Origin of the sequence: Jeotgalibacillus campisalis, from assembly GCF_000829515.1 — a bacterium.
Lineage (GTDB): Bacteria > Bacillota > Bacilli > Bacillales > Jeotgalibacillaceae > Jeotgalibacillus > Jeotgalibacillus campisalis.
The window spans coordinates 1-57,671 of sequence record NZ_JXRR01000015.1 but is presented as its reverse complement, the minus strand read 5'-3'; the positions used below and the strand labels follow the sequence as shown (position 1 = coordinate 57,671).

Genomic DNA, 57,671 nt, shown 5'->3' with positions numbered 1-57,671 from the left:
TAAAAATGAATGCTCCCCTCTGTATCTGCCTGCTCTTACAGCTTTCCTGAACCAGCTGACGGTCTTTCAAACCAGCTTATTTAAATAGATTTGATTCAAAATTGTTTACAATTTGACTGGATTGAGCAAAGATCGGAATGCTTCTGGGCGGCTGTTTACTATCTAACGTAATAATCGTGACAATGTATAAGTTAACCACCATTAGAAATGTTAATGAAATGAAGAGTTTCCTTCAACTGTCTGCGTCCATGTTATCCTGTTTTCTCCTTTTTAATTTGAAAGTGTAATTGATTTCGATTATTTATAAGTTAAAGTTCAGATCGTTTTCGCCTCCTGTTAAAATAAAAAGACCTTTACCAATTTTACTTGGTAAAGGTCTGAATCCTCATATAGATCCCTTCACCAATTTGGCAAAGGTCTTGCAAGCAACGTGCGTGTTGCCAGTTAAGCCGGTGATCAAAATCACGGTTATGTCGACTGTAACTTTAAGCTACTCCCCTTTGGAGTGTATATGCTCACTTGGAGCGCTAGTTGTAACTCTTTAACTAATACTATAATAATAGTTTATTTACCCTTTTCTATCAACTAGTTTTAACTATTTAATTCCTGATAATAATATAAATCATATACAGAATATAGAAAGCAGCAAGAATACTTCCCTCTACTTTACCAATTTTAAAATTGGTCCTCGAGAAAACAAGCAGTACAATCGTGAGTATAAGCATGACAAAGACGTCGACAAATATCTTACTATCGACCGCGAGCGGGGAAATGACAGAAGCCGCTCCAAGTACAAAGAAGATATTAAAAATGTTGCTCCCCACAATATTTCCAAGTGCAATTTCACTTTCCTTTTTAATCGCAGCGGTCACCGAAGTAATTAACTCGGGTAGTGAAGTACCAATTGCGATGATGGTCAACCCAACCAGCGTTTCACTCATACCAAGTGAAATAGCAATTTCAGTCGCTCCATTTACAACTAAATCTCCACCAACTATTATGGCAGCGAGACCAGCGATCGTAAACAAGATATTCTTTCCCCACGAAGGTCCCTTCTGCATCTACAGAGACGCTTGCTTGTTTTTTCCTATCCCGCCTTGCCACTTCAAATATGTAGTACAAAAACACTGCAAAAAACACTAATAAAATTAACCCGTCGCTTCTTGTAATGAAATTTGCACTGACTGATTGCAAAAATACATCACTTACTAAGATTAATAAGGCCACCCCCGCTAATAGGGTGAACGGTATTTCCTTTCTGATTGTTTCATTTTCCACTTTTAATGGAAATAAAAAAGCCGTCAGACCTACAACAAATGTAATATTAAAGATATTACTTCCGATCACATTTCCAATTGCTACACCTGCATTTCCTTCAAATGCAGCAACCATACTAACCGTTGCTTCAGGTGAACTGGTTCCGAATGCGACAATTGTTAAACCCACCAGTAGAGGGGAAACCCTCAAAGCAGTCGCAATGCTTGAGGCGCCTTTAACAAAGTAATCCGCTCCTTTAATTAAGAGCACAAAGCCAATCAGCAGCCATAAATAAGTCAAATCAATCTCCTCCTTAAAAAGTTTGTGTCTTTAATGAATTAAGCGGCTTGAGTTAAACTATTTCTCCATATTCAAGATCTGGTGGTTTTTTTGATTCAAACTATTTGAAAAAAGAAAAAACCTTCACCGCAAACGGCAAAGGTTTTCTATAATCTTAACCTTTACCATAACAGTAAAGGTCTTGCTAACAATGTTCGTTGCCAACATAGCCGAGAGTAAGAAACTCTGTATTGACGACTGTGCTGTAAAAGCTACTCCCCTTTAGGAATGCTATTTAATTACTTCGATCATAATTGCTGATCCTTACACTTGTCAATCTTTTCTTCTTTAGCTACTCTTAGTAACTTTATTTCTTACAATCTGCTTTCACCAATATGTGAACTTGTTTGTATCTTACATTGTCAAAAATATAATGACTGCTGAAATCGTGTTTTCAAATAAAATCTTCAGCTAAACATTTAATCTCTCTTACCAAATAAGCCAGACAATGATTTTATCTCAACTCGCCATATAGAGCGACAATCATATGTTTCGGTGTAATCCTGGATAATAAAGTAGTCTCATAAGCGATAGATCGATATGATTCTTATATAAAGATGCTGACAATAATAGCTGTAATAAAGCTTGCCAGGGTTCCTGCCACAATTGCTTTGAAGCTTAATTTGGATACAGTTTTTTGTTGGCTGGGCTCGAGGGAACCTAATCCAACAATTAATTGTCCAATGGAGGACAGGTTGGCGAAGTTGCAAAGCGCAACGGTTAAAATGGCCACTGTCTTTGGTGATAGTTCATCCATGACTGACGACAGCTCGCTGAATGCAACAAACTCATTAACTGAAAGCTTGGTACCAATAATGGAGGCTGCCTTGAATGCTTCATCCATCGGAATGCCGATCAGTACCGCCAAAGGATAGAAAATATAGCCAAAAATGGTGGAAAGCTCTGTGTTGAGCAGACCAAGCAGACCGTTAATTAATGCCAGGATTCCAATAAAGGCGATCAGCAGACCCCCAATATTAATGGCGAGCCTTGTTCCGTTCAACGCACCGTCTGCAATTGCTTCAAATATATTGGTATGCGTAGTCTTTCCTAACGAGATATCACCATTTGTCTGCGATTCCTCTGTTTCAGGCTCCATTATTTTGGCAATGACGAGGGAAACGAGCGGCACACTGAAAACGGAAAGAAGCAGTAGCTTCATATCAATTCCCATTAAGGAATACCCTATCAGTATTGCCCCGCTTGCCGACGCGGTTCCTCCAACCATCACAGCAAAAACCTCTGACCGGGTCAACTTTATAAGATAAGGTTTGATCAAAAGCGGGGCTTCCACTAAGCCTAAAAAGGAATTGCCAATCGCATTGAACGATTCCACCTTTGTTGTACCTAAAATCCTGCCAAGTCCAATTCCGATATATTTCACAAAGAAGGGAATGAGGCGTAAATAATAAAGAGCAGAAATGAGCGCTGAAATAAAAATGATCGCACCCAGGACATTAATTGCAAAAACGAACGTGATATTAGTCCCTTCTTCATAAAAACCTCCGAAGACGAACATGATTCCTTCCGTGCTATAATCGATCACCTTCTGAACACCGAGCGCCGCATTATTCAGGATGGCTTGTCCAAATGGAATCTTCAAAACGAACAAAACAAGCAAAAATTCAATCATAATCCCTGTAAGGACTATGCGCCAATTAATCGCAGAACGTTTGCTGCTCCATAGCCAGGCCAGAAATAGAACACCCATTAAAGAAAAAACGGCATAAATAAAATTCAAAACAAGTTACCTCCCATTGTTGTGTTCACTTCAATCATTGCTTATATTTCTATATAGTCGTATGATGTCAGACCACTATTAGGAAAAAATAAAAAAGTGTATGCGACTTTCTCCAAATATAAAGAAAGCCCCATACACTTTTCATGTATAGAATGACTTTCCTTATAGTCCGGCAATTTAAGGCTGCCAGGTAGAGACTTATGGTCCATATCACCATAGTTATATAAGGAATTCATATGAAGTTTGTTTTGACACTTTAACACAAGGAAGAACTTATACACAATATAAAATAGTGAAGATTATCTATTATGAAATTTCACACGATAAGGACGGACAATTACTGGATTTATACAATCACTACTTGAAAGATTTCTCCGCAGTTTTGTTAAATAGTTCGTTTAAACAAATTACTTATAATCACCAGGAGTACCCCAGTACTCAAACTTGTCGTACAGTGGATTTGTTGAATCAAAATGAATCCAAATGGGTGCATTGTCTAATGCTGAATGTACTGCAAAGAATTTTCTATCTCCATATCTGATTGCCTCTAAAGCCAGAGGCAGCTCCCGCCTGAAAACCGCATCCCGCACAGCAGTAACTGCCGGACCAAACTCCCCATCTATATAAACATATACGTATAGAAATGGAAATCCATCAGCCATTTTCCATTCTGCAAGCACTTCATCCCTCATGGCATTGACCTTTTCAAAAGCAAACTGCAGACCAACTATAAGAAAAAGGTCTGCAGTGATGTCGGAATGAGTTAATGTATACTTACGGCCGATTACCGGTTCAGTCATCGTTACACCCGAGCTGAATTCAACAGTTAACTTTTCCGGATTTAGCTTTTTCAACCGATCACCTTCCTGAACTATACTGTACTTCCCACTCATAAAATTTATGGTCCTTCACCATCATCTATGTACGATTACATGAATTTACAAAAAAAGCATCCACCATATTAAGTGAATGCTTTGAAGATAGACTTTTTTTAATTAGCTGCATAAATCATCAATCGTATACTAATCAAACTTCTGATTTTCACGGATGTCAGCATGTTCTGGTAATGTAAAAAGAAAATTCAGTACTAAGAAATTAAGACAGATGAAATCAGAAATGTATGAATTAGTAAAACATAACGACCCAAACGGTAAGATACAAGTTGTAGAATATGATGGCAAACACAATGACAACGTTGAATTTGTAGTTGGTTTTGGAATTGATCATTTTGCAGAACAAGTTCAAGGTGTTATTGAAACCACGGATTTTGTTAAAACAAGTAAATTACGGCATTCATCATCAGGTTATGCAACTTATACTAGAAAAGAGTTATTAACCGAAATAATTGCTAATAACGATAGATTCAGATATGACTATGATGAACTCTTAAAAGAAACATTGCCAGAAAAATTAAAAACAGATCATCAATTACCAGTTAATAGATTTATTAAATATTCAACCATAGATGATATACAAACTCTTGATCATAAAATTGTAAAAAAAAAGAAATATGAAATTTAAAAACTTTCTTACAGAACAACATCTTAAAAAAATTAAAGATCCATCATTTGTATTGTGGCAATTCAATACCGTCGATGAGGTATATAGGGGATTTAAAGATTTAGAAGATAAATTTTTTCACATACCTATACTTGGAGAAAATAAAATCGATCTAGAGGAATTGAGGCAAGTTCTTAATTTACATATAGAGATGGTTGATTCTAAAGGTCTCTTAGGAACTAATTTAAGGAGACTATTCAGGATTTACGACTATTTAGCATATGGTCCAAAAAGTAGTTAAATAATTAATATATTTCATAGAAATGAATTTTAGTCTTATATTTATTCAGATAATAATTGGAATTTTACAGAAAAAATTTTATGCAATAAAATCATCATAGAAAAAAATAATACACCCTGCTTTTTAGTAAGGTGTATTATTTTTGATAGCAAGAAATTTACTTTGTGCCTTAATATTTTTCAATAGATAAGAGCAAAAGCTATTCTTTGCATAAATATATTAAATAAAAATCCTGGTGTTAATACTTATAATAAATAAGAAAAGATAAAAGGAGAACTACTAAGAGTTACTTCCTACTTTATATTAAAAGTATGATAAAAAAATTAACTAACATAAACAAGCCAAGAGTACTCCTAATCCATTTTCAGGATATGTAATAGTATTAATTTTTCCCATCAAATATTAGTTCTTTAAATTTTAGATACAAATTTTTAGAAGACTGGAGTCCACTAGCTTCAAAATTACTAGAACTCACCTTGCCATTGAGGATCTTTAACTTTTCAAGGTAAGTCATAAAAAAATCTTGTGTCAATGTTCCATTTTTAAAACCTATAAAATATAAATCTTTATATAGCATCATCATAGCATTATAGCCAATTGTTTTCTTTAGAATGCTTTTATTATTGTCTAGCAACTTAAATATTAATTATCTTTTCATTCTCTATTAACCATCTCTCTTGAAAAGCTCTTCTTGCAGCCCAACCGACATCTTTAATATACCAGCCATTTGAAGATGCTCCCACAAAGGCACCAATAAATGGGATAGCTTGTAAGGCCTTACGCTTTGATATATTTATTCCTAGTTGTTTAGCAAGATTTTTAACTGCTAAAATTGCAGCTTCTCGTCCAAATGGTTGATGAGTTGCTATTCCGGCCATTTTTTTCCAAGTTTGTTTTGCGATTGTATTTTGAATTGATTTTAAGGCTAATATAGCGGCTGTTTTTTCTTCTACACTATTGGCACCTGATGCTGCTAATATTCCTAATACAAATTTTTTATCTTGCTCATTTTTACAATCATAACCATAGCATAGACCAATTTTATGTATTGTCCTTAATGCGAAAGTTATAATTGCAGGTACATCTACTAGGGTTCCTGGCAAACCAAAAAAGCCTGCGACACCTCCCTCGGTAGTAGCCAACCCTATTGCCCAATTATGAACATCATCCGCTAATTGATCAGACAGTTCCAAGTCTTTATACTTCAAATCCTGAATTTTTAAAACTTGCCCATCCCTAAGTAAGTCTTTTGTATCAGCAAAATATCTCCCTACCTCATTGGCCCCATCTAGTAATCCTTGAATAGCCATCTCCGGTACAACTTTTTCTACAACCCACGAGACTGGTTTTAAAACAGCTCCATACGCTTGGTTTAATACGCTAGGTTCTTCATTTTTCCATTTATTAATATGCTCAAGTTGTTCCTTTTCATATATAGTAATTGGATTTTGGTTAAAAGTAGTATCCATCCCCTCTAGCCCCCCATTGATGTTAATTACTACCATTATAACATTTTCGTTGTCTTTCACTAATTTATTTCTAGATATTTTGTTCCTACTCATCTCAAAACTTTTTAGAAACCTATTCATGATCTACAAAATTTCAGGATATTTTTATTTAAGATACTACTAAGGGACCCCTATTACAAAGTTCTACAATGCAATCATTAATTGTAAATGAAGAGGATATTGAATCAACAAAAGATTTTGCAATATTAGGGTTCATTGCTATGTCTTACTCAATCAATTTCAATACACTTAATTTTGTGATGAAAGATGAGATGAGAGACTATGCCGTAGACCTAGGCACTAAATTAAAAGAGTTTCTCTTTTTGAAAGATTTAACACCTCAACTATTGCATACGTTGGTTGAGAAGGTAACCTGCAATAAAGACAATGAGATTCGAATTCACTACAACTTTTTATCCGTTTGAATATACAAAAAAGGCAACACCCATAAGGGTTAGTTGCCTTCTTTTAAAATGAGTTGCGAGACGCACTCCACGTGACTCGTCTGCGGAAACATATCCACCGGCTGCACCTGAGTAGTTTCGTATCCTCCGTCTTCAAGCACCCGAAGATCGCGGGCAAGTGTTCCCGGGTTACAGGAAACATAGACAACCCGTTTTGGTTTCATTTCCAGAATGGTTTGAAGAAGCGCTTCGTCGCAGCCTTTACGCGGCGGGTCTACCACAATGACGTCTGCTTTCTTGCCTTCTTTATGCCACGCGGGTATAACGACTTCTGCAGGGCCTGCTTCGAATTCAGCATTGTGAATACCGTTTAATTCGGCATTTTTCCTTGCATCTTCAATCGCCTGCTCTACAATTTCCACACCGTAGACTTTTTTGGCTTTTTGGGCTAAGAAGAGAGAAATGGTTCCAATTCCGCAATAGGCATCCACAACTGTTTCCTCTCCAGTTAATTGAGCGTATTCCAGCGCTTTCTTATACAACACCTCTGTTTGCAGAGGGTTAATTTGATAAAAACTGTGGGCAGAAATGGCAAAACGAATATCACCTATTGAATCATAAATAACTTCGCTACCCCACAGCACTTTGCTGCTCTCTCCCATGATCACGTTCGTTTTTTTAGAATTGATGTTTTGAATAATGGAAGTAAGTCCTTCGATTTGTTCCCTTAACACACCGATCAAATCAGATACGTAAGGAATATCTTTTGTTCTGGTGACAAGCACAACCATGACTTCACCTGACTTGCGGCCCCGGCGGATGACCACATGACGCAGCACGCCTTTGTGACGAGCTTCATCATAGGGCTGAATTCCAAGTTCATTGGCTTTTTCCTTTACAATCTGCATCACCTGATCACTCACCTGATCCTGAATGATGCATTGATTCACATCGACAATTTCATGACTCCGTTTTGCATAAAAACCTGTGATCACACGGCCTTCGCTTAAACCAACCGGGATCTGGCTTTTGTTGCGGTATCGCCAAGGATCCTGCATGCCTAAGGTTGGATGAACCGGCACATGAGGCAGCTTGCCGATCCGGCTCATAACGTCCTGTACCTGCTTTTGCTTGGCGGCGAGCTGCCCTTCATAGCTTACGTGCTGAAGCTGGCAGCCTCCGCACCGGTCATAAACCGGACAAGGAGGCTCAACCCGGTCCTCACTTAGCTGATGCCATTCCATCACCCGTCCAAATCCATAATTTTTAGCAGTCTTAACCACTTTCACTTGAATGCGTTCACCAGGGAGTGCATTAGGAATAAAAAGAGGATAGCCATCCACTTTCCCGACTCCATGGCCTTCATGTGTTAAATCTTCTATTTTAACGTCTATAAGATCATTTTTCTTTACAGGCAGATCTACTGTTTGTTTTTTTGACATTCTACTCTTCCTTTTCACAAGTCTTTCGTTTAATCGTGCCTTTCATTTTAGCACATCTTGATGTCTTCTGCGATTTTCTAAAAGGTTTACACATGTCTGATCAAGGGTATATTAATACACACTAGAATGTTTCGGGATTATTGATTTGATTTTCATTATCTAATTGTGTAAAATATATAAAATATTCTATCTATTCTAAAAATTCTAAAAAGGAGAATGAGTATGAGACAGTCACCAATGGTTAAAAGAAAAGTACTTGCCTATATTACACGCGAACAAGGAGGCCAAAAAGAATTGCTGGTCTTCACTCATCGTGATTACCCGGAGGCAGGTTTGCAGGTGCCTGGTGGAACCGTTGAGGACACTGAACTTTTGATTGATGCACTCTACCGTGAAGTAGAGGAAGAATCCGGTCTAAAACGGGACGAGCTTCAGCTTCAGGGGAAACTGCATAAGTACATGTACTATGCAGAAGACAGGGAAAAATATTACGAACGTAACTTTTTTCACCTTGAAATCACATCGGAAACAAGTGATGAATGGGAATATGTGGTTGATGGAGACGGAGAAGATGGCGGCCTTCATTATCAATTCCAGTGGACTCCCATAAAAGAATGCGAACTCGCTGCAGATCAGGATAATGCGGTAGAGTGGCTTTATCAATAAGTAGTAAAAAAAGACCTTCAAAGGTCTTTTTTTTTCGGGTAGAGGCAGGACTGAATCTAGTGCCCTGCCAACTTACTCATGTAAACTGTTTTTTAGGGTCACCGTTTTATCCGCATCGACAAGATCTTCTTTGCGCAGCTTGTCAAGAGGTGCAAATACGGTTAAGTGACGATACAGGTTTTGAAATTCTGCAGGAAGCAAACCGCCAAATTCGCCGTCTAAATTCAACTGAACTTTTTCTTTTGCTGTTACCTTTATATGATTTGCTTTCACATAAACAAGATGAGGATCATTAAGATGCTCACCGCGTAAAGCAAGTGAAATAATGCGGATGGTTTCCGCCAAATTTGTTTTCTTTAAAAACAATAGCGTAAAGAGTCCATCATTAATTGAAGAGTCAGGCGCAAGTTTTTCAAAGCCTCCCACAGAATTCGTGAGTCCGACTAGAAAAATCATAACCTCTCCTTCAAAAACCTTGCCGTCATATTCAATTCGAACATCTGAGGGCTTAAAGGATGGAAGCATTTCAATTCCCTTTAAGTAATATGCCAGCTGGCCAAGCATGGTTTTCAGCTTGCTTGGTACTTCATACGTTAATTCCGTGATGCGTCCTCCACCTGCGATATTAATAAAATATCGATTGTTCATTCGTCCAAGGTCAACGGGAATCGTGTCGCCTTTTAAGATGATATCAACTGCTTTTTCAATATCCCTCGGAATATGAAGCGCACGTGCAAAGTCATTAGTTGTGCCCATAGGAATCAACCCAAGTTTGGGCCGATTGGGTTTCTCTGCTATACCATTAACAACCTCGTTTAATGTGCCGTCTCCACCAGCAGCAATGACCAGGTCATAGCCTCGTTTAACTGCGGTTTCTGCTGCATGTGTGGCATCGCCTTCTGCTATAGTGGCGTGGCAGGACGTTTCGTATCCTGCTTGTTCAAGTTTCATCAGTACCTCGGGAAGATGCCGTTTAAACAGCTCTCTGCCTGAAGTAGGGTTATAAATAATACGGGCTCTTTTCATTAGGGTTCATCCTACTCTATGTATAATAAGACGCTTATTTGTAGTGGTAAAACGCTGGTTCTGCTCGGGCTTGCAGGCTCTTAATTCATTCTATGCTGCAAGAAGCTGAAATTTATTTCTTTGTGTCGCCAAAAAAAGACAAGCTGGAGTCCCAGCTCATCTCTATCATAACGCGAGGCGCAAAAGATTTCCACTATCATATTAGAAGTGGTTAAGTTGTTTGAAGTGTTCGTTTTAATTCAACATACACTTCGACCCAGAAATCTTTGCGTTCTACATAAGCTGCAGTGAGGTGCTTAATGAGCAGATCCTGTCCATCTTTAAAAGCAGGGTCTTCTTTTGCAGGAAGAGTGCTCCTCGCTTCATCCACGAAGCTTTGTACTTTCTGAGCTCTCGGCCCCCACTTTGCAACTTCCCTGCCTTCTTCATCAATAAAAATAAAAATCGGAATAGAACGTGCTGTCCCATTTGTTAAATACTGATCCATCAATTCCAGGTTAGAATCCCGCAGCAGAAAGCGAATGTCCACATCTGCAGCTTCACCCAGAGCAATCAGCACAGGATTATTCATCATCGCATCCCCGCACCAGTCCTCTGTTAATACGATCACGCGCAAATGCCTTGCAGCAAGTTCTGAGAAAAAATCCTGATCATCAGGCAGCGAAAATTTCCTGGCCACTTCATCCATATTTTCTTTATGAGCGGTCATCTGATTTTTATATTCCTCAACCGTTAATCCTTTTTGAAACCAATCATTTAAAGCTTGCATATGAATCACCTCATCTAGTGAATTTCCTCTTTTTTAGAATGGCATAATCAGGAGCTTTTTACCATTATTTTGATCGCAAAAAAACCGCCCGAAGGCGGTTTTTTATCTTTTTTTAATTTCTTCATTTAACAGCTTATTGACCATTGGCGGGTTTGCCTGCCCTTTAGAGGCCTTCATAATCTGACCAACTAAAAAGCCGATCGCACGGTCTTTCCCATTTTTAAAGTCTTCAATAGACTGAGGATTTGCATCCAATACATCTGTAACGAATTTCAGCAGTTCGCCTTCATCTGAAATTTGCACAAGCCCTTTTTCTTTTACAATCTTTTTCGGGTCTCCGCCATTTTCGATCAGCTCTTTAAACACTTTTTTCGCAATTTTAGATGAAATGGTGCCGTCTTCTATTAATTTAATCATACCAGCCAAACCTTGAGGTGTTAAAGCAACATCCTTCAATTCTTTTTGACCAGCATTCAAATACGCGGAAACTTCTCCCATGAGCCAATTTGAAGCAAGCTTTGCATCTGCTCCCTGTTCTAATGTTAACTCAAAGAAATCAGACATTTCTTTTGTAAGAGTAAGCACCATTGCATCATAGCCTGGAAGACCAAGCTCTTCTACATATCTTTTCTTGCGGGCATCCGGCAGTTCAGGTATGGTAGCGCGGACCGATTCTCTCCACTCTTCATCAATGAACATTGAAACAAGGTCCGGTTCCGGGAAATAGCGGTAATCGTCTGAGCCTTCTTTTACACGCATCAGCAGCGTTTTTCCTGTCGATTCATCAAATCGGCGGGACTCCTGCTGGATTTCGCCTCCGGAAAGCAGCACTTCTTCCTGACGGATTTGTTCGTGCTCCAGTCCTTTTTTTACAAAGTTAAAGGAGTTCAGGTTTTTCAGCTCCGCTTTCGTTCCGAATTGTTCCTGACCAACTGGACGAAGGGAGATATTTGCGTCACAACGAAGTGAGCCCTCTTCCATTTTACAGTCTGAGACCCCTGTATATTGAATAATCGATTTGATTTTTTCCAAATAAGCATAAGCTTCAGCTGGCGTACGCAAATCAGGTTCTGAGACAATCTCAATCAGCGGCGTTCCTTGACGATTATAGTCACAGAGGGAATATCCCTTATCTGTATGTGTCAATTTACCAGCATCTTCCTCTAAATGAAGACGGGTGATGCCTATTTTCTTTTTGTAGCCGTCCACTTCAATTTCTACCCAGCCATGCTCTCCGATTGGCTGATCAAATTGAGAGATCTGGTAAGCCTTTGGATTATCAGGGTAGAAATAGTTTTTGCGGTCAAATTTTGTATGGTCGGCAATTTCACAATTTAGAGCCATTGCCGCTTTCATGCCCCATTCTACCGCACGCTTGTTCATTACAGGAAGTACACCCGGATAGCCAAGGTCAATGACATTGGTGTTCGTGTTCGGTTCTGCACCAAAGTGAGCAGGTGCAGGAGAGAACATTTTAGAATCTGTTTTTAATTCTACGTGGACTTCAAGTCCAATGATCGTTTCAAAGTTCGTCATAGTTGTTCCCCCTCCTACAATCCCGGTTTTTGATTATGATGATCTGTTGCTTGCTCGTATGCATGAGCCACCCGATAAACGGTGCTTTCATCAAAATGTTTACCGATGATTTGAAGACCTAAAGGAAGACCTTGAGATGATAATCCTGCAGGTACTGAAATTCCTGGAACTCCCGCAAGATTCACTGGGATTGTCAGAATATCATTGGCGTACATGGTAAGCGGATCATCTATTTTTTCTCCTATCTTAAACGCGGGCGTAGGAGTAGTTGGCCCAATAACAACATCATACTGTTCAAATATCTGATCAAAGTCCTGCTTGATTAGTGTACGGACCTTTTGCGCTTTTTTATAGTAAGCATCGTAATAACCCGAGCTTAGTGCATAGGTTCCAAGCATAATCCGGCGTTTTACTTCGTCACCAAACCCTTCTGAACGGGTTTTCTTATATAAATCAATCAGGTTTTCAGCATTTTCAGCACGATAGCCGTAACGAATGCCGTCAAAACGGGCTAGATTGGCAGAAGCTTCAGATGAAGAAAGCAAATAATACGTCGCGACACCGTACTTCGAATGAGGCAATGACACTTCATCCACCGTTGCTCCAAGTCCTTCAAGTACTTTCAAGGCTTCGCGGACCGATGCACGGACTTCTTCACTGACCCCTTCACCGAGGTATTCTTTCGGGACTGCCACTTTTAAGCCTTTGATATCGCCCGTTAACGCAGCGCGATAATTCGGAACAGGAACATTAGCAGAAGTGGAATCATTCGGATCAAGGCCTGCAATTGCTTCTAATAAATAGGCATTATCCTCGACATTGCGTGTAATTGGACCAATTTGATCCAGCGATGATGCAAAAGCAATCAATCCAAAACGTGATACACGGCCATATGTAGGTTTAAGACCAACTACACCGCAAAAAGATGCCGGTTGACGAATAGAACCGCCTGTATCTGAACCTAACGAAAAGGGAACCTCTCCAGCTGCAACTGCAGCAGCTGAACCGCCTGAAGAACCGCCTGGAACTGTGTCCAAATTCCATGGGTTTTTCGTTTTAGCCCAGTGTGAATTTTCCGTAGAAGATCCCATTGCAAATTCATCCATATTTAATTTTCCTATTGTAATCGCATCGGATGCTTGCAGTTTGTCGACCACCGTTGCATTGTAAATAGGATCAAAGTTGCCAAGCATTTTACTTGCTGCAGTTGTACGCAGACCTTTTGTGACGATATTATCTTTCACACCGATCGGCATACCAAACAGCATGCCCTTATGATCTGAGGATATCTTAGATTGCAGCTCTTCGGCCTGGGCAAGTGCACGCTCTTCATCAAGCGTTACAAAAGCCTGTACCTTGTCTTCCACTTGGGCGATTCGCTTGTAGGATTCCCGTACAAGATCTGTTACGGTAATTTCTTTTTTATTCAGCAGTCCTTGAAGATCTGCGAGTTTATGGTCAAATAATGACATCTTCTTTCCCCTCTCTATTCCAGGATTGTCGGCACTTTTACCTGGCCATCCTGATGATCCGGTGCGTTTTTCAATACCTCTTCACGTGGAAGGCCGCCTGTCGACTTATCTTCACGCATGATATTTTTCATTTCCAGCACATGTGTAGTCGGTTCTACATGATCTGTATCGAGTTCATTCAGCTGTTCTGCAAATGTAATGATAGAACCGAGCTGTTCTGCAAATTTTTCTGCTTCCTGTTCTGTAATCGCAAGACGCGCCAAATGGGCTACGTGCTTTACTTCATCTGTTGTTATTTTCGTCATTGTGTCAGTCACCTCCGCGTTTGTTCGAACACTCACAATACTGTTTATCATACCAAAAAGCCGCTTTACAAGGCAAACGGCATCTATAAATTAATTATGGATAATTGTTTCTATTGATTATTTATTACCTAATATCCTTCGTTTTATATGTACCTCAAGCTTTCCGCGTACTGACACATTCCCATTTTATACAGTGTGCGTTTCTATTTAAATAGAAGAAAAGCAAAAATCAGGCAATATAAAAAGAGCTTGGGACAAAAGGTGTCTCAAGCTCTTTGACCGGTTCACTTCGCTTAGGTGGACGCTTTCCGCAGGGACGGTGCTTGAGCCCTCCTCAGGCTTTGTGCTGCGGGGTCTCAAGCAACCGTCATATCCTGCTGGAGTCGCCACCTTCCGCTCCGCTCACATTTTACTAATGACATATACTGCCTCATTTTTAATCTTTTTTAAGTTACGTTCCAACCCTTACCCAAATAATCGTTTAAAAAAAGATGGCTTTTCTTTCTTCTCTTTTACATTCTTCCTCTTGGGAATCTCGATGTCTGCTTTTTCTACTGCATCAGAATGCGCCAGTACAAGTCCATATTCTGCATTGTGCTCTTTATTAGAAACAACTGTGTACGGCAATTTGTGCTCATCTGCTAACTGAATATATTTAGAGTAAAATCGATAATTCATATTTCCATTTAAAAACATTTTAAGATCATGGTTCTCTTTTGCGGCTTGTTTAATTTCCGGATAAACCGATTCTTCCCTCACCTGGTTCTGATACAAAACAAACTCGATTCTTTCCCGAATCGTACCTAGATATTTTCGCCTTTCGTCTGGCAGCGTTTCTTTTGCTCCGTATATCCCGTCCTGAAGATAATCATCTACGCTCTTTTGCTGTTTGCTCATCTTCCCCACCTCATTTCACCTTGTATTGCATTCTGCACTTCAATTGTACTTCTTATTATGCTTATATTCACGTCAAATAAGCGCCTTAAACGTGACAACTCCTGTAACTTTCGACCCTTCTCATCTATTTGATGAAATTGATGCATAAAAAATGGTTTGTTTGAGACAATAGATACAAAACGAATTTGTGTATGATAACAAGTATTTGGCAAATATTTCGTTTTTTTCCCGTTATTAAAACGTTACAGGTTTTACCACTTATCCTCCAAAAGTATTATTAGAATTATTAGAATAGTTTTACTTTAATTTTATTTAAAATCACGCTAAACCCTTGATGGAATAAGGAAGTAAGTCGAAATTACCATCCATTACCTAGTTTAGCTTCCTTGAATAAAGGTTATTTGTTTGTTAGGTTATTCAACTGTAAGTGTCTTCGTGTGGAGACAACTTTAAATTATGGAAGGGGAGATATTGTGGAAGCTGTCACGATTGGATGGGAAGTTTACATTTCATTAGCGCTTTACTTTATCGGAATGCTTGGCATCGGTTGGTATGCCTACAAAAAATCAACAGGAGATTTATCGGAGTATATGCTTGGGGGAAGAAAAGTTGGCCCTGCAGTAACGGCACTATCTGCCGGAGCATCTGACATGAGTGGATGGATGCTGCTTGGTTTACCAGGCTCGATCTATGTTTCCGGACTTTCGGGCATGTGGATTGCGGTTGGTTTATCAATTGGTGCATACTTAAATTATATTTTAGTTGCACCTCGCCTGCGTACATATACGGAGGTAGCGAACGATTCAATTACAATACCGGATTATTTTGAAAATCGATTTGTGGATAATACGAAAATTTTGCGATTTGTTTCTGCCATCGTAATTATTATTTTCTTTACCGTGTACACTTCATCAGGCATGGTAGCCGGAGGAGTTCTGTTCCAGAGCGCATTTGGCATTGAATATTTCACCGGCTTGGTTATTACGGCAAGCGTAGTTCTTGCATACACATTGTTTGGAGGATTCCTTGCTGTTAGTATCACAGACTTTGTACAGGGCTGTATTATGTTTCTTGCATTAATTCTAGTACCTGTCGTTGCCTTTATGGAACTCGGCGGAGTAGGCCCTACTTTTGATACACTTGAAGCAGTGGATCCTACCCTTACTTCATTTTTTGAAGGTACGACTGTTCTTGGCATGATCGGCCTGCTTGCATGGGGACTTGGTTATTTCGGACAGCCTCATATCATCGTCCGTTTTATGGCAATTCGTGATGTTAAGTCTTTAACTGCCGCTAGAAGAATTGGTATGACGTGGATGGTCGTTGCCATAATTGGAGCACTTTTCACTGGACTGACCGGTCTTGCTTACATTACAACGACAGGACAGGAATTGGCTGATCCGGAGACAATCTTCGTCTTCTTCTCACAAGTCTTATTCCATCCGATTATTTCCGGATTCCTTCTTGCTGCTATATTGGCAGCGATTATGAGTACGATTTCTTCTCAGCTTCTCGTAACTTCAAGTGCGCTGACTGAAGACTTCTATAATACATTCTTGAAGCGTAACGCTTCTGATAAAGAATTAGTATTGGTCGGCCGTATAGCTGTTCTTATCGTAGCGATTGTTGCCGTTATGCTATCCCTTGATTCAGACAGCACCATTCTTGATCTAGTGAGTAACGCATGGGCAGGATTTGGGTCAGCCTTTGGACCAGCCATTCTGCTAAGCCTTTACTGGAAGCGAATGAACCGCTGGGGTGCTCTAGCAGGAATGCTCGTTGGAGCTATTACTGTCATCCTGTGGGTATATGTATTTGATTTAAGCGGGTTCTTATATGAAATGGTACCAGGATTCTTCTTAAGTTTCCTTGCTATTATTGTAGTGAGCCTGACAACTGGAAACTCCCGTAAGCCTGTACGTGAAGGCTATGACGAGTTTGAAAAAGTACATGAAGTGGAATCAAACAAATAAATCTTCAGTCTTGCTTAGAACAAATTGAATACTTGCTTCTTAAATCCGAAAAGGGAATATATTCCCTTTTCGGATTTTTACTGTCTAATGATTAATTTAAGGAAAATAAGGGTACAGAAGATTAACTTCATTTTTCTAATAGCTGCTAAATAATTGAAAATAACGAATGGGCAGATAATTTATTTCCAGGGTCTATTTAACTGATGATAGGACAAATTATACAGAAACCATTTGGAGATGTGGACAAATCTTTTTAGTAAAATTCTTTTCTTTCAAGGGTTTTCCCCCCTTGATGTAGAATAGCTAATTTATACACACTTATGAAAGGATGAGGGCCTCTAATGATTGCTGCACCAAGCGAATTCGACGTACATTTGTTTCACGAAGGTAAATTGTATCAAGCCCATAAATTATTTGGGTCGCACTTAATAAAAAAGCGCTCTGCTACCCTGCTGACCCGTTTTACTGTTTGGGCTCCTCACGCCGTTTCCGTATCGGTAGTAGGAAATTTTAACAATTGGGATCCTGGTGCACACCCCTTAGAAAAATTAAATAATGAAGGCATCTGGAGTATCGGTGTTGAACGGGATCTTGAGGGCGAGGTTTATAAGTACTCTATTCAAACAGCCAGTGGGGATGTTGTGTTGAAAGCAGATCCCTATGCGTTTTATTCAGAACTTCGTCCGAATACTGCTTCTATTGTTTATGACACAAAGGGATATACCTGGAATGATAAACTTTATAGGCAGCGCGTCAGAAGGAGAAGACCTGTCTATGAAAGACCGCTCGCGATTTATGAGCTTCATTTAAATTCCTGGAAGCAAAAGGAAGATGGTTCTTATTATACGTACCGCGAACTAGCGGATGAACTAATTCCGTATATAAAAGACAGAGGCTTTACTCATATTGAAATACTCCCGCTGACTGAGCACCCTCTTGATGCTTCCTGGGGTTATCAGGGGATCGGATACTTTTCTCCGACGGCCCGTTTTGGAACGCCTCATGATTTGATGTATTTTATTGACCATTGTCATCAGGAAGACATTGGCGTTCTGCTTGACTGGGTGCCGGGACATTTTTGCAAGGATGCGCAGGGACTTTATATGTTTGATGGAGAACCGACATATGAGTACGATACATTCAGCGACCGGGAAAACATTGAATGGGGCACGGCTAATTTTAATTTAGCTAAGGGAGAAGTGCGGAGCTTCCTTATATCAAACGCTTTATACTGGATTGAAACATTTAAGATTGACGGTCTCCGAGTTGATGCTGTGGCAAATATGCTTTACTGGGCCAATAGTGAGCCTGCAGCGGTTAACCCGTATACAATTGAGTTTCTTAAGGAATTGAATACAGCTGTATTTAATGAACATCCACAATTCCTGATGATGGCAGAAGATTCTACTGATTGGTCCAATGTCACCACCCCCGTCCACGAAGGCGGTCTGGGGTTCAATTACAAATGGAATATGGGCTGGATGAATGATGTGCTGGATTACATGGAACGTTCTCCATTTGAACGAAAGCATCATCATCATAAAATGACTTTTTCTCTTGTGTATGCTTACTCGGAGAATTTTATTTTACCGCTGTCTCATGATGAAGTTGTGCATGGTAAGCGTTCTCTCTTGCATAAGATGCCAGGAGACTACTGGGAAAAATTCGCCCAGCTCAGATTACTTTTATCGTTTATGATCGTTCACCCGGGAAAAAAGCTTCTCTTTATGGGAGCCGAGTTTGGTCAATATGACGAATGGAAATTTGTTCAGGGCCTGGACTGGTTTTTAAAAGAGTATGACTCTCATGCAAAGACGGATGTTTTTACAAAGGATCTTCTCGCCTTTTATCTTGGGCAAAAGGCACTTTATCAGTTAGACCATGAACCTGAAGGGTTTGAATGGATCGATGCAGATAACGCTGAGCAGAGTATTTATACGTTCATTCGAAAAGGAAAAAGAAAAAGTGATACACTTGTCATCGCATGTAATTTCACAGGTATAACTTATGAGACATTCAAAGTCGGTGTCCCGATGAAAGGGAAATGGACCGAAGTATTTAACAGCAACCGGACTGAATATGGCGGTTCAGGTCATTTTCATGAAACTAATACGGAAACTGAAAACGTTTCGATCCACAACCGTGATCAAGCAATATCAATTTCCATCCCGCCATTTGGAATGACGGTGTGGAAACCTTACAAATAATGAAACAAGATTAAAACTAGTGAATAAGGGGTGTGACATGATGGTCAAGAAAAAATGTGTTGCCATGTTATTAGCAGGAGGACAAGGAAGCCGTCTTCAGTCGCTTACCACAAGCATAGCAAAACCGGCTGTACCGTTCGGAGGAAAATACAGAATTATTGATTTCACGCTTAGTAACTGCACAAATTCAGGCATTGATACTGTAGGCGTACTGACGCAGTATCAGCCGCTGGTACTCAATTCCTACATTGGAATCGGCAGCGCATGGGATCTGGATCGCCGAAATGGCGGTGTTACCGTTCTCCCTCCTTATACCGAAGCATCCGGAGTTAAATGGTACAGCGGAACGGCAAATGCCATTTACCACAATATGAAATACATTGAGCAGTACAATCCTGAATACGTTCTTATTCTGTCTGGAGATCATATTTACAAAATGGACTACTCCAAAATGCTTGACTACCATATCCAAAATGAAGCGGAAGCAACGATATCCGTTGTAGAAGTTCCATGGGATGAAGCAAGCCGATTTGGCATTATGAATACAAATAAAGAGTATGAAATCCTTGAATTTGATGAAAAGCCGGCTGAACCAAAAAGCAATCTTGCTTCCATGGGGATTTATATTTTTAACTGGAAAGCATTAAAAGAGTTCTTAGAGGTTGATAATGTAAATGAAGAATCCAGCCATGACTTCGGTAAAGATCTTATCCCGCTTTTCTTAAACGAAGACAAGCGCCTGATGGCCTATCCATTTGATGGCTACTGGAAAGATGTCGGTACTGTAAAAAGTCTATGGGAAGCCAATATGGATCTTTTGGAAGAAAACCCAGGGCTGAATCTGTTTGATCACTCGTGGAGAATTTATTCCCGTAACCCAAACCAGCCGCCGCAATATATCTCGCACCACGCAGAGGTCAAAGAATCTCTGGTTAATGAAGGCTGCTTTATTGAAGGAAAAGTCCAGAACTCGGTCATTTTCCAAGGGGTTAAAACGGGAGAAGGTTCATTTATTGATGAAGCAGTGATTATGCCTGATGCTGTTATAGGCAAAAATGCGGTAGTCAAAAGAGCCATCGTACCGGAAAACATTCACGTACCGGACGGGATAACTATTGAACCGGAAGACGGATCTTCAGACATCATTCTTGTAACTGATGAATTGATTGCGAAATTAAGAAAGGACGTGACTGCATGAGTCGTTTATTAGGTGTAATTGATGCTACAAATGTAGTTGGAGGTTTGCAGGATCTTTCCCTTAATCGTTCCGTAGCCTCCATCCCCTTTGCCGGGAGATATCGATTTGTAGATTTCATCTTATCCAATATGGTGAATTCAGGGGTTGAAAGTGTAGCAATATTCCCTAAGCACCAGTATCGCTCACTAATGGATCATATCGGATCAGGTAAAAATTGGGATCTGGACCGAAAAAAAGACGGGTTGTTTTTTCTTCCTCCCTTCTTCGAACCTAATGAAAACAGTACAGTAGGTTCATTTGCCCGCCTTGAGCAGCATCTGGACTTCTTTAAACGAAGCCATCAGGACTATGTCTTTATTGCTAACAGCTATGTGATAACCAATATAGATATTGAAGAAGCTCTGGCTGAACATTTAATTCATGACCACGATATTACAGAGCTTGTGAACCATACACATTCCCTTGATATGTATATTGTGAAAAAATCTTTGTTAATTGAGTTGATCGAGGACCGGAAAAATTCACAATTTATTTCTGTATCAGATGTTGTCAATCAGCCGCTTCATAATTTTAAAATCGGCACATATACGCACTCTGGTTATGCTGCCATTATGAAAACCATTGAAGCCTATTTCCATCACTCGATGAAGCTGCTCGATCCTGTTGTCTGGAATCAGCTTTTCCCGGCTGACCGCCCTGTCTTTACGAAGGTAAAAGATGAGCCGCCTACACGTTATACTGCAGCTTCTACTGTCACAAATTCCATGATTGCAAATGGAGCAGTTATTGAAGGTAAAGTAGACAGCAGCATTATATCAAGAGCTGTTAAAATCGGCAGAAATTCTCACGTCACCAATTGTGTCATTATGCAAAAAAGCCAGATTGGTGAAGGCTGTACGCTCGAGTATGTCATTATGGATAAAGATGTAAGGGTTTTAGATGGTGTTACGTTAAAAGGATCACCTGAAAAACCGCTGGTTCTGCGTAAAGGCACCGTACGCGATATGGCGGTGAGTATATGAAGATATTATTTGCAGTATCTGAATGTGCTCCATTTATCAAGTCTGGAGGCCTCGGCGATGTAGCCGGGGCTCTTCCTAAAGAGCTGAAAAAAATGGGATCTGATGTTCGTGTAATGATGCCTAAGTACTCGATGATAGCAGAAGAGCTGCGTCAGAAAGCAAAGAAAATTACTTCTATTTCCATTCCAATGGCATGGAGAAGCCAATATTGCGGAATTGAAACACTTGTACATAATGACGTGACGTATTACCTGATTGATAATGAATATTATTTTTACCGGGATTCTCTTTACGGGCATGGAGATGATGGGGAACGTTTTTCGTTTTTCTGTCAGGCTGTGCTTGAGTCTCTCCCAGTCATTCCTTTTAAGCCCGATCTGATTCATTGTCATGACTGGCATACTGGAATGGTCCCTTTTTTACTTGACCGTAAATACCGAAATGATCCTTATTACAGAGATATGAGAACTGTGTTCACAATCCATAATCTCCAGTTCCAAGGGTGGTTTCAGCCAGATATATTGGGAGATTACCTCAATTTAGAAGATTATCACTATCATTCAGGAGATTTGGAATACAATGGTTCCGTCAATTTTATGAAAGGCGCAATTTTAAGCTCAAACGCTCTCACCACAGTGAGTCCGACTTACCGCGATGAAATCCAGACCCCCTTTTTCGGCGAACAGCTGGATGGAATTTTACGAGAGCAGTCATTTAAATTGCACGGAATTCTCAATGGAATTGACACAGAAAGCTACAATCCTGAAAGCGACCCTCTTATTGAAACGAATTACACACTCGCTACGATCGAAAAGAAAGATGAAAATAAATTAGCGCTTCAACGGCAGTTTAATCTGCCGGAGGATAAAGATATTCCTGTAATCGCAATGGTTACCCGCTTGACGGAGCAAAAAGGGCTGTCCCTTGTTCAACGAGTCATGCATGAACTGCTTGAAGAAGAAAAACTGCAGCTGATTGTCCTTGGCAGCGGAGAATATGAATACGAAGACTATTTTAATTATCTTGCCGGAACATATCCTGATCAGGCAGGAGTTTACATTGGTTTCAGCGAGGAAATTGCCCATAAAATTTATGCCGGAGCAGATTACTTTCTTATGCCTTCTCTTTTCGAGCCCTGTGGACTTAGCCAATTAATCTCATTTCAATATGGTACCGTCCCTATTGCGAGAGAAACAGGCGGGCTAAACGATACGGTTCAACCACTCAACGAAACGGATTTAACCGGAAATGGCTTTACGTTCACCCACTACAATGCTCACGACATGAAGCATACAATTCAGCGAGCTCTATCCTTCTATCAGGATGAACACGCATGGCCGGCTTTAAGGGAAAATGCCATGACCAAAGATTATAGCTGGGCACAGTCTGCTGCTCAATACCATGAGCTTTATTCTAAACTTAAGAGGAGGCATTAATTCATGTTCCATAGTAAAGATGAATTTAAAGCTTCTTTTTCCCAAAGGCTGGAACAAACAGCCGGTGTTTCATTTGCTAATTCCACGAAGCAGCACCAATATCAAGCCCTGGGCATGATGGTACGGGAATTTGTCAGTACCAACTGGATTGTTTCAAATGAAGAAATTCGCCAGAGCGGACAGAAGGAAGTTTACTATTTATCGATTGAGTTTTTACTTGGAAGACTTCTGGTCAGCTCACTAGTCAATCTTGGCGTGAAAGACATGGTTGAAAGCGGACTGCAAGAGTTAGGAATTGATTTAAGTGAACTGGAAGAAGCTGAAGCGGATGCAGGACTTGGAAATGGCGGACTTGGACGTCTGGCTGCCTGTTTCCTTGATTCAATGGCTTCGTTAAAACTCTCTGGACATGGACATGGAATCCGTTACAAACACGGCCTGTTTGAACAAAAAATTATTGATGGCTATCAGGTTGAACTGCCGGAACAATGGCTTCGCAACGGCAATGTCTGGGAAGTCCGCAAGCCTGATCTGGCCATTGAAGTTCCGTTTTGGGGAGACGTTCAATGGATTGAGAAAAATGGCAAGCTGACTTTTGTTCACGAGCATGCTGAAACCGTTTTGGCAGTTCCATTTGATATGCCGGTGCTTGGCTACGACACCACACGCGTGAACACACTTCGATTATGGGGAGCAGAACCGGCTAAGCATTACCCCCCTCATAAGGACTTTATGCAGTATAAAAGAGATACAGAGCAAATCTCGGAATTCCTGTATCCAAATGATATGTCTAATGACGGAAAAATCCTCCGGTTGAAGCAGCAATATTTTCTTGTACGCTCAAGTCTAAAAAGCATTATAAATGATTACAAGGAAAATCACAGTGATTTATATGATTTCCATGAGCATGTGGCGATTCATATAAATGATACCCACCCTGCCATAGCCATTCCTGAGCTTATGAGGATCTTTATTGATGAAGAAGGAATGAAATGGGATCAGGCATGGACGATTGTTACAAATACTATTTCATATACAAATCACACCATTCTCTCTGAGGCGATGGAAAAATGGTCGATTGATCTTTTCAAGCCGCTCTTCCCTCGTATTTATATGATTGTCGAAGAGATAAACGAGCGTTTTTGCAAAGAGCTGTGGAGGGAATATCCCGGTGACTGGGACCGCATTGAGCAAATGGCCATTATTGCACATGGATTTGTTAAAATGGCTCACCTTTCTATTGTCGGCAGCCACAGTGTTAATGGGGTAGCAAAACTTCATACAGAAATACTAAAAAAACGGGAAATGAAAAATTTTCATGAATTTTATCCGGAGCGTTTTTCAAATAAAACGAACGGCATTACCCACAGGCGCTGGCTTTTACAGGCAAATCCTGAGCTAACCTCTTCGATTTCAAAAGCAATCGGGACAAATTGGATAGCTGAACCTCAGCAGTTGGCAGAACTCGAAAAATTTGCAAATGACTCTTCATTTCAACTTGAAATAGATGAAATGAAGCAAAAGAAAAAAAGAGAACTGGCTAAGATTATCTTTGACCGCGATTTTCTCGCTGTGGACGAGCACTCCATTTTTGATGTTCAAATTAAACGGCTTCATGCATATAAAAGACAGCTGCTTAATGTACTTCATATTATGCACTTGTATAATCGCATGAAAGAAGACTCTTCCTTCAGGCCTCATCCTAGAACATTTATATTCGGTGCGAAAGCGGCACCTGGTTATGAATATGCTAAAAAAGTGATTAAGCTTATACATTCTGTTGCCAATATTGTGAATTATGATCCTATATCAAAGGATACTCTTCGTGTGGTTTTCTTAGACAACTATCGTGTCTCCCTGGCAGAAAAAATTATTCCGGCTACAAACGTCAGTGAACAAATTTCTACAGCAAGTAAAGAAGCTTCCGGTACGGGAAATATGAAGTTTATGATGAATGGCGCCGTGACGCTTGGCACACTCGACGGTGCTAACGTAGAAATAGGTGATCTGGTAGGCCCTGAAAATTTATTCATTTTCGGATTAAAGGCAGAAGAGATTATGCACTTTGAAAAATACGGAGGCTATCATTCTCATGACTACTATCACAATGACCGAAGAATCAAACAAGTAGTAGATCAATTAACCTCCGGCTTTTTCCGGGACTCTTATTACGACTTTGAAACCCTTTCAGATTCATTATTAATGGAAAACGATCAGTACTTTTTATTGAAGGATTTTTCAGCTTATGCAGATGCCCAGGATCAAGTTGCAGCTGCTTATGCTGACCGAAAAAGATGGTTGAATATGAGCATTCACAACATTGCTCATTCCGGATTTTTCTCAAGTGATCGCACGGTCAGTGAGTATGCCAAAGACATATGGAATGTTCATCCGCTCTCATAGAAAAAGCTTCTGTGTCCAAATTCGACACAGAAGCTTTTCTTTTTCTCCCCCGTTGATTATCTCTGACATTGGGGTTCTTAGGAATAGTGATTATTCCTTTTTAATGCTCGTATATATGCACGAATGGCTCCGTTTCCTCTGACTCTTTAAGAATCAATGCTTCAGGTCCATTCGCTGATGTAATACTTACCTCGATAGCAAAATAAGAAGGAAACTGATCAATGAGTCTGCCTGCAATAAACTGGGTAAAACCGACAATTTCTGCTTTGCCGTAAAACTGAATAGGAATATCAATTTTCAAATTTGTAAGCTGGTCACCTTGATAGCGTCCAGTTCCAATGACACTATTGAAATTTGGAAAATAGGTTTCTACATCTTGTTTGAAATTTAGAAACGCTGTCTCGTCATCTCGAAAGTTTTCATTTGCTTCACTTGATGGAAACAGCACATAGTTTTCATTTAAGGCACTCCAGTCTCCCAATTCATCCGATCCGCCCGCAGCAGACGAATACCCTATAAAATTACCAGGTATAACTGCATTCCTAGGTTCCTGCTTAAATAATGCAACCGTAATTGGAACATCTGCGAGATCTGCTTTTTCAGGATCTTCTTGTGCCATCGTCCTCATTCTTTGAACGACTTCCTGAGCCATCTTCTTGCCTTCTTCTTCTAACTTGTCTGTCGGAATCGGTTCTTCAAAGGTAGCGCCGAATGGATTATTGTCATCCTGATAATAATACACTGAATTCAGGGCGAGACCCACCACGACTCCGCCAAGCCGGACCTTGCTTTCGTCTTCTCCTGATTTAGCAAAATAGTTATGCTCCTGGATATGTGCCAGATAGATAGGACTGTTTTTTGCACGCTCTTCTCTATTTCCTTCACCTGAATCAATTGGATTCAGTCCAACATTTTCTTCAGGTTCAAGATCGTTTTCTCCGAGCTGCGCTTCATTGTATTCACGAGAAAGCCAGCTTGTAATCGTTCCACTGTCGAGAAATTGACCAGGCTGAAAAAAATAATCAGCCGAATCAAAACTTTGCTGGGCAATTCTCATTAAGCCGCTTTCTAGTTCTGCTACATCAAAGTTGGATGCAACATTATTTACAACCATTCCTCTTGAAGGAGAGGGTTCAAATGGCAGCAGTGTTCGATAATAATCTTCTGAAATTTGGAAATTAGGAATAATAACTGTCTGACTTTCTGTTTCTTCCGGTACATTTTCCTGAACGACTTCATCTTCCTGCTGAAACGTAGGCATACATCCGCCTAGCAATAACACAGCTCCAAATGCAGCTGCCGACCATTTTTTCATAGTAGCCTTACACCTCTTGTCCGTTTATTTCTTCCAGGAGCCTGTTTTCATCCCATACTATAATCCCCAGTTCCTGTGCCTTGGACAGTTTGGAACCTGCTTCTTCTCCTGCAACAAGCAAATCTGTTTTTTTACTTACACTGCCAGTTACTTTACCGCCAAGTATCTCTATTTTCTCTTTCGCTTCATTGCGTGTCAATTGTACCAATTTCCCAGTTAGGACAACTACTTTACCTGAAAAAGCGGAATTGGTGTTTTCTGAGCGGGAAAGCTTAGGTCCTTTGTAGGTTAAATTCACTCCTGCTTCTTCAAGTTCGCTGATCAGTTCCTTGACTTCTTCCTGGCTAAAATAAGTGACGATGCTTGAAGCCATTTTGTCACCAATTTCATCTATTTTCAGTAAATCTTCTTCAGAAGCGGCCATAAGCGCGTGCATGTTTTCAAAATGCTGGGCAATTGTTTTTGCGGCTTTTGCACCAACATGTCGAATTCCAAGTCCAAACAATAGTTTTTCTAAGGAGTTTTCTTTTGATGCTTCTATCGCGTTTAATAGATTGGCAGCAGACTTTTCTGCCATGCGCTCTAATGCTATTACATTTTCCAGTGTTAATCGGTAAAGATCTGCCACATCTTCGATTAAATTTTCGCGATACAGCTGGGCCACGACTTTTTCTCCCAGGCCGTCGATATTCATTGCATTTCTGGACACAAAATGAATGAGTCCTTCCTGAATCTGAGCCGGGCATTTTGGATTGAGGCATCGCAGTGCCACTTCTCCTTCGAGCCGTTCAAGTTCACTTTCACAGGCAGGACAATGAGTCGGCATCGTGAATTCCTTTTCTTCTCCGGTTCGCCGGTCTGTTATCACACTGACAACCTCGGGAATAATATCCCCTGCTTTTTTCACTACAACATGGTCTCCGATTCGGATATCTTTTTCCCGAATCAAGTCTTCATTATGAAGGGAAGCCCGTCCAACCGTTGTTCCTGCTACTAAAACCGGCTCAAGCAGTGCTGTAGGCGTCACAACGCCTGTACGTCCGATACTAAGCTCAATATCATGCAGAACCGTTACAACTTCCTCTGCAGGGAATTTAAACGCAATTGCCCATCGGGGACTTTTCGCAGTTGTTCCAAGCTCATCCTGATGGGAAAGTGAATCGACTTTTATCACGATTCCATCAATATCATATTGCAGATCAGCCCGTTTTTCCGTCCATTCTTTAATATAATCAAGCACTTCTTCAACAGACGCACATTTCCGCCGCTCCTTATTGGTCTTGAAACCCAGCTCTGATAAAAGATCCAGGCCCGCGCTTTGTGCTTCCACTCCTGTTTCTCCCGGGTCGCCTATGCCATATAAAAATAAATCTAAATTTCTTGATGAAGCAATTCGCGGATCCAGCTGTCTGAGAGAGCCCGCTGCAGCATTTCTAGGATTAGCAAAAGGCAGTTCATTTCTTTTTTCTTTTTCCTCATTAAGAGCAATGAAAGAGGAACGCGGCATAAACGCTTCTCCTCTAACTTCAATACTGAAGGGCTGCGTTAAACGCAGCGGGATGGAGCGGATGGTTTTAAGATTAATCGTAATATCTTCTCCAATCGACCCATCTCCCCGCGTAGCTCCCTGCACAAAAAGTCCGTTCTCGTATCGGAGAGATACCGCGAGTCCATCGATTTTAAGCTCGCATATATAGGAAATATTGTCTCCGACAGCTTTGCGAACACGCTTATCAAAATCGCGCAAATCCTGTTCATTAAATGCGTTTCCGAGGCTCAGCATTGGATTTTTATGATTTACTTTTGAAAATTGTTCCAGAACAGATCCGCCCACCCGCTGTGTTGGAGAATCCGGTGTCATCAGATCAGGGTGTTCTTCTTCAAGCTGCTTCAGCTCATGAAGAAGCTGATCATATTCGACATCCTGAACAGACGGCTTGTCCAATACATGGTATTCATAGTTGTATTGCCGCAGTAAATCCTGAAGTTCTTTTACTCTCGATTCTGCAGTTGCGTGATCCATTTATCGTCTTCCTTTCATTCCGTTACTTTATTAACAGGAGCAAACTTTGCTAAAAGACGCTTGATGCCGGTAGGACTTGGAAATGCAATATCGAGTTCCATTGAATCGCCTTCGCCCTTGACGCTGACGACCGTTCCAACTCCCCATTTACCGTGGGATGCTTTATCTCCAACACTCCAGCCAATACCACTTCCCCCTGTATCTTTAGGAGCAGGACGGCTGACAGGTTTTCTTGGTGCGGGTCTGCTTTGGCCAAATGACCCGGTGCTTCTTCCCCTGCCGAATGGGTTGGATGACGCTTCTTTTTTCATCGGTTCCTCTATCAGCTCACTAGGGATTTCTGCAATAAATCGTGAAACTGGATTCATGTTTGTCCGTCCAAAAAGAGTTCTCATCTGAGCATTTGAAATAAACAGCTCTTCTTCAGCTCTTGTGATCCCTACGTAAGCAAGTCTTCGTTCTTCTTCCATTTCCGCTTCTTCCATCAATGAACGGCTGTGCGGAAATACCCCTTCTTCCAAGCCTAATAAAAATACGACCGGAAACTCCAGCCCTTTTGCAGAATGCAGTGTCATCAGCGTGACAAGCTCAGTTGCTGTTTCTTCTTTATCGAGCTGGTCAATATCTGCAACAAGCGCAAGATCAGTTAAAAAAGCAATCAGGCTTTTGTCTTCGCTCGCATCTTCAAATGCTTTTGTGACCGATAGAAACTCATCTATATTTTCGAGACGGCTTTGCGCTTCTATTGTTTTTTCTGCTTTCAGCGCCTCTTTGTAGCCGGATTTATCGATGATATCTTCAACCAATTCTGTAACCGATAAATACTCCTGCATCTGTGTGTAATTGGAGAGAAAATCACGAAACGCAATAACGGTTTTCGTAATTTTAGGACTGATGTCAATAAAATCTCCCAATCCGAGCGCATCATACATCGACATATCGTGATCTCTTGCATAATTTGCAATGCGGTCCACAGAAGTCGAGCCTACTCCGCGCTTTGGCACATTAATAATTCTGGTTAAGCTAATGTCATCCGCCGGATTTGCGACTAATCGAAGATAAGCAAGGATGTCCTTGATTTCTTTTCTGTCATAGAATTTCGTACCTCCAACAATCGCATAGTCAATGTTGGATTTCATTAATACTTCCTCCATTACACGGGACTGTGCATTTGTCCGGTAGAGGATCGCAAAATCTGATCTTTTTCTTTTACCAGATTGAACAAGTTCATTAATTTTACCTGCTACAAATTGAGCTTCTCCCTGCTCACTGTCAGCTCTATAATAGGATATTTTTTGACCGTCTGTATTTTCGGTCCACAGATTTTTAGGTTTTCGGTTCGGGTTGTTTTGAATAACCTGATTGGCCGCATCCAGTATTTTTTTGGTCGACCGGTAATTTTGTTCGAGCATGATCACTGTTGCATTTGGATAATCCTTTTCAAAGGACATGATGTTCGTGATATCTGCTCCACGCCAGCGATAGATGGATTGGTCTGAATCTCCGACAACACATAAATTTTTAAAGCGGGAGGCAAGCTGCTTCACCAGCATATATTGTGCACGGTTCGTATCCTGATACTCATCCACATGGATAAATTGAAATTTGCGTTGATAAAATTCAAGCACCTCAGGGATCCGTTCGAACAGGTGGATCGTCTGCATGATCAAGTCATCAAAATCAAGCGCAGAATTTTTCCGCAGTCTGCTTTGATATTCTGTGAAGATTTCACTGATCTTCTGATCAAAATAGCTTCCCGCTTCTTTGGCAAACTGTTCAGGCGTAGTCAGCTCATTTTTAGCAGAGGATATGACAGACAAAATGCCTCTTGGATCAAATTGCTTCGGATCCAAATTTTTATCTTTGAGTATTCGTTTGATCACGGATTGCTGATCGGTGGAATCAAGAATAGTGAAGTTTCGATTGAAACCAATGCGGTCAATGTCTCTTCGCAAGATCCTTACGCACATCGAATGAAAGGTTGAAATCCATACGTTTTCTGATGCTCCGCCGAGGATTTCTCCAACACGGTTTTTCATTTCTCTTGCTGCTTTATTCGTAAAGGTTATCGCTAAAATATTGTACGGGGCGACTCCTTTTTCTATCATTAGATAGGCAATCCTGTGTGTCAGAACGCGTGTCTTTCCAGACCCCGCTCCTGCCATAATCAAAAGAGGGCCTTCTGTAGCTTTTATCGCTCTAGCCTGCTCAGGATTCATTCCTTTAAGTAATCGATCTGTTAAAAATTGCATTCCCTCACCACCTCGAACATTTGTTCTTATTATATAATAGTAACAAGACTATTTATAGGATTGTTTTTAACGCTTCATTTAAATTTTCATAAAGCAGGTTGCCTACAACAATCACGTCGGCCCGCTCTGCCATTTCTTCGGCTCTTTGCTTTGAAGTAATACCGCCCCCATAAAAGAAAACCGTCTTTGAAAGTTCCTGCCCAACAGCCTGTACAACAGCAGGATCTCCATACATTCCACTGTATTCCAAATAAAAAACCGGCAGATGAAACAGCCGCTCTGACATTCGTGCATAGGCAATAATATCGTCTTTTGACAGCTCCGTTTTCGCTTGTGTAAGTCTGGCCGCTTTACAATCCGGGTTCACAATGCAGTAGCCTTCTGCCATTATTTCTTCCCAGTTCATTAAATCGCCGTGTTCTTTCACTGCATCATGGTGAAGTCCGGTAATCCATTTTGGATCGCTGGCATTTAAGACTGTAGGAATAAAATATAAATCAAATCCAGGTGTGACCGAATCCAGAGTAGATACTTCAAGAACGCAAGGCACTGAATAACGGCGTACCCTGACCATTAAGTCGAGTACGTTTTCAAGCGTAACGCCGTCTGTACCTCCTATCATGACTGCATCAGTGCCAGACTCACAGATCTTTTCTAATGCACGATCTGAAAGCTCCTTATTCGGATCAAGTTTAAATACATGTTTCCATTCCTGGACATCATACATGCTGCATCCTCCATTTCACTTTCGTTCCTTTTCAAACTTTATCCGTACCATTATAGCATCCTATGGGGGAAGCTTAAAGCATGGGAAGCAGCCCCTCATGGGAATCAGTCTGATTTAAAATTCAGCAAATTAAAAAGAGGCTGGGACAAATGTCTCAACCTCTTCAAACCGGTTCTCTGCGCTTCAGACGGACGCTTTCCGCAGGAACGGTGCTTAAGCCCTCCTCAGGCTCTGCCTTGCGGGGTCTCAAGCAACCGTCATATCCTGCTGGAGTCGCCATCTTCCGCTCCGTTCACCTCAAATTTACTAATAAAAAGACCTCAATTTAAACATCTTTCACATTTCTGTCCCAGCCTCTTTAAAAGACTGCTTAAGTGACAACACTAAGTCGTGAAATCAGCCATGACAAGTCCTGCCTGATTTCAAACCAATACTACTTATTTTCTTCTGCCTCTTCAGTTGAGTGAATGCGGCCCAAAACAAGTGAGTACGTGTCATTGCCATAGTTGAGGCATCTCTTCACGCGGGATATAGTAGCCGTGCTGGCACCGGTTTCTGTTTCAATCTTGTGATAGGTTTTGCCATCCCGAAGCATACGGGCAACTTCGAGCCGCTGAGCGAGTGATTGAATTTCATTAATGGTACAAAGATCATCGAAAAATCGATAACATTCGTCCAGGTCTTTTAGTGAAAGAACTGCATTAAAAAGCTGATCGAGTTCTTTTCCTCTTAATTTATCTATTTGCATAATGTCAGAACGACTCCTTTTATAATTAATCAAATACGGTGACCAGCTGATCGAATCCTTTATCCTCAGGAATAAGATGAATCCAGGTCAACCCTGGAGATAATGGAGCGGGCTTGCCATTATAATATGGGATCATCCGTCCGTTTTCTTCTTCCCATTTCATCTCGAAATAAGTCCCTTTTGTAAACAGATAGGCATTTCCTCCTGATGAAAGGTCGATATCCAGTCGGCCCTGTTCATCAATCAAGCGGTGACCAGCTTCCATAATTAAAATATTGGCAATAGATACGGGTTCATTTGTTTCTCCATCAATGGTTTGTTCCCCTGCACTTATTCTTGAATAGGAATCGTCAGAAGGCTCATAGGAATATTCACTCGTGTACGTTTCATTTCCATCATACGTCACGGAAAATTGGGAGACAGCTGTTTCCAGGGAAAGGTCAGCCTGATTTGAAAATGTCATGCCGGCAGGTGCACCTTCAAGCGAGACACCTTTTCTTTTTGCTCCTTGTTCAAAAAAAGCAGAACTACTGTATGAATTATGCGGAGCTGCACGATCTGAAGAACGAACGAACAATTCTCCATCATATTGTATCCCATTTATATGCTCAATCACACCATTTTCAAGCATGGAAAAAGCATCCGGACTATAGCCGTGGGCAACAAAAAAGCTGTTATACGCTCCGGCCAGCTTGATATGATAATCACGTGCACTTCTAATTGGTCCTACTCGTTCTGGGTATTGACTTTGATAAATGGCAAGAAGACGTGTGACGCCTCCTTCAGCCAGTACTTCATATATGATATCTGCTTCTGCCAGTCCGCTTTGAGGACGAGCTTTGGGATGGTTATTTATAATAACTGAAATGGCTCTATTATTACTGCTTACCGGTTCTCCAGATAAAGGTGACATTTCTTCAGCAGCAGACGAGTTCACTTTTTCTGTGTCATCTCTCTGCTGTTTTTCAGAAAGGTTATTTTCCTGGTCTGTCAGTTGCTGATTTTCCGCTTCTTGATTCACGCTGCAGGCTACCATCAAACTTGCGATCATTACCAGTAAAACTCGTTTCATAGAGCTGACACCTCGTAAATACATTGTCTTACTTTCTCATTTTAACGCATTATCGTTGGAAAGAGTACCGTTTTCTTTTTAACGTCGTAAAGTCCTTTTTGGGTGATTCGGACATAGGGCAAATGAGTGGAAGATAAAAATAGCAGCGTATAAACCGGATCCTCGTGTTTGTATCCTCTTTCTCTTACAATTTCCCTCAAAGTCTCTTCTGCATCCATTATCATCTCCATCGGTTCCCTTGACATCATCCCGCCAATTGTAAGAGGAATTTCATGGAGCACTTCCCCCTGATCGACAAGCACAATGCCACCCTGAAGGTTACGTATTCGAGAAAAAGCGGTTTGAATGTCTTTCTTTGACTTCCCTATGAAGATCAGGTCACCTGTATTTGAGAAAGAAGATCCAAGCGCTCCAAGGTTTTGAACAAATCCTTTTATAACCGTACATATTTTCCATTTGCCAAACCGGTCGATCAGCATCAAAAAGCTTTCGTCGCTATCTCGATTCAGTTCATCAACAGATGTATCAATATTAATAGAATATGGTTTTGTAATGACATTATTCACCATTTCGATTCCAAAAGGCATGGAAAACTGAAGATCATCGTCAGTCAGTTCCCAATCAAGCTTTAAAGGAGGAATTAAGGACCAGTCTGGCTGCTCAATAAACAGCGTTCTCTCTCCCTCTTTTTTTAACCACTGCCCTTTTGATAGGACAGACTCCGGAGTAGGATCTTCTATTGAATGGAGCACATTCAAGGTCGCCTGTCTGCCGGTTGCGATCATTCCCTGCATGAATTCCATCCGATAATATTTCGCAATTGAATAAGATGCCATATGGTAAGCGTCAACTGGATCAACCCCAGCGTCCAGGGCAATTTTAATTAAGCGGTCCATAACCCCATCACGATAAAAAGAAGGCGTGGAACCATCCGTAGTCATCATAAGTGAATCAAATGATTGTAGCCCTTTTTCTTTCAGTTCGGTAATGATCTTCGACAGATCCGGCCGAATGGAAGAATGTCGCAGCGTAACAGCCAGTCCTTGTTCCAAACGCATCCAGGCCTCTTCTCCAGTCATTGACTCATGATCGCCTGTTACACCTAAAAGTGTCATTCTTGCAATCGTTTTTTCAGAAGCCCCAGGCAAATGCCCTTCGACGCGCTTATAATGGATCCTTGCTTCCTGCATCCAGCTTAAAAGCATATCGTCGCCATCAACCAGCTTTGGCCAGCTTGTAAGCTCTCCGGCAAGCAGAACACTTGGATCTGCAAGCCACTGCCGTATTTCCCCATTTGTAAAAAGTTCTTCTTCATTAATAATTTCTGTCTGAGCATCAAGCCTTGCCCACCAGTAGAAGGAAAGTGAGGACTTCTTGAATTGTTGTATAAAAGGAAGCGCTTTCTTTTTATTATTTAATAATAGCATCATCAAGTTGTCCGAAATAAACGTAGTCGTACCGCTTTGAGATGCATATTCAGCGAAAGATTGGGGATTATATAGCTGAAATGGATGTACATGAGGTTCAATGTAACCGGGCACAACCCACTTATCTGTTAAATCTGTGATTTCTGTATTCGTTGTATTTTCCGGGAGTTTAGTTCCCGCATATACAATTCGATCGCAGTAGATCCATATATGCCCCTTTATCCATGACTTTAAGGAAGAATTAAGGTAGGTGGCATTTGTCAGCAGCTTCGTTGGGGCAAGGTTGCCGTCTAGAACAGCTGTATGTTCTCTTAAATGCTCAATCTTCCATGGAAAACGTTGCTCCATCTTACCATTTCCTCCTGACATGTAATCCGTGTATACATCATTATTTTACCTGTCTCAGAGCTTAGAAGTGCAGCTTTTTGCAGGATTAAAATAATGGTTTAATCGTATCATATTTTACATGTCACCGCATTAAAGAGCAGCAGATTTACAAAAAAAAAGATATTGGAGTGAATGTACATGAGATCAAATATCGGAAGAACAAATTCTTACATTCGAACCATCGCAGGTTTTACCATCTTAAGTATTGCTACTGCCAGAATGGCCAAAAAACCATGGAAGAAGTCATTTTTCCTGCTCGCTGTTTTAGGGGCCATGAAGGTAGCAGAAGGATTAATGCAGTTCTGTCCTTTGGTAGCGCTATGGGATAAAAGAAACAACTGGATGGACGATGCTCTTAACTGGGAAAGTGAAACGAGCAACTATCTTCACCATTCAGAGGTAGGATCAGGAGAGTAGCGAATGAACGAGTTAACAAGCCCTTTTGAACCATCAATCAACCTACATCTCCCTTTCTAACTGACCTATCATCTCAACTTTGTAAAAATTCGTGCGTTATAGTGTCCATTTTATAATTTTATGATAAAATGGAGAAATAAGTCGAAATTTAATACTTCAAGGTGTGTGATGGTGATGATTGGTGATCGCGTGAAGGCTCTTCGTAAAGAAAAAAACATGTCTCTCTCTGAATTAGCGGAACAAGCAGGGGTTGCAAAATCTTATGTAAGCTCTTTAGAGAGAAACCTCCAGCAAAATCCTTCAATCCAGTTCCTAGATAAAATCGCTCCGGTTCTTGGAGTGACGGTCAATACTTTACTCGATCCTGATGATAATCAGAAGGATGTTGACACCGACTGGGTTAATTTAGCCAAATCGGCAATGGAATCTGGCATATCAAAAGAACAGTTCAAAGAATTTATTGAATTTAATAAGTGGCGAATCAACAAAAAATGACCTGTGCGTATTGAAGATGCACCGGTCATTTTTTCGATTATTCACCCTACTGCTACGCTTCTTCTTTCCCGTTCACGATGAAGATTTTTCCCCTTTAAAAAATCTTCAATTTCACATTCAGAAATCCCCGCCATTAGAGCTTCGTTAATCAGAGCCACCCATTCCAAATCCACTTCCGCTGCTCGACCCATTTTATTCCCCTCCCAAAATACTATTTGCAGTACCTCAGGCGGCTCAGCCGTCATAGCACCCTCCAACTGTATGCCTTAGACCTGTAAGCTTTGCGTCCCAATTTTTCAACTGGTTTGCCCTTAACTGTTCTTACATGAAGCTGAAGCAATAACTGTCATTTCCTTTTCTGTGACCGGATTTAACTACTTAATAATATCTTAACACCATTTAACTCCTTGCCATATAGTAGTTTAGAACTAAGTATTCTGACTTTTCCGACATCAAAAGACAAAAATTTAAAAATCGTGGTCATACGAAAGGAAAAAACAGTAAAATCTACTCCCTCTTTTTCCCTAATCGAGGAAAGAATAAACATAAATAAAAATAGATATTAACAAATAGAACGGGAAATCAATAATCTAGTATAAACAACACCTGTTCTTTATTAAGAAATTCATACTGTTATTATACGGTTTTTGATCGTAATATAAAATAGTTATATTCCCTAAAAACCATTCATTATGACAATAATAACCCATTAATTCTACAATATTCTCCTATTTCCTAAGAATTCCTTTTTTTCTGTAAGTTGTTCTCTATAATGAAAAAAAGAACCCATGTGGGCTCTTTATCTTTTCTTAGCTGCCTGATGTCCAATATCTCTTCGATAAAATAATTTTTGCGTATTGTGATTTTCCAAAAAGGAATATACCTTCTCCTGCGCCTGAAGAATGCTATCCCCAAATCGCGCAGCCAGTAAAACCCGGCCTCCTGTTGAATACAAGTTTTCATCACTCCACTCGGTTCCAGCATGAAATAACCATTCTTGTTCTTCTTTAAATTGGTTTAAAGAGATCTGTTTTTTGTATTCTCCTGGATAACCTTCTGCTGCTAAAACCACGCCGACCATCGACTGTTTTTCCCATTCCAGCTCCGTTTTTTCGTGCTTTATAAGCTTAGATAAAACTGCTGCAAGATCTGTTTTTAATCTGGGTAAAACCACCTGTGTTTCCGGGTCTCCAAACCGGGCGTTGAATTCAATTACCTTTGGTCCTGCTTCGGTTAAGATCAGTCCCGCATACAATACCCCTGTAAAAGGTCTGCCTTCTTTTATCATGGCATGCACTACAGGTTTAAGTATCGTATCGAATGAAGTTTCTTCAATCCCTTCAGGCAGATGATCAACAGGAGAATAAGCTCCCATGCCTCCTGTATTAGGTCCTGAATCTCCATCAAACGCTCTCTTATGATCCTGAGCCAGCTCTAGCGGTATAATAACGTCTTCGTGCACTAGGGCCATAAAGGAAAACTCTTCTCCTTCGAGAAATTCTTCTACTACGATTTGATTTGAAGATGCCCCAAAACGTTCTTCTATCAGCATGTCATCAATCGCTTTTTCCGCTTCCTCCATGGTCATTGCGACAACAACACCTTTTCCGGCCGCCAGTCCATCTGCTTTAATAACAATAGGCACACCGTGTTTTTGCAAGTAACTTTTTGCCATAGCTGCATCCTGAAAGGTTTCATAAGCTGCTGTCGGCACATGATATTTTTGCATTAAATCCTTAGCAAAAGACTTGCTTCCTTCGATCTGCGAGGCTTCCTTGGTCGGACCGAATATGGAAAGACCTTCTGCTAAAAACCGGTCCACAATTCCTTCTGCAAGAGGTTGCTCAGGTCCGACTACTGTTAGATCCACTTTGTTTTCTTTTGCAAACTTCACAAGTGAATCCTGATCATTTTCATCGATCTTAACCCGTTCAGCGCATGACGAAATTCCTGCATTGCCGGGTGCGCAAAATATCCGCTCAACAGATGGTGCTTTCGCCATCGCTTTACAAATGGCATGCTCTCTGCCACCTCGGCCAACTATCAAAACATTCATCTTGAACCCCTCTTTTCTCCATAAATTAAAGGCTGTTACATCAGTCAACACGCATAGTCAGATAGAAAAAAAGGCTGACTCAAACCATATGAGTCAGCCAAAAATATGGACATGAGTAAGATTATCTGGACATGGAAATCTTACGTTTTAATTAGTGTTTAAAGTGGCGTATTCCTGTTAAAACCATCGTGATGCCATATTCGTTTGCTTTCTTTATAGAATCCTCATCCCGTATTGAGCCGCCCGTTTGAATAATGGACGTTATTCCTGCCTTAGCAGCGGCTTCTACGGTGTCATCCATCGGGAAAAAAGCGTCAGAAGCAAGACTTGCACCTTGTGAACGGTCACCCGCCTGTTCGAGTGCAATTTTCGCAGCACCCACCCGGTTCATCTGACCCGCTCCGATTCCGAGCGTCATTTGAGAATCCGCCACTACGATAGCATTAGATTTAACGTGCTTCACCACCTTCCAAGCCATTTTCATCGCTTCCCACTCTTCTTCTGTGGGCTGTCTGTCTGTTGCGACTCTTACATCTCCGTTTTCAAGCGTAAACTGGTCCTGATCCTGTACAAGCAAACCGCCTTCAACTGAGGTGAGAAGATGCTCATGGGTTCCTTTCCGGTCAAACGGCACTGTCAGCAGACGAAGATTCTTTTTGGCTGATAATATTTTCATCGCTTCGTCTGTAAAGGCCGGCGCGATCACGATTTCCAAGAAGATTTCCACAAGCTTGCCTGCTGTCTTTTCATCCACTGCCCGGTTAAATGCTACGATACCTCCAAAAATAGAAGTGGAGTCACTTTCATAAGCCTTTAAAAATGCTTCATAAGAAGTTGATCCTCTTCCCACACCGCATGGATTCATATGCTTAACTGCCACAGCTGCGGGTTCGTCAAAATCCTTCACAATTTGCATCGCTGCATCTGCGTCTTTAATATTGTTATAGGAAAGTTCTTTGCCGTGGTGCTGTCTCGCGTGAGCAACAGAAAATTCAGATCCTAGCGGATTGCGGTAAAAAGCTGCCTGCTGATGAGGATTTTCTCCATACCTTAAGTCCTGCTGACGTTCATATGTAAGCGTGAACCGTTCAGGGTTTTCTTCCCCTGACTGCTCAGTTAAATAACGGGCAATATGTGCATCATACGCAGCAGTGTGGCGGAAAACTTTTGCAGCAAGCTTCTTCCTTGTCTCCATACTCACTGACCCGTCTGTTTCAAGCTGTGAAAGGACGGTGTCATAATCAAGCGCATCGACAACCACTGTTATATGGGCGTGATTTTTCGCTGCCGCGCGAAGCATGGTCGGACCGCCAATATCAATATTTTCGATCGCCTCTTCGAACGTTACAGCCGGATTGCTGATGGTTTGCTGAAAAGGATAAAGGTTGACACATACTAAATCAAATGGCTGTATTCCCTGCTCATCAAGCTGACTCATATGCGCTTTATTATCCTGTTTAGCTAACAGTCCGCCATGAATAGAAGGATGAAGTGTTTTGACTCGTCCCTCTAAAATTTCAGGAAAACCTGTTACTTCATCCACACCAATTACAGGCACTCCCTGCTCCTTAAGCAGATTTTTTGTTCCGCCTGTGGATAAGATTTCATACCCGAGGCGCTGAAGTGCTGATGCAAATTCAACGACTCCTGCTTTGTCTGACACACTGATAAGTGCACGTTTTGCCATAGTATCATTCCTCCAACTGTTCTCTGCCTATTGCTATTTCCTTGCAGTAATTCTTTATTTAAAGAGACTTTGCAGTGTGGCCGGGTATAGGTCATGCTCTATTTGATGGATCTGCTTTTGAATCATGTCCCGATCTACTTGCCCGTTGACTGGAAAAGCCTGCTGAGCAATGATCGGACCCGTATCCATTCCTTCATCTACAAAGTGAACCGTTACACCCATAATTTTCACGCCATAATCAATGGCTTGACCCACTGCATCCTTTCCTGGAAAGGCCGGTAAGAGAGAGGGATGAATATTCACGATTCTATTTTCATATGCAGTTAATAAAACCGGACCGATTAACCGCATATAGCCCGCTAAAATCATCCACTCTACTTTTTTTTCTGTAAGCTTTTCCAGTATGAGTTTCTCATATTGATCTTTACCGGAAAAAGATTTTGCCTCAAAGGAGAAAACCTCGATGCCGGCATCGGCTGCCCGTTTGTTCACATAAGCTTGCGGGCGGTCACATACAACAAGTTCGATTTCTGCATTGAGTTCACTTTGTTCAACGGAGTCGATTATGGCTTGAACATTGCTGCCGCTTCCAGAAGCAAATAAAGCAATTTTAGTCATGAGTCTCTCTCCCTTTATTCCTTTGACTCGAATACGACGCTTTCGCCAGCCGTCACCTTACCGATAATATAGGCAGTATCCTTCGCAGCTTTGATTGCAGTAAGCGCCTCTTCCGCCTCACTTTCTTTCACAACGGCAACAAAACCAATGCCCATATTAAAGACATGATACATTTCATCTTCTGTCATAGAAGCTGCATTTTGTATAATCGGAAAGATAGGTGGAACAGGCCAGGTGCCCGGCGTAATTGATACGCCTAATCCTTCTGGCAGCATGCGGGGCAAATTTTCATAGAAGCCCCCGCCTGTCACATGGGCCATCCCTTTAACATCTACTTGCTTTAGTAAAGGAAGAATCGTTTTAGCATAAAGTTTAGTCGGTGTCAGCAAGACATCGCCGAGCGGCTGATCAAGGCCCTCAAGCCTATCAGATAGAGAATAGCGCTTATCTTCAAGCAAGGTCTTGCGGACAAGAGAATAGCCATTGCTGTGAATTCCGCTTGATGAAAGGCCGATCAGGACATCTCCCTCTTCGATCCGCTCACCTGTTACAATATTCTTTTTTTCGCAAACCCCAACAGCAAATCCCGCCATATCATATTCATCTTCTTGATACATGCCGGGCATTTCTGCTGTTTCTCCTCCGATTAACGCACATCCAGATTCTTCGCAGCCGTCTGCAATACCCTTTACGAGCTGTTCAATTTTTTCCGGCACTGCTTTTCCAACGGCTAGATAGTCGAGAAAATATAGCGGCTCTGCCCCTTGAGCAATAATGTCATTTACACACATCGCCACACAATCAATTCCGATTGTATCATGGCGGTCCATTGCAAAAGCTAATCGAAGCTTCGTCCCAACTCCATCTGTGCCAGAAATTAAAACAGGCTCTTTATAAGGCAGGGACGAAAGATCAAACATGCCGCCAAATCCACCGAAGACACCCATTGCCCCCGGACGTTTTGTACGCAGCACATGCTTTTTCATTCGCTCAACGGATTCATAACCCGCTTCAATATCCACTCCTGCTTGACGGTACGCATTCGACATCTTATTTCCTCCTAGTGTGTAAGCTCTTTTTCATAGGGGTGCAATGTATCAGGGTAAATTTCTGTCGGATACTTTCCTGTAAAGCAAGCCAGACAATGGCCCTTGTTTTCGCTTGTATCCGGACGGCCTATTGCTGTCACCATGCCATCTACACTTAAAAAGCTTAATGAATCTGCTCCAATGATCTGACGAATTTCTTCTACTGAATTTTTGCTCGCAATTAATTCTTCATGCGTACTCGTATCTATGCCATAGAAACAAGGATTTTTAATCGGCGGCGAGGAAATCATGACATGTACTTCTGTAGCCCCGGCATCTTTTAGCATATTAACGATTCTTCTGCTTGTTGTACCTCGGACAATCGAATCATCCACCATAATCACACGTTTGCCCTCTACTACTCCCCTTACAGGCGACAGCTTCATTTTCACGCCTTGCTCTCTCAGCTCCTGCGACGGCTGTATAAATGTTCTTCCGATATACCGGTTCTTGATTAATCCCATTTCATAGGGAATATTGGCTGCCTCTGCATAGCCAATCGCTGCAGATATGCTTGAATCCGGTACGCCGGTCACCACGTCCCCCTCAATCGGAAATTCTGCAGCTAACTGTTTGCCAAGACGTTTTCTTGCACTGTGAATATTGATTCCATCGATATCGCTGTCTGGGCGGGAGAAGTAAACATATTCCATCGTGCAAATTGAGCGGTTGGTTGCATAAGTGAAACGTTCAGAACGAATTCCTTCATCATCGATTATCAAAAGCTCTCCAGGTTCCACTGATCGGATGTATTCCGCGCCGATAATATCGAATGCGCAAGTCTCGGATGCAACCACATAGCCATCGCCAATTTGACCAAGTGACAGAGGACGAAGACCATTTGGATCAAGTGCCACCATAAGCTCCGTTTCCGTCATAATCACAAAAGCATACGCGCCCTTTAGCATGGTCAGTGCATTTTTTACACGTTCTTTTACGTTTTCATATCCGCTTCGTTTAATTAAATGAGCAAGCACCTCAGTATCTGAAGTTGTTTGCAAAATGCTTCCCTGACGCTCAAGCTGGTGCTTAAGTGCATTGGCATTAACGAGATTGCCGTTGTGTGCAAGCGCAAGACTGCCCGTCTGTGAACGAAATAACAGCGGTTGAACATTCTCATATCCGCCGCCCCCAGCGGTTGTATATCGAACATGGCCAACTGCTCCATGACCCGTTAATTGATCAAGCTGGTTCTGACTGAACACTTCTGTAACAAGACCTTCTCCTTTATGGCTGGTGATTTCGCGGCCGTTTGATGCAACAATGCCAGCGCCTTCCTGTCCTCGGTGCTGAAGGCTTTGAAGAGCATAGTACGTCAGCTGTGCCGCTTGCTCATGACCCCAAATGCCGAAAACGCCACACTCTTCATTCAGTCCTTTTAGCTCAGCAAGCATGCGATCGCTCCTCTCCAACTATCTTCAAACTCTTTAACCGGTTTATTAATAACTGCTTGTCCTTCATGACGTATCATAATAGCTGATTGTGCCGTTACATGTCCGATATACTCTGCGGTCACAACTTGTTCGAAAGCTTCTTTCTGTTCAGGTGATACGGATACTAAAAAGCGAGATTGCGTTTCACTAAATAATGCAGTGACGACAGAGCCTTTTAGATCAACTTCCACACCAAGCCCGTTTGTTCCAAACGTTGATTCAGCAAGCGCAACGGCAAGTCCGCCTTCTGCAAGATCGTGAGCCGACGAAACAAGCCCGCCTTGAATGGCTTTAAGAAGCAAAGCCTGACGATTTTTTTCAACCTCTAAATCAAGCGCTGGTGCTTGTCCGAAAATCCGTCCATGAACTAATTTCTGAAGCTCGCTGCCGCCAAATTCAGTGCGCGTTTCACCAATGACATAAACTAAATCGCCCGCTTGTTTAAAGCTTTGAGTGGTAATATGCTCAATATTTTCAATTAGTCCAACCATTCCAACTACTGGCGTTGGGTAAACAGCTGTTCCATTTGTTTCATTATAAAGTGATACGTTTCCACCGATAACCGGAGCATTCAGTACTCTGCATGCTTCGCTCATGCCATCCACTGATTTTTCCATTTGCCAAAAGATTTCTGGTTTTTCAGGGTTGCCGAAATTAAGGCAATCTGTAATCGCAAGCGGAACGCCGCCTGAACAAACAATGTTTCGAGCTGCTTCGGCTACAGCAATCTTACCGCCTGTCTCCGGATCTAAATAAAGATAGCGAGAGTTACAATCTGTTGTCATGGCTAATGCTTTCTCAGTTCCGCGAATTCGAAGAACAGCTGCATCAGAACCTGGTGTAACAACAGTGTTTGTACGAACCTGATAATCATATTGATCGTAAACCCATTCCTTGCTGGCAATGGTTGGCTGCTTTAAAAGAGAAAGTAATGTTTCCTCTACATTTTCCACTGCCGGCTCTTCGTTATCCATCGCTTGGAATTCACGATAGTAGGCAGGTTCACTTGATGGCTTATGATAAACAGGCGCGTCCTCCGCTAAAGCATCTACTGGTACATCTGCAATGACTTCACCTTTATGAATTAAACGCAGGTGATGATCATCCGTCACATGACCAACCGCTACTGCATCAAGATCATACTTATGGAATAATTCCTGAATTTCAGGTTCCCGGCCTTTTTCAATGACGATCAGCATACGCTCTTGTGATTCTGACAGCATCATTTCGTAGCCTGTCATTCCTGTTTCACGCTGCGGCACTAAGTCCAGATTCATTTCAATTCCAGACCCTGCTTTACTTGCCATTTCAGCTGACGAACTTGTAAGTCCTGCAGCACCCATATCCTGTATCCCGATTAACGCATCAGACTTAACAAGCTCAAGGCAAGCCTCTAACAGCAGTTTTTCCATAAATGGATCGCCTACTTGAACAGCTGGACGCTTCTCATCAGACGTATCACTCAGTTCCTCAGAAGCAAAGGTTGCCCCATGAATGCCATCTCGTCCTGTTTTAGCACCAACATACATCACCGTGTTGCCAACGCCTTTAGCCTGACCTTTTTGAATATCTTTATGATCAATTAACCCAACACACATGGCGTTGACAAGTGGATTTCCATCGTAAGAAGCATCAAACTGAATTTCGCCTCCAACTGTAGGAATACCAATACAATTTCCGTAGCCGGCAATCCCTGCTACTACCTCTTCAAAAAGGTACCGAACACGAGCAGAATCCAATTCTCCAAAGCGTAGAGAGTTGAGGATCGCGATGGGTCTTGCTCCCATCGAAAATACGTCACGTATAATCCCGCCGACGCCTGTTGCAGCTCCCTGGTAAGGTTCGATCGCAGAAGGGTGGTTATGGCTTTCAATTTTAAATGCCACTGCCTGACCGTCTCCAATATCAACGATACCCGCTCCTTCACCCGGCCCCTGAAGCACTCGTTCTCCTGTTACAGGGAATTTTTTTAATAACGGTTTTGAATTTTTATAGCTGCAATGCTCAGACCACATAACAGAAAATAAGCCAAGCTCTGTCCAGTTGGGAGTGCGCCCAAGAATGGATTCTACCATTCCAAACTCTTCGTCTGATAAACCCATTTCTTTATATAGTTTTTCTTCTTTTATATTTAGAGCTGTTGGTTCAAGCAGTAATGACATTTGAGTCCCTCCAGTGCTTCACAATCGATTGAAACAAGTTAAGTCCGTCTGCGCTTCCTAAAAGTGCATCAACGGCACGTTCAGGGTGCGGCATCATTCCAAGGACGTTTCCTTTTGCATTTGTAATGCCGGCAATGTTCCCGAGGCTGCCGTTGGGATTGAGACCCTCATAGGTAAAAACAATTTGATTATTTGCTTTTAAATCATTAAAAACGGTGTCATCACAGTAGTAATTTCCTTCTCCATGTGCAATCGGAATTTGAATAACCTGATTTTTACTATAAGCTGATGTGAACATGGTATCAGGGTTTTCTACTACCAGGCCGACTGTTCTGCACATAAATTTAAGCTCTTTGTTGCGCAGCATAGCGCCAGGGAGAAGTCCCGCCTCAAGCAGAATTTGAAACCCGTTGCAGACACCAAGAACCGGCTTCCCTTCCTCTGCTGCTTTCACTACTTCTTTCATAACATTTGAAAAACGGGCAATCGAACCGGAGCGCAGATAATCTCCATAGGAAAACCCTCCCGGCAAAAGAATGCCGTCATAGCCGCTTAGATCTTCTGTGTCATGCCAGACATACTCCGCTTCTTCACCCAGCTCATCTTTTATCGCATGGTACATATCAATATCACAATTGGATCCTGGAAACACAATCACTGCAAATTTCATTGTGTGACGGCCTCCTCCACCTCATACTCGTAGTCCTCAATGACCGTGTTGGCAAGCAGTTTTTCACACATTTCTTTTACCACTTCGTCTACCGGGCGATCAGAAGGCTCGATCATCACTTCAAGATATTTTCCAATCCGCACATCCTGCACCTCATGATAATTCATCGCATGAAGCGAGCTTTTAACCGCTGTTCCCTGTGGATCAAGTACACTTTCTCTTAATGTTACGTGGATTTTAATCTTCATCATGATGAAACGCCTCCCAGTCTTGTAAAAACAGTTTGATACGCATCTGTTAAACTTCCTAAATCTCTTCTAAACACATCTTTATCAAGCTTTTGTTTCGTTTTTGAATCCCATAGCCTGCATGTATCTGGCGAAATTTCATCCGCCAAAAGAATGGATCCGTCTTTATCTCTGCCGAATTCCAGCTTAAAATCAATCAAGTCTACTTCAATCTGCTGAAAAAACTGTGTCAGCACCCGATTGATTTCCAATGCTTTTTCTTTTAAAAGGGTTAATTCTTCCGGCTCAGCAAGTCCTAGTAATGAAATATGATCTTCATTAATCAAAGGATCTCCAAGATCATCATCCTTGTAGTACCACTCGACAATCGTATGCTTAAGTCGAAGCCCTTCTTTTAATCCAATTCTTTTGGCCAATGTGCCAGCGGCAGTGTTTCGAACGACAACCTCAATCGGAATGATTTCCACGTGGCGGACTAGCTGCTCGTGATCGGAAAGCTTTTCAATAAAATGAGAGTCGATGCCTTCTTCTTTCAATCTCTCAAAAAGAAGGGATGTGATTAAATTGTTAAGCTGTCCTTTCCCTTCAATTGTTGCTTTCTTTTCACCATTAAAAGCAGTTGCAGAATCCTTGTATTCCAGCCATAAAATGCCTTCTTCATTGGTTGAATACAATCTTTTTGCTTTTCCTTCATAGAGCATTTGCCCTTTTTCCATGTGAAGTCCACTCCCTGATCGTCGGAATTTTGAATCTATTTATTTTATAGGGTGAATGGAAGTGCCAGGTCCGTTTCTCAAAATAACGGACTGACTGGCCTTCATTCATTTTTGTACCTTATTTATTCATTTAATCCTAAGCGTGTGAAGATCGTATCCACATGCTGCAGATGGTAATGATAATCAAAGCAATCCTCAATTTCATCCGATGTAAGCTTAGATGTAATGGCATCTTCTGCTTCTACCAGCTCACGGAAATGCACTTGTTTTTCCCAGGCTTCCATCGCTTTAGGCTGAACGGTATCATACGCTTCTTCGCGTGACAGCCCTTTATCAATAAGGGCCAAAAGCACACGCTGTGAATAAATCAACCCTAATGTCCGGTCCATGTTGCGCTTCATATTGTCAGGGAAGACCGTTAAGTTTTTCACGATGTTTCCAAAGCGGTTCAGCATGTAATTTAACGCAATCGTAGCATCAGGCAATATGACCCGCTCTGCTGAAGAGTGTGAAATATCCCGTTCATGCCATAAAGGCACATTCTCATAAGCAGTCTGCATGTAGCCGCGTATTAGACGGGCAAGCCCGGTCATGTTTTCAGATCCGATTGGATTTCGTTTGTGCGGCATAGCGGATGATCCTTTTTGGCCTTTTGAGAAGAACTCTTCCACTTCTCTTGTTTCACTTTTTTGAAGGGAACGCACTTCAACCGCAAATTTTTCAATAGAGGTAGCGATGAGCGCAAGAGTTGCCATGTACTCTGCATGCCGGTCACGCTGAAGAGTCTGCGTTGAGATCGGTGCAGCCTGCAAGCCTAGTTTTTCACATACATATGACTCTACAAAGGGGTTAATATTCGCATATGTTCCTACGGCTCCAGACATTTTCCCAAATTCAACACCAGATGCGGCGTGTTTAAAACGGTCAAGATTTCGTTTCATTTCTTCATGCCACAGCGCAAGCTTCAATCCAAATGTGGTCGGCTCGGCATGAACACCGTGTGTACGTCCCATCATGACGGTCATTTTATGTTCTTTTGCTTTCGCTGCAAGAATATCCACGAAATTTTCAATATCCTTAAGCAGGATCTCGTTGGCCTGGCGCAATATATAGGAAAGCGCAGTGTCCACGACATCCGTTGATGTAAGCCCGTAATGCACCCACTTTTTCTCTGCTCCCAATGTTTCTGACACAGCACGCGTAAAAGCGACGACATCGTGGCGGGTCTCTGCTTCGATCTCTTGAATGCGTTCTACGTCAAAAGACGCGTTCTCACGGATTTTCTTTACGTCTTCTTTTGGGATGTCTCCAAGTTCTGCCCATGCTTCACAGGCTAAGATTTCTACTTCAAGCCATGCCTGAAAACGATTTTGTTCTGTCCAGATAGCTCCCATCTCTGGGCGCGTATAGCGTTCGATCATGGTGGTACCTCCAATTATGTTGTCTTCCAGATACGTGATTCCTGCATTTCTTTCAATGTCATTTCCAAATCATCTGTCAGGATCGTGATATGACCCATTTTTCTGTTCTGCTTTGCTTCAGCTTTCCCGTAGAAATGCACCGACCAGTCAGGATATTGACTTACTGCATCAAACGCCGGCTTTACATGCTGTCCGAGCAGATTGACCATAACAGCATGTTTCAACAGCGCAGTGCTTTTAAGCGGCCAATTGCAAATAGCCCGGATGTGCTGGTGAAATTGTGATGTTTCGCACGCCTCTATAGAATAATGGCCGGAATTGTGCGGTCTTGGAGCAAGTTCATTCACCCATATTTCACCTGAAAGGGATACAAACATTTCAACTGCCAGTGTTCCAATCAACTTAATTTCATCTGCAATCTGTAATGCAAGCTTTTTTGCTACTTCACTCACGTCAGGTTCAATTCGCGCTGGAACAATTGATTCATGCAGAATATGATTGACGTGAATATTTTCAGCAATAGGCAGGGTAGTTGTCTCACCGCTTGCATTGCGGTGAACGATTACGGAAATTTCTTTATCAAACGAAATGAATGATTCCAGTACACAAGGTCCCTTTTCTTTTACAAGCGCCTGTGCTTCCTGCAGATCCTCTATCGAATTGAGCTTAACCTGGCCTTTTCCATCGTATCCACCGGTTATTGTTTTCACTATAGCCGGAAAGCCGAACGATTCTATAATATCATATATCCCTTGTTCGTGTTCGATGACTTGATAAGGAGCGATCGGAACTAATGCCTGCTCAAGCATTTTTTTCTCCAGCCGGCGGTTCTGTGTAATCCGGATCAGCTCTGCTCCTTGCGGAAGATAAGCAATGTCAGAAAGCCATGTGAGCGCTTCTGCATCAATATTTTCGAACTCATAGGTGATGACATCACTTTGTTCAGCCAGCTTTTTTAGTGCATCCCGATCATCAAATGCTGCCCGAATAACGATGTCTGCTACTTGACCGCACGGAGAATTCTCACCTGGATCCAAAACTGCGATCACAAAACCTGCTTCTTTTGCAGCGAGAGCCATCATTCTGCCAAGCTGCCCTCCACCGATAATACCGATTGTTTGTCCGGGCATGATTTTATTCATATAATTCACCGCTGCTCTTCAGTACTTTTTCTTCGCTTGCTTTACGCCTTTGATCGAGTCGTTCAGCAATCGCAGAATCAAACGCCGATAACATCTGTGCCGCAAGCAGACCCGCATTGACTGCTCCTGCATCGCCAATCGCAACCGTTGCTACCGGAACACCGCCTGGCATTTGTACAATGGAAAGAAGGGAGTCGAGTCCATTCAACGCTTTAGATTGAATAGGCACGCCAATAACCGGTAGAGTCGTTTTGGCTGCGACCATGCCTGGCAGATGAGCAGCGCCTCCTGCCCCTGCAATAATGACTTTTAAACCTCTTTCTCTTGCCTTTTCTGCATAGTCAAACATTAAATCAGGTGTACGGTGCGCACTGACTACCTGTTTTTCATACGGGATCTCTAATTCCTCCAATATTGCACATGCTTTTTTCATTGTGGGCCAGTCAGACGTACTGCCCATAATTACACCAACTGCTGCGATCATCTTCTCACTCCAATAGTCGAATTCAATAAATGACAATAAAAAACCCAGGTCAACATTTTCCTCTATTACTAAATAGAAGGAAAGCTGTTCACCTGGGTCCCGAATGCGCCGTCTATACCTTAAAAAAGGCATAGCAGATCCAAGGCATCACTTTCCCTCATAGTCCGGTCATTTACGGTAACCAGGTAGAAACTTTTGGGCCCTATTCCCAATGATTATATGAGGTCGTATGCTTATTCGTTTTTCTCGTCTTTATCATAACAAGGTGACATGAGGACGTCAACCTTAAACCGAACAATTTTATTTCACTATAATTTATTGTTCGTTTTTTACCCCTTGAAACCGAATTCTTTGCCTTATTGGCTCATTTTTTACAGAAGACCCCTCTTTAATTTCTTTAAAAATCGGTTCTTCCATTCTCTTGACAGGCATGTAGCCCAGGTCTGACATGCGCTTTAAGCAGTCTTCAATCGTTTCATGTTCTTCCACTTCAAACCATTCTTTATTGGCCATTCTTTTCTTCCTCCTGTGCAATCCGTTTTCGCACACTCTTCACCCAAAATCCGCCGTGAATCGCTTTTGGTTCATATGAGATGATAAAAGCTTTTGGATCTACTTCTTTTATGCGCTGATAAAGTTTCAGTTCATATTTTCTAGGCGTTAAAATCTGCATGGCCCATCTTCCGCCTTCAAGTCCATTGGCCTCCCAATCCGTCACACCATATCCCCATTCACGAAGTTTTCTTGGAAGATCCAAGCCATTATCCATTGTAATCACATTAACTGTAATATAGCCCAAAGCCAGTTTTTCTTCAATCTTCATGCCAATAATGACGCCCAAACCATACCCTACAGCATAGGCAACCAGGTTTTGGATCTCGTTTAAATTATCAAGAACCAGCCCCAGACCGACTACATAAATAACCACCTCTACCATACTGACTCCTGCTGCTAAATAGCGATAGCCCTTCAGCGTCAGGATCATCCGCATTGTAAAAAAAGTGACATAAAAAATATTGATGACAAAAATAATCAGCATCATAATAATTCCATTTTCAAGCACACATGTTCCTCCTTCAGTTAGGAAAGCAAACGAATCTAATCTTGTAAGATCCTTCCTTCTCTATCACTCAAACGCTATCCTACTAGTGAATTAACAAAATGTAAAGATGAATTTTTTAAAAATGGATACGGATTAAAAAAACCAAGACCGAAAATGCTTCAGTCTTGGTTCTTTATTATAAAAATTTGACTATCAGCCTAACGCTTTCACAAATGCTTCAGCCGTTTTCTGGCTCGATTGTGGGTTTTGACCTGTGATGAATTTTCCGTCCGTTACTACATGGTCTGCCCAATTGCCCTGAGCCACAAAGTGTGCCCCCTGTTCCTCAAGCTTTGATTGTAATAGAAACGGCATTTGTTCAACCAATCCCATCTCTTTTTCCTCTTCATCTGTAAAGGAAGTGAGCTTTTTGCCCTTCACAAGCGGCGTTCCATCAGACAATTCAACGTCTACAAATCCAGCAGGTCCGTGACATACTGCACCAATCACTTTATTATTTTCAGCGAAATGAGCAAGCCCGTCCTGAAGCTGTGGTTCATTCGGTAAATCAAACATAGCTCCATGACCGCCAGGCAGGAAAACGCCGTCAAAATGTTCAAAGACTACACTTGAAAGCTGTCCCGTTTTAAGAAGCTGTTCTTCGGCCTCTTTCCATTCTGCAGGCTGTTCATCCTCAAGACTATTTGGGTCAAGCGGGATGCCGCCGCCTTTTGGGCTGACAACTGTTACATCAAAGCCATTTTTTTTAAATTCTACATAGGGTTCAGCAAATTCAGATAACCACAATCCAGTTGGGTGATCCTGGTCAATTTTTTCAGTATTGGTTACAACCATTAAAATATTCTTAGTCATTTTTGCATTCCACCTTTATCTTGGTTTGCTCTCTCTACTAATTTACCCTTTTAAAATTGGAATAAACATGAAAACGTTATCATTCCAGACAATCAAAAAGGAGAACTGAGTATGCACAAACAAAAAAATGCCTCCACGAAGTCTTGTTCGTGAAGGCGTCTATTTAAATTACTAGGATGATCCCATCTGCCATTCGGACATAATAATCATTACACTGCTTACTTGACGCTTCCTACATCAAGGATCTCTACTGGACCGTGGTCATCGCAGTGGTCTCCATGAACATGGTGCAGTCGACCGTTAACTAAATAATCATAATGGTCACCATGCGGAACCATTTCATGTCCGCAATCACTGTCGTGGGAACAGCCGCATTCAAATGGTTTACAATCATCCGGGTTTGCATCCGTTACATCAATTTCACATTCATCCCAGTGGTCCTCATGCTTATGGTGCAGATGACCATCGTGTACATAATCAATGTGATTGCCATGCCTGATCTTTGTATGACCGCAATTTTCATTGTGCTCATGTGTATGTTGATCATGTGTGTGATGCTTCATTTGTGATTCCACCCTCCATAATGAATGTACGTTCTAGTTATATAATATCCCTTCTTACTTAATCCAAACAAATAATTGTCCCATTATGTTAACTGAAGCATTTTATCCAGCGCTTCCTTTGCATAGTATGCCGTATCTTTATCGACCTTGATTTGATTATGAACGTCCCCTTTTTCAAGCGATTCAAGAATCCATGCCAAATGCGGGAGGTCTATTCGGTTCATCGTCAGGCACGGGCACATAGTCGGGTTCAAGGATTGGATTTTGATCTCTGGAAAGTTTTGTTTGAGACGGTTTACTAAATTCATTTCTGTTCCAATCGCCCATTTTGATCCTTTCGCTGCACTCGAGATGGCGTCAATAATATACTTGGTTGAACCGGCATCATCAGAAAGAGCAACGACTTCTCTTGTACATTCAGGATGAACAATAATTCTTACCGATGGATCTTCTTTTCGAAGACGATGAATATGATCCACCCTGAAATTCATGTGAACCGAGCAGTGCCCTTTCCATAAGATAACCTTTACGTTATCCAGTTCGCCTTCAAATTCGAGTTTTTCCTGAATGGGATCCCAAACCGCCATGTCAGATAAAGAGATGCCCAAGTCATGTGCAGTATTACGCCCCAGATGCTGATCTGGCAAAAAAAACAGCCGGTCTTTTTGTGAAAAAGCCCACTTGACTACCTCTAAGGCATTTGAAGAAGTAACAGTGGCTCCTCCATTTTTACCGACAAATGATTTAATGGCAGCGGTCGAATTTACATATGTAACAGGTAGAATTGTATCTCCAAATAACTGCTGAAGCTGCTCCCAGCCGCGTTCTGTTTGATTGATATCCGCCATATCTGCCATCGAACAGCCTGCTCTCATATCTGGCAGTACGACCTTTTGATGATCCGCAGCAAGAATATCTGCTGTTTCGGCCATAAAATGCACCCCGCAAAAAACAATGTATTCTGCCTGATGCTGTTTAGAGGCAATTTGAGCAAGCTGCAGGGAATCTCCTGCTGCATCTGCAAATTGAATCACTTCGTCTCTTTGATAATGGTGACCCGGAATAAACAGCCGGTCTCCCATTTTTTCTTTTACAGCCAATACCCGCTTTTTTAACTCTTCATAAGAAGCCGTTTTATAAGCGGGCGGCATGCCTGTCAGTAAGTCGAGCATCTCTCGTTCCCCCTTTTTTTATTCTTACGTCTAAACTGATATCAAGGCTTTTTACAGAATGGGTTAGAAAGCCAAGGGATATGTAATCTACCCCGCAATTTCCGTATTTGTGTAATTGGCCCATTGTTATTCCTCCAGATGCCTCTGTTAAAATACCTGCAGGAACTTGATGGATCCATTTCTTTATGAGGTCAGGCGGACAATTATCAAACATAATGCAATCGGCTTTTGTTTCAATCGCTTCCTGCAGCTGTTCTTCGTTCTCAATCTCAACTTCAATTTTGATCATATGGCCCGCATGAGCTTTTGCTTTTTTTACCGCCTCTCTAACGGACCCGGCAAATGCAATATGGTTATCTTTCAGCATAATTCCGTCATACAATCCGAATCGGTGATTTATTCCTCCACCGCAGCGTACTGCATATTTTTCAAACATCCGCAGACCAGGTGTTGTTTTTCTCGTATCGCAAATCTTTGTATGAGAGCTGTTTAATTCCTTTACTGCCTCATTTGTCAAAGTAGCAATTCCGCTCATTCGCTGAAGTAAATTTAAAATCACCCGTTCTCCTGATAAAATGGCCTGCACCGGTCCTTTGACAGAAGCAATGCAGCTGCCCTTCTCAACATACTGTCCATCCTGTTTATGTAGTTCCACTTTCGTTGCCGGATCGAGCAGCTGATACACTAGCTCAATCAAATCAAGGCCTGCGAGTACACCAGAATCTTTTAGGATAAAATAGGCTTCCCCTTGATCCAGTTTTGTAAATAAGGCTTCACTCGTTTGATCCTGATCATGTATATCTTCATATAAAAACTGCTCGACCATTTTCCTTGCCTTCATCTTGTTCATGCTTTTTATTCCCCCTCTGGTGGCTCTCATCCATTTTTTGAATTATCCGCACCCCTTGCCATTCTTCCTTTTTTACAGGGTAGTCCAGACAATAATGGGCTCCTCTGCTCTCTTGTCTCTCATATGCTGATCGTACAATTAAATAAGCAGCCGTTACCTGATGAAGAAAGGTCAAATCCTCCGGATGATAATCATAAATATTTTTTTCAGTTAACACAGGAAACTCTTTTTCAAGCTTATTTAAGCAACTTTTCATTCCTTGAGCTGTACGCTCAATGCCCGCGTACTTCATCATCAGCTTTTTAAGGTCCTGTAATGTCATGGCAGATGGTGAGCGCCTTGTTCCTGCTGTACGATTATAGGGATCAGACACTATAGTGCGATCGATAGACTGTTTTTGTAAAAACTCCCCTGCAGCTTCACCGTAAACTAAACCTTCAAGGAGAGAATTACTAGCGAGCCTGTTTGCTCCGTGGGCTCCTGTGCAAGCAGCTTCCCCAATAGCATAAAGCCTTGGAAAAGAGGTTTGACCTGACCGCTGAACCTTTATGCCTCCCATATGAAAATGAGCTGCAGGTCTTACTGGGATCCTTCCCTCTTTTAAATCAATGCCTTCTCTCTTACACAAATCCGTAATCGTTGGAAACTTTTTTGTGAATTCTTTCACATAATTAATCGCTAAATAAATCTTCTCTCCCTGCTGAATTCTCTTATACACTTCTCTCGCTACTATATCCCTGGGAGCTAAATCCTGAAGTGGATGAAGATCCTTCATAATCTCTTCACCCTCTTCTGTCACAAGCCTGGCACCTTCACCTCTTACTGCTTCAGAAATAAGAACAGAACTGGGATGATCCGTCGCCAAAGCCGTAGGATGAAACTGAATGAATTCTAGATCTGTTAATTCAGCCCCTGCATAGTAGGCGAGTGACAATCCTTCCCCGTTTGCAGTTGCTGCGTTTGATGTAGATTCAAATAAATTCCCGCATCCACCGGTTGATAAGACAATGTGATCAGCCCATATAATCTCTGTCATTCCTTTAGAATTTATCAATTTTACGCCTGAGCATTTTCCGTCCTTCACAATTAACTCGATGACTGAATGATGCTCAATCCATTCTACATTTGATTGAATCTGTTGAACCATAAATGCAGTCAGCCTCCTACCGGTCGCATCACCTCCTGCATGAAGGATTCTTCTATGAGAATGGGCCCCCTCTTGTCCAAGCTGCACATAAGAAGAGTCATCACAATCAAAACGCATGCCATCTTCTATAATCTGCTTTATTACCTCGGGTCCCTTATTCACAAGAAATTCAGCAGCCATCCTGTCACTATGACCATCTCCTGCCGTCAACGTATCTAGTAAATGCTCTTTCACGTGATCTTCTTCACTGAAAACAGCAGCTACCCCTCCTTGAGCAAGCATGGAATTGCTTACTGAAAACCCATATTTGCTGACAATTGCTACAGATTTAAAAGGAGCAGCTTTTCGGGCAGCAGCTAGTGCGGAAATCCCGCTGCCTATGATCACGACATCATAAAATTTCAATGAACCACCGCCTCACTTTACATGTGTCTTGACACCTATCTTTACATAACATTAAACTAAACACAATACCTATTTTAGTAAACAACGAGATGAACAGATTAAAAGGAGTGTCAAAATGATTTATTTAGATTACGCAGCAAGTGCACCCATGCGAAAAGAAGCATTAGATACATATATACAAGCTGCCACAGCTTTTCCTGGCAATACGAGCAGCTTGCACGACACAGGCACTGCAGCAGACGATCTACTGCAAAAATGCAGAAAAGAACTTGCAGATATTCTTAATGGAGATCCAAACGGAGTCTACTTTACAAGTGGTGGTTCTGAATCAAATGATTTAGCCATACGATCGATCGCAAAAGGAAATGCGCACCGGGGACGGCACCTTATTACAAGCAAACTTGAACATCCATCAGTACTAGGGGCATTTGCTACTTTAGAGGAAGAAGGATTTGATATTACGTATCTTCCCGTACAATCAAATGGACTTATATCTCTTCGGGACCTGGAACAAGCCTTGACGGACAAAACGATATTAGTAGCGATTCAACATGTTAATCATGAGATTGGCACGACCCAGAACATAAATGAGATTGGCTCTCTTTTAAAAAAGCATTCGATTGCTTTTCACTGTGATGCTGTTCAATCCTTTGGAAAAACCCCTATTAATGTTCACAACAGTCACGTAAGCAGTCTGAGCATATCCAGCCATAAGGTAGGAGGACCTCAGGGAGTTGGGGCTGTTTATATTGATCCATCTATACACTGGAAATCCTCTTATAAATTCGCCACTCACCAAAAAGGATTCCGACCGGGCACAATAAACATTCCTGGTATAGCAGCATTTATTACAGCTGCCGCGCACTCAGTCAAAGAAATGAAAGAGGACTACAAAAAAACAGAAATGCTGCGTACAAATTGGATTCGTATGATCTCTCCACATAATAATGCAATACAGATCGAAGGAACGAACCAGCTGCCTTCTATCATTGGGATGACCAGTTCAAAATACCAGGGGCAGTGGCTCCTTCTTGAATGCAACCGTCAGCAGCTGGCAATATCCGTAGGCAGTGCTTGTCATATTGGACAGCAGATACCAGCGACAACCATAACGGCTATAGGTAAAACGGTTGATGAAGCAAACCGGTTTATCAGAATATCACTTGGGAAAAAAACCTCCTTGTCCGATCTGGAGCTTCTTTACCAAGCCCTTCTTCCTTATATAGAGATATAGGTGGAGTAAATTACTAAGAGGGGTAGGGAAGGCGAAGTATAAAATGTTCGCTTTTCCTTTCTCATCTAGATCTTTCCAAGTAAAAAAGAGCCATTCCCTATGGGAATGACTCTCTTTTTTGTGCCTAGCGACGTCCTACTCTCACAGGGGGAGACCCCCAACTACCATCGGCGCTGAAGAGCTTAACTGCCGTGTTCGGCATGGGAACGGGTGTGACCTCTTCGCAATTATCACTAGACGCTATTAATAGAAAGGCTCGCGCCTTCAAAACTGGATAAGACATCAAAACAAACGAACAAGCGAGTAATCGCCAAAATTGGTTAAGTCCTCGATCGATTAGTATTCGTCAGCTGCACATATCGCTATGCTTCCACCTCGAACCTATCTACCTGATC

General features: G+C 41.6%; 48 protein-coding genes, 1 rRNA gene, 1 pseudogene and 3 riboswitches. Of the genes and pseudogenes, 11 read left to right on the top strand and 39 right to left on the bottom strand.

What is annotated here, in order from left to right; all coding sequences use genetic code 11:
* Positions 1-599 precede the first annotated feature (599 nt).
* The 3 genes and pseudogenes from KR50_RS11245 to KR50_RS11235 form a co-directional block, all read right to left on the bottom strand.
* Positions 600-1,557: pseudogene (locus KR50_RS11245) on the bottom strand (calcium/sodium antiporter).
* Positions 1,558-2,143: 586 nt separating this feature from the next.
* Positions 2,144-3,337 carry a NupC/NupG family nucleoside CNT transporter gene (locus KR50_RS11240; RefSeq protein WP_041058458.1) on the bottom strand — a complete coding sequence of 398 codons (1,194 nt, stop codon included), beginning with the start codon at positions 3,335-3,337 and terminating at the stop codon, positions 2,144-2,146.
* A gap of 145 nt (positions 3,338-3,482) precedes the next feature.
* A riboswitch (purine riboswitch) is annotated at positions 3,483-3,584 on the bottom strand.
* Positions 3,585-3,744: 160 nt separating this feature from the next.
* Entirely contained in the window at positions 3,745-4,191 is a 447-nt protein-coding gene (locus KR50_RS11235) for a staygreen family protein (RefSeq protein WP_041058456.1), read from the bottom strand.
* A 250-nt stretch (positions 4,192-4,441) separates the two neighbouring features.
* Here KR50_RS11235 and KR50_RS11230 point away from each other — a divergent pair, with 250 nt between their 5' ends.
* A complete protein-coding gene (locus KR50_RS11230) occupies positions 4,442-4,858 on the top strand; it encodes a hypothetical protein (RefSeq protein WP_041058454.1) in 417 nt (138 codons plus the stop codon).
* A 915-nt stretch (positions 4,859-5,773) separates the two neighbouring features.
* Here KR50_RS11230 and KR50_RS11215 read toward each other — a convergent pair.
* Positions 5,774-6,607 (bottom strand): EcsC family protein, encoded by an 834-nt coding sequence (locus tag KR50_RS11215; RefSeq protein ID WP_156969513.1) that lies wholly within the window; start codon positions 6,605-6,607, stop codon positions 5,774-5,776.
* Positions 6,608-7,100: 493 nt separating this feature from the next.
* Positions 7,101-8,492 carry a 23S rRNA (uracil(1939)-C(5))-methyltransferase RlmD gene (gene rlmD, locus KR50_RS11205; protein WP_041058447.1) on the bottom strand — a complete coding sequence of 464 codons (1,392 nt, stop codon included), beginning with the start codon at positions 8,490-8,492 and terminating at the stop codon, positions 7,101-7,103.
* A 222-nt stretch (positions 8,493-8,714) separates the two neighbouring features.
* On the opposite strand from rlmD, the gene KR50_RS11200 reads away from it, so the two are divergent.
* Positions 8,715-9,158, top strand: a complete 444-nt coding sequence (locus KR50_RS11200) for an NUDIX hydrolase (protein ID WP_041058445.1) — start codon at positions 8,715-8,717, stop codon at positions 9,156-9,158.
* A gap of 72 nt (positions 9,159-9,230) precedes the next feature.
* Here KR50_RS11200 and KR50_RS11195 read toward each other — a convergent pair whose 3' ends face one another.
* The 6 genes from KR50_RS11195 to KR50_RS11170 all read right to left on the bottom strand — a co-directional run bounded on the left by KR50_RS11195 (position 9,231) and on the right by KR50_RS11170 (position 15,163).
* Positions 9,231-10,184, bottom strand: coding sequence for a diacylglycerol kinase (locus KR50_RS11195; RefSeq protein WP_052477015.1), 954 nt, complete (start codon positions 10,182-10,184; stop codon positions 9,231-9,233).
* Positions 10,185-10,395: 211 nt separating this feature from the next.
* Positions 10,396-10,953: a thioredoxin family protein gene (locus KR50_RS11190; RefSeq protein ID WP_041058444.1), complete on the bottom strand. Its 558-nt coding sequence runs from the start codon at positions 10,951-10,953 to the stop codon at positions 10,396-10,398.
* A gap of 102 nt (positions 10,954-11,055) precedes the next feature.
* Positions 11,056-12,489 (bottom strand): Asp-tRNA(Asn)/Glu-tRNA(Gln) amidotransferase subunit GatB, encoded by a 1,434-nt coding sequence (gene gatB, locus KR50_RS11185; protein ID WP_041058441.1) that lies wholly within the window; start codon positions 12,487-12,489, stop codon positions 11,056-11,058.
* Positions 12,490-12,503: 14 nt separating this feature from the next.
* Positions 12,504-13,961, bottom strand: a complete 1,458-nt coding sequence (gene gatA / locus KR50_RS11180; RefSeq protein WP_041058438.1) for an Asp-tRNA(Asn)/Glu-tRNA(Gln) amidotransferase subunit GatA — start codon at positions 13,959-13,961, stop codon at positions 12,504-12,506.
* A 14-nt stretch (positions 13,962-13,975) separates the two neighbouring features.
* Positions 13,976-14,266, bottom strand: a complete 291-nt coding sequence (gene gatC, locus KR50_RS11175) for an Asp-tRNA(Asn)/Glu-tRNA(Gln) amidotransferase subunit GatC (protein ID WP_041058436.1) — start codon at positions 14,264-14,266, stop codon at positions 13,976-13,978.
* A gap of 465 nt (positions 14,267-14,731) precedes the next feature.
* Positions 14,732-15,163 (bottom strand): YueI family protein, encoded by a 432-nt coding sequence (locus tag KR50_RS11170; protein ID WP_041058435.1) that lies wholly within the window; start codon positions 15,161-15,163, stop codon positions 14,732-14,734.
* A gap of 533 nt (positions 15,164-15,696) precedes the next feature.
* Here KR50_RS11170 and putP point away from each other — a divergent pair.
* The 6 genes from putP (at position 15,697) to KR50_RS11140 (ending at position 25,402) form a co-directional block, all read left to right on the top strand.
* Entirely contained in the window at positions 15,697-17,136 is a 1,440-nt protein-coding gene (gene putP, locus KR50_RS11165; protein WP_052477061.1) for a sodium/proline symporter PutP, read from the top strand.
* A gap of 341 nt (positions 17,137-17,477) precedes the next feature.
* Positions 17,478-19,343 (top strand): 1,4-alpha-glucan branching protein GlgB, encoded by a 1,866-nt coding sequence (glgB, locus tag KR50_RS11160; RefSeq protein WP_041058741.1) that lies wholly within the window; start codon positions 17,478-17,480, stop codon positions 19,341-19,343.
* A gap of 40 nt (positions 19,344-19,383) precedes the next feature.
* Positions 19,384-20,541 (top strand): glucose-1-phosphate adenylyltransferase, encoded by a 1,158-nt coding sequence (locus KR50_RS18290; RefSeq protein ID WP_041058433.1) that lies wholly within the window; start codon positions 19,384-19,386, stop codon positions 20,539-20,541.
* Positions 20,538-21,563: a GlgC family sugar phosphate nucleotidyltransferase gene (locus KR50_RS11150; protein ID WP_041058430.1), complete on the top strand. Its 1,026-nt coding sequence runs from the start codon at positions 20,538-20,540 to the stop codon at positions 21,561-21,563. Before KR50_RS18290 ends, KR50_RS11150 begins: the two co-directional genes overlap by 4 nt.
* Complete coding sequence (gene glgA / locus KR50_RS11145) at positions 21,560-22,999, top strand: glycogen synthase GlgA (RefSeq protein ID WP_041058427.1); 1,440 nt, start codon at positions 21,560-21,562, stop codon at positions 22,997-22,999. Before KR50_RS11150 ends, glgA begins: the two co-directional genes overlap by 4 nt.
* 3 nt (positions 23,000-23,002) lie before the next feature.
* Complete coding sequence (locus KR50_RS11140; RefSeq protein ID WP_041058424.1) at positions 23,003-25,402, top strand: glycogen/starch/alpha-glucan phosphorylase; 2,400 nt, start codon at positions 23,003-23,005, stop codon at positions 25,400-25,402.
* Between the two features lie 100 nt (positions 25,403-25,502).
* Here the strand turns inward: KR50_RS11140 and KR50_RS11135 are convergent, their stop codons facing one another.
* The 7 genes from KR50_RS11135 to KR50_RS11105 all read right to left on the bottom strand — a co-directional run bounded on the left by KR50_RS11135 (position 25,503) and on the right by KR50_RS11105 (position 35,314).
* Positions 25,503-26,717: a CamS family sex pheromone protein gene (locus KR50_RS11135; RefSeq protein WP_041058422.1), complete on the bottom strand. Its 1,215-nt coding sequence runs from the start codon at positions 26,715-26,717 to the stop codon at positions 25,503-25,505.
* Between the two features lie 7 nt (positions 26,718-26,724).
* Entirely contained in the window at positions 26,725-28,740 is a 2,016-nt protein-coding gene (ligA, locus tag KR50_RS11130; RefSeq protein ID WP_041058420.1) for an NAD-dependent DNA ligase LigA, read from the bottom strand.
* 14 nt (positions 28,741-28,754) lie between these two features.
* The gene (gene pcrA / locus KR50_RS11125; protein ID WP_041058418.1) at positions 28,755-30,992 is read right to left on the bottom strand and encodes a DNA helicase PcrA; all 2,238 of its coding nucleotides are present in this window, start codon (positions 30,990-30,992) and stop codon (positions 28,755-28,757) included.
* 52 nt (positions 30,993-31,044) lie between these two features.
* Positions 31,045-31,719: a heptaprenylglyceryl phosphate synthase gene (gene pcrB, locus KR50_RS11120; RefSeq protein WP_041058416.1), complete on the bottom strand. Its 675-nt coding sequence runs from the start codon at positions 31,717-31,719 to the stop codon at positions 31,045-31,047.
* Positions 31,720-32,152: 433 nt separating this feature from the next.
* Entirely contained in the window at positions 32,153-32,467 is a 315-nt protein-coding gene (locus tag KR50_RS11115; RefSeq protein ID WP_041058415.1) for a YerC/YecD family TrpR-related protein, read from the bottom strand.
* A 25-nt stretch (positions 32,468-32,492) separates the two neighbouring features.
* A complete protein-coding gene (locus KR50_RS11110; RefSeq protein ID WP_041058413.1) occupies positions 32,493-33,539 on the bottom strand; it encodes a DUF3048 domain-containing protein in 1,047 nt (348 codons plus the stop codon).
* 41 nt (positions 33,540-33,580) lie between these two features.
* On the bottom strand, positions 33,581-35,314 hold the full coding sequence (locus KR50_RS11105) for an adenine deaminase C-terminal domain-containing protein (protein WP_041058410.1): 1,734 nt from the start codon (positions 35,312-35,314) through the stop codon (positions 33,581-33,583).
* A 177-nt stretch (positions 35,315-35,491) separates the two neighbouring features.
* On the opposite strand from KR50_RS11105, the gene KR50_RS11100 reads away from it, so the two are divergent.
* Positions 35,492-35,770, top strand: a complete 279-nt coding sequence (locus KR50_RS11100; protein WP_198134244.1) for a YgaP family membrane protein — start codon at positions 35,492-35,494, stop codon at positions 35,768-35,770.
* Positions 35,771-35,944: 174 nt separating this feature from the next.
* Positions 35,945-36,265 carry a helix-turn-helix domain-containing protein gene (locus KR50_RS11095; RefSeq protein WP_041058408.1) on the top strand — a complete coding sequence of 107 codons (321 nt, stop codon included), beginning with the start codon at positions 35,945-35,947 and terminating at the stop codon, positions 36,263-36,265.
* A 41-nt stretch (positions 36,266-36,306) separates the two neighbouring features.
* On the opposite strand, the gene sinI is transcribed toward KR50_RS11095, so the two are convergent.
* From sinI to nadB, 20 genes are all read right to left on the bottom strand, one after another.
* Positions 36,307-36,456, bottom strand: coding sequence for a DNA-binding anti-repressor SinI (sinI, locus tag KR50_RS18520; protein ID WP_198134243.1), 150 nt, complete (start codon positions 36,454-36,456; stop codon positions 36,307-36,309).
* A 34-nt stretch (positions 36,457-36,490) separates the two neighbouring features.
* Positions 36,491-36,585: riboswitch (cyclic di-GMP riboswitch) on the bottom strand.
* A gap of 479 nt (positions 36,586-37,064) precedes the next feature.
* Complete coding sequence (gene purD, locus KR50_RS11085) at positions 37,065-38,321, bottom strand: phosphoribosylamine--glycine ligase (RefSeq protein WP_041058403.1); 1,257 nt, start codon at positions 38,319-38,321, stop codon at positions 37,065-37,067.
* 151 nt (positions 38,322-38,472) lie between these two features.
* Complete coding sequence (gene purH / locus KR50_RS11080; RefSeq protein ID WP_041058401.1) at positions 38,473-40,008, bottom strand: bifunctional phosphoribosylaminoimidazolecarboxamide formyltransferase/IMP cyclohydrolase; 1,536 nt, start codon at positions 40,006-40,008, stop codon at positions 38,473-38,475.
* A 54-nt stretch (positions 40,009-40,062) separates the two neighbouring features.
* Positions 40,063-40,626: a phosphoribosylglycinamide formyltransferase gene (gene purN / locus KR50_RS11075; protein WP_041058398.1), complete on the bottom strand. Its 564-nt coding sequence runs from the start codon at positions 40,624-40,626 to the stop codon at positions 40,063-40,065.
* 14 nt (positions 40,627-40,640) lie between these two features.
* Positions 40,641-41,675: a phosphoribosylformylglycinamidine cyclo-ligase gene (gene purM, locus KR50_RS11070; RefSeq protein WP_041058396.1), complete on the bottom strand. Its 1,035-nt coding sequence runs from the start codon at positions 41,673-41,675 to the stop codon at positions 40,641-40,643.
* Between the two features lie 11 nt (positions 41,676-41,686).
* Positions 41,687-43,108, bottom strand: a complete 1,422-nt coding sequence (gene purF, locus KR50_RS11065) for an amidophosphoribosyltransferase (RefSeq protein WP_041058393.1) — start codon at positions 43,106-43,108, stop codon at positions 41,687-41,689.
* Positions 43,093-45,309 carry a phosphoribosylformylglycinamidine synthase subunit PurL gene (gene purL, locus KR50_RS11060; protein WP_041058390.1) on the bottom strand — a complete coding sequence of 739 codons (2,217 nt, stop codon included), beginning with the start codon at positions 45,307-45,309 and terminating at the stop codon, positions 43,093-43,095. The genes purF and purL overlap by 16 nt, the downstream gene beginning before the upstream one ends.
* On the bottom strand, positions 45,293-45,979 hold the full coding sequence (gene purQ, locus KR50_RS11055) for a phosphoribosylformylglycinamidine synthase subunit PurQ (protein ID WP_041058387.1): 687 nt from the start codon (positions 45,977-45,979) through the stop codon (positions 45,293-45,295). Before purQ ends, purL begins: the two co-directional genes overlap by 17 nt.
* Positions 45,976-46,230, bottom strand: a complete 255-nt coding sequence (gene purS, locus KR50_RS11050) for a phosphoribosylformylglycinamidine synthase subunit PurS (protein ID WP_041058384.1) — start codon at positions 46,228-46,230, stop codon at positions 45,976-45,978. Before purS ends, purQ begins: the two co-directional genes overlap by 4 nt.
* Positions 46,227-46,943 (bottom strand): phosphoribosylaminoimidazolesuccinocarboxamide synthase, encoded by a 717-nt coding sequence (gene purC, locus KR50_RS11045; protein WP_041058381.1) that lies wholly within the window; start codon positions 46,941-46,943, stop codon positions 46,227-46,229. The genes purS and purC overlap by 4 nt, the downstream gene beginning before the upstream one ends.
* A 122-nt stretch (positions 46,944-47,065) precedes the next feature.
* Positions 47,066-48,364: an adenylosuccinate lyase gene (purB, locus tag KR50_RS11040; RefSeq protein WP_041058379.1), complete on the bottom strand. Its 1,299-nt coding sequence runs from the start codon at positions 48,362-48,364 to the stop codon at positions 47,066-47,068.
* A 14-nt stretch (positions 48,365-48,378) separates the two neighbouring features.
* Positions 48,379-49,506, bottom strand: coding sequence for a 5-(carboxyamino)imidazole ribonucleotide synthase (gene purK / locus KR50_RS11035; RefSeq protein WP_041058376.1), 1,128 nt, complete (start codon positions 49,504-49,506; stop codon positions 48,379-48,381).
* Positions 49,499-49,990, bottom strand: a complete 492-nt coding sequence (gene purE, locus KR50_RS11030) for a 5-(carboxyamino)imidazole ribonucleotide mutase (RefSeq protein WP_041058375.1) — start codon at positions 49,988-49,990, stop codon at positions 49,499-49,501. Before purE ends, purK begins: the two co-directional genes overlap by 8 nt.
* Before the next feature lie 140 nt (positions 49,991-50,130).
* Positions 50,131-50,233: riboswitch (purine riboswitch) on the bottom strand.
* A gap of 72 nt (positions 50,234-50,305) precedes the next feature.
* A complete protein-coding gene (locus KR50_RS11025; protein WP_041058373.1) occupies positions 50,306-50,503 on the bottom strand; it encodes an NETI motif-containing protein in 198 nt (65 codons plus the stop codon).
* Positions 50,493-51,053 (bottom strand): DUF2179 domain-containing protein, encoded by a 561-nt coding sequence (locus KR50_RS11020; RefSeq protein ID WP_041058371.1) that lies wholly within the window; start codon positions 51,051-51,053, stop codon positions 50,493-50,495. Before KR50_RS11020 ends, KR50_RS11025 begins: the two co-directional genes overlap by 11 nt.
* Before the next feature lie 192 nt (positions 51,054-51,245).
* Positions 51,246-51,905, bottom strand: a complete 660-nt coding sequence (locus tag KR50_RS11015; protein ID WP_041058369.1) for a type 1 glutamine amidotransferase domain-containing protein — start codon at positions 51,903-51,905, stop codon at positions 51,246-51,248.
* A gap of 218 nt (positions 51,906-52,123) precedes the next feature.
* Positions 52,124-52,468 (bottom strand): hypothetical protein, encoded by a 345-nt coding sequence (locus tag KR50_RS11010; RefSeq protein WP_041058366.1) that lies wholly within the window; start codon positions 52,466-52,468, stop codon positions 52,124-52,126.
* 83 nt (positions 52,469-52,551) lie between these two features.
* Positions 52,552-53,640 (bottom strand): quinolinate synthase NadA, encoded by a 1,089-nt coding sequence (gene nadA, locus KR50_RS11005; RefSeq protein ID WP_041058364.1) that lies wholly within the window; start codon positions 53,638-53,640, stop codon positions 52,552-52,554.
* On the bottom strand, positions 53,603-54,490 hold the full coding sequence (nadC, locus tag KR50_RS11000) for a carboxylating nicotinate-nucleotide diphosphorylase (protein WP_052477013.1): 888 nt from the start codon (positions 54,488-54,490) through the stop codon (positions 53,603-53,605). The genes nadA and nadC overlap by 38 nt, the downstream gene beginning before the upstream one ends.
* Positions 54,444-56,042, bottom strand: coding sequence for an L-aspartate oxidase (gene nadB / locus KR50_RS10995; protein WP_041058361.1), 1,599 nt, complete (start codon positions 56,040-56,042; stop codon positions 54,444-54,446). Before nadB ends, nadC begins: the two co-directional genes overlap by 47 nt.
* Positions 56,043-56,157: 115 nt before the next feature.
* Between nadB and KR50_RS10990 the strand changes: the two genes are divergently transcribed.
* On the top strand, positions 56,158-57,276 hold the full coding sequence (locus KR50_RS10990; protein WP_041058356.1) for an IscS subfamily cysteine desulfurase: 1,119 nt from the start codon (positions 56,158-56,160) through the stop codon (positions 57,274-57,276).
* 122 nt (positions 57,277-57,398) lie between these two features.
* Here KR50_RS10990 and rrf read toward each other — a convergent pair.
* Positions 57,399-57,514, bottom strand: a 5S ribosomal RNA gene (gene rrf / locus KR50_RS10985).
* Positions 57,515-57,671 lie beyond the last annotated feature (157 nt).

Coding starts and splice junctions, on each gene's coding strand:
- purS (WP_041058384.1), bottom strand. CDS start 46,230: ATGATGAAGATTAAAATCCACGTAACATTAAGAGAAAGTGTACTTGAT.
- KR50_RS11115 (WP_041058415.1), bottom strand. CDS start 32,467: ATGCAAATAGATAAATTAAGAGGAAAAGAACTCGATCAGCTTTTTAAT.
- purQ (WP_041058387.1), bottom strand. CDS start 45,979: ATGAAATTTGCAGTGATTGTGTTTCCAGGATCCAATTGTGATATTGAT.
- KR50_RS11215 (WP_156969513.1), bottom strand. CDS start 6,607: ATGGATACTACTTTTAACCAAAATCCAATTACTATATATGAAAAGGAA.
- rlmD (WP_041058447.1), bottom strand. CDS start 8,492: ATGTCAAAAAAACAAACAGTAGATCTGCCTGTAAAGAAAAATGATCTT.
- ligA (WP_041058420.1), bottom strand. CDS start 28,740: ATGGATCACGCAACTGCAGAATCGAGAGTAAAAGAACTTCAGGATTTA.
- glgB (WP_041058741.1), top strand. CDS start 17,478: ATGATTGCTGCACCAAGCGAATTCGACGTACATTTGTTTCACGAAGGT.
- purC (WP_041058381.1), bottom strand. CDS start 46,943: ATGGAAAAAGGGCAAATGCTCTATGAAGGAAAAGCAAAAAGATTGTAT.
- KR50_RS11150 (WP_041058430.1), top strand. CDS start 20,538: ATGAGTCGTTTATTAGGTGTAATTGATGCTACAAATGTAGTTGGAGGT.
- KR50_RS11010 (WP_041058366.1), bottom strand. CDS start 52,468: ATGAAGCATCACACACATGATCAACATACACATGAGCACAATGAAAAT.
- KR50_RS11190 (WP_041058444.1), bottom strand. CDS start 10,953: ATGCAAGCTTTAAATGATTGGTTTCAAAAAGGATTAACGGTTGAGGAA.
- KR50_RS18290 (WP_041058433.1), top strand. CDS start 19,384: ATGGTCAAGAAAAAATGTGTTGCCATGTTATTAGCAGGAGGACAAGGA.
- KR50_RS11195 (WP_052477015.1), bottom strand. CDS start 10,184: ATGAAAAGAGCCCGTATTATTTATAACCCTACTTCAGGCAGAGAGCTG.
- purH (WP_041058401.1), bottom strand. CDS start 40,008: ATGGCAAAACGTGCACTTATCAGTGTGTCAGACAAAGCAGGAGTCGTT.
- KR50_RS11105 (WP_041058410.1), bottom strand. CDS start 35,314: ATGGAGCAACGTTTTCCATGGAAGATTGAGCATTTAAGAGAACATACA.
- KR50_RS11025 (WP_041058373.1), bottom strand. CDS start 50,503: ATGGCCAATAAAGAATGGTTTGAAGTGGAAGAACATGAAACGATTGAA.
- KR50_RS11015 (WP_041058369.1), bottom strand. CDS start 51,905: ATGACTAAGAATATTTTAATGGTTGTAACCAATACTGAAAAAATTGAC.
- gatC (WP_041058436.1), bottom strand. CDS start 14,266: ATGACGAAAATAACAACAGATGAAGTAAAGCACGTAGCCCATTTGGCG.
- KR50_RS11230 (WP_041058454.1), top strand. CDS start 4,442: ATGAAATCAGAAATGTATGAATTAGTAAAACATAACGACCCAAACGGT.
- purM (WP_041058396.1), bottom strand. CDS start 41,675: ATGTCGAATGCGTACCGTCAAGCAGGAGTGGATATTGAAGCGGGTTAT.
- KR50_RS11095 (WP_041058408.1), top strand. CDS start 35,945: ATGATTGGTGATCGCGTGAAGGCTCTTCGTAAAGAAAAAAACATGTCT.
- purF (WP_041058393.1), bottom strand. CDS start 43,108: ATGCTTGCTGAGCTAAAAGGACTGAATGAAGAGTGTGGCGTTTTCGGC.
- putP (WP_052477061.1), top strand. CDS start 15,697: ATGCTTGGCATCGGTTGGTATGCCTACAAAAAATCAACAGGAGATTTA.
- KR50_RS11110 (WP_041058413.1), bottom strand. CDS start 33,539: ATGAAACGAGTTTTACTGGTAATGATCGCAAGTTTGATGGTAGCCTGC.
- purB (WP_041058379.1), bottom strand. CDS start 48,364: ATGATCGAACGCTATACGCGCCCAGAGATGGGAGCTATCTGGACAGAA.
- pcrB (WP_041058416.1), bottom strand. CDS start 31,719: ATGTATGATGTCCAGGAATGGAAACATGTATTTAAACTTGATCCGAAT.
- purK (WP_041058376.1), bottom strand. CDS start 49,506: ATGAATAAAATCATGCCCGGACAAACAATCGGTATTATCGGTGGAGGG.
- purE (WP_041058375.1), bottom strand. CDS start 49,990: ATGATCGCAGCAGTTGGTGTAATTATGGGCAGTACGTCTGACTGGCCC.
- gatB (WP_041058441.1), bottom strand. CDS start 12,489: ATGACGAACTTTGAAACGATCATTGGACTTGAAGTCCACGTAGAATTA.
- pcrA (WP_041058418.1), bottom strand. CDS start 30,992: ATGCAATTTTTAACAGATCGATTACTTAAAGGAATGAATCCTGAGCAG.
- KR50_RS11140 (WP_041058424.1), top strand. CDS start 23,003: ATGTTCCATAGTAAAGATGAATTTAAAGCTTCTTTTTCCCAAAGGCTG.
- gatA (WP_041058438.1), bottom strand. CDS start 13,961: ATGTCATTATTTGACCATAAACTCGCAGATCTTCAAGGACTGCTGAAT.
- purD (WP_041058403.1), bottom strand. CDS start 38,321: ATGAATGTTTTGATAGTTGGCCGAGGTGGCAGAGAGCATGCCATTTGT.
- KR50_RS10990 (WP_041058356.1), top strand. CDS start 56,158: ATGATTTATTTAGATTACGCAGCAAGTGCACCCATGCGAAAAGAAGCA.
- glgA (WP_041058427.1), top strand. CDS start 21,560: ATGAAGATATTATTTGCAGTATCTGAATGTGCTCCATTTATCAAGTCT.
- purN (WP_041058398.1), bottom strand. CDS start 40,626: ATGACTAAAATTGCTTTATTTGCTTCTGGAAGCGGCAGCAATGTTCAA.
- nadA (WP_041058364.1), bottom strand. CDS start 53,640: ATGCTCGACTTACTGACAGGCATGCCGCCCGCTTATAAAACGGCTTCT.
- purL (WP_041058390.1), bottom strand. CDS start 45,309: ATGTCATTACTGCTTGAACCAACAGCTCTAAATATAAAAGAAGAAAAA.
- KR50_RS11170 (WP_041058435.1), bottom strand. CDS start 15,163: ATGAGCAAACAGCAAAAGAGCGTAGATGATTATCTTCAGGACGGGATA.
- KR50_RS11135 (WP_041058422.1), bottom strand. CDS start 26,717: ATGAAAAAATGGTCGGCAGCTGCATTTGGAGCTGTGTTATTGCTAGGC.
- KR50_RS11200 (WP_041058445.1), top strand. CDS start 8,715: ATGAGACAGTCACCAATGGTTAAAAGAAAAGTACTTGCCTATATTACA.
- nadC (WP_052477013.1), bottom strand. CDS start 54,490: ATGAACAAGATGAAGGCAAGGAAAATGGTCGAGCAGTTTTTATATGAA.
- sinI (WP_198134243.1), bottom strand. CDS start 36,456: ATGGGTCGAGCAGCGGAAGTGGATTTGGAATGGGTGGCTCTGATTAAC.
- KR50_RS11100 (WP_198134244.1), top strand. CDS start 35,492: ATGAGATCAAATATCGGAAGAACAAATTCTTACATTCGAACCATCGCA.